This is a genomic window from Scleromatobacter humisilvae (assembly GCF_023231945.1).
GTDB lineage: Bacteria > Pseudomonadota > Gammaproteobacteria > Burkholderiales > Burkholderiaceae_C > Scleromatobacter > Scleromatobacter humisilvae.
Map to the genome: position 1 here is coordinate 946,629 of NZ_JAJLJH010000001.1, position 56,943 is coordinate 1,003,571.

The following is a 56,943-nucleotide window of genomic DNA, read 5'->3' on the forward strand; positions in this document are numbered from 1 at the left end:
CCTCCTGGCGCCCGACGCGATTGCGCAGACCTACTGGGCCATCCACCAGCAGCCGCGCAGCGCCTGGACGTTCGAGACCGACCTGCGCCCCTGGGCGGAGAAGTTCTGAGCCAGCCCGCGCATTCGCCCAAACCAGCCACCCACTCTTGGCCACCATTCAACGAAGCACATCATGACCCCCTTCAACGTCCCGACGCGCGACGAAGTCAGCGCGCCCAACCAGGCGATCTTCGACGACATCGCGAAGCGCCGCGGCAAGGTCACGAACCTCTTCGCGACGTTCGCACACTCGGAGAACGCGCTGGGACCCTAGCGCTACTCGCTGGGATGAACGAGTGAGGTTCGCGGGTAAATCCACTGCGGTGAAAGGCCAGGGAACGTGCCTGCTCCCCATCGATCCAGCTCGCGGTCGATTTTCAGGGAGGCTAGGTTGTAGAAGACGCTGTGCCGTCGGCGGCCGCAGACGCGCCGGCGGCGCGGACGGGCGCCGCACTCTTCATCGCAGGCTTCTTCACTGCTGACTTCGAGGCAGCTCATTGACAGCCGGCTTCCTCTTTGTTCTGATTTAACGCGCCTTTTTCCGCGCCACTTCGCTTGGGAGCTTCGTCAGGATTCCGCTCGCAACTATGCGAACGAGATGATCCGACCTTGGCGCGAATGAGGGCAAGTCGACGAGCCAGCCGAGGGCAGCCATCAAGCCGAACAGGTCGTCGCCAGTCATGTCGACGCGCGCCGTACCTTCGGTCTGAGCACGCAGCAACAGGCGTGCGCTCGCTGCGTGCACCGCCGCACATGAAGCATAGAGCGCGGACTCCGGATTCGTGTGGGCAGCCGCCATCAGGGCGACGGCGTCCCGATGGCCTTGCGCGAATGCCATCCATTCACTGAGCCAGGACAAGAGCGCTTTGCCTGGCGCAGTCGACGTTTCGAGTTCGCCTGCCCTCCTGGTCAACGCATCCAGGCTCGTGCGCAGCAATGCCTCAAAGAGGGCCTCCCGCGTCGGGAAGTGGCGAAGCAACGTGGCGAGCCCGACATCCGCCCTGCGGGCGATGTCGCGCATGGAGGCCTCTGCGCCGTGCTCGCTGACGATGTCTCGCGCGACTTCAAGCAGGTGGCTGTAATTCTTTTGAGCGTCAGATCGCATGGGTGGGACTTAGAACATGAATCACCAATCCAAATCAACGAGCCAAACGAGTCTCAGGCATCATATGGATCGCTGATCCGTATCATACAGCGCCGATTGCCGAGGGAATGCCGCACTCCTCGACAGGACGACAGGTCATGGCATGGATGGGCACGACGGCATCGTCGGCACAGGCGGCATGGCCGCGGCCGGGCCATCACGTCGGTCCACTGACGCCGCGCCGCAAGTCACTTGGAGCCCGCGAGAAAATCTAACTCAAGACAGCGGCTCGGAAGACGCCTGGCGTCACGCCCATCAGCCGCCGGAACGTTGCGACAAAGTGGGCGGGCGTGGCAAAGCCCAAGCTCTCAGCAACGTCAGCCACCGACAAGCCAGGCTTCTTCAGCATCGCCATTCCGCGTTCGAGCCTGCGCAGCACGACGTACTGATGCGGTGTCATGCCACTTTGCTGGCGAAAAGCCCGGATGAAATGATTGACGCTCAAGCTTGCAGCGCTCGCAAGTTGATCGAGAGTCGGCGATGGTGACGCGGCATCTTCCAAAGACGCAATGATCAGGTCGTCGACTCGCTGACGGGCCGCACGCGCAAGTCCCCCGCGAGCGGGTTCGCGCGAGCGTCTGTCACCGCGATTCTGGAGCCGAGTTCCAATTCGACGAGCGGCTGACTCAAGCAGCATGGGGTCGTCCCGGTCCCCGCGTGTAGCGGCAACCATCAGCTGTACCGCGGCCGCCCGCAGTTCGCTGTCTCGTGAGTTGACCAGGCCAAAGCAATCAAACGGTCCGTCGACGACCGACTCGAGAAAGCTGACCCGGAGAAAAAGCTGCAAGACGTCTGAGGGCCCGTCAATGGACAGCCGAACTCGCGTTTGCGCGGGCGTCACCGTGATACCGCCGAGCGCCGCCACGTACTCGCGCTGCCCTGAGTTGCCCAGTCCCTGCCGTACCGGCACGCCATCTTGCAAACTTATCGTCACCCGCACGACGTCCGAAGGACTGATGTCGAGCTCGGCGCCATCATGCCGCCATCGCGCGACAACCGCGCCTGGCGACGTCGGCTCGCCGACGGTATGCATGAACAGCGGCCGGCCTGCCGCAGAGGCCGTTTCATCTACAGGCGTCATGAGCCATTCTCGCGGTGCCGCGCGTCGGCATCAAGCGCTCTCGGAAAGGGGCTGATTCTTCTCGATCCGCATCGCCGTCGAAACGCAGATGTGGTCGGATGACAAGCCCGGAGATGTAGCTCAGCCGTTAGCCGAAGACTGCGGCCCCCAACGCGACAATTGGTGAAACAAATGTTGATTTCGCGATACCGCCGCTTGCAATGTGGGGCGCAACATCGTTTTCCGGAGTGAGTAGTCGGGCAAGGCATGGTTACCTCCGTCGGTCGCTCCGGATATTCGAAGACCGAGGCCTAACGCGACATTGCAACTACCAGGAATGGCCATTCACGTTGGATCTCACATCATGACGAAGCCTCGGCTTTGGCGGTTAGCTGTCGAGGAGCGGGCCGGCCAGACGCCGACTCCAGGCCGCCCCCAAGTGCGCGCCGCCATGCCAGCCCGAGGTCGACGCTTTCCAGGGCGAATTCGATGGTATCCATCTACGAGGGAGATGGATTGCATCTCGATATGCCGTCTTCTCAAGAGGCCGGTGCGCTCCTAGCATTCTTTTTCTGACAGCCACCCGATTTGCAATTCGCGGGAGCCGCGAGCGTCGTCCTGTTGCTTGACTTCAGCTCCGACAGCCGCCGTACCCGTTTCCTTTCGAAAGGATGAAAGATCATGAAAAGCCTGGAAGGCAAGATTGCGGTCGTCACGGGCGGAAGCAGCGGGATTGGCCTGGCCACTGCCAAGCGCATCGTCGACGAAGGCGCGCACGTCGTCATCACGGGGCGCCGTGAGAATGAGCTGAAGGAGGCTGCCGCCGTCATCGGGAAGAACGTGACGACGGTCGTCGGCGACGTGTCGCGACTGGACGATCTCGACCGGCTTTATGCCGTCGTGAAAGAGAAGCACGGCCACGTGGATGTTCTCTTCGCAAACGCGGGCGCAGGGACGATCGCGCCACTCGCCGCAGCAACCGAGGCCCATTTCGACCAGACCTTCGACGTGAACGTGAAGGGGATGTTCTTCACGGTGCAGAAGGCCCTTCCCCTTTTCAAGGACGGCGGCTCGATCATCCTGACGTCTTCGGTCTCCAACGTGAAAGGGCTTCCAGGATTTACCGTGTACGCCGCGAGCAAGGCGGCTGTTCGCAACTTCGCACGGGGCTGGGCTCTGGAGTTGAAGGACCGCAAGATTCGCGTGAACTGCCTGAGCCCAGGAGCCATCGACACCCCGGCCTTGGCGACGACGACGGGTCTTACCCCTGAACAGGCGGAGCAGGCAGCCGCACAGTTCACCTCGCAAATCCCGATGGGCCGACGAGGCATGCCCGAGGAAATCGCTGCGGCAGTCGTGTTCCTAGCCTCCGATGAAAGTTCGTACATCACGGGTATCGATCTTCCCGTCGATGGGGGATGGGCCCAGGGTTGACCGTGGCTTGATCCGCTGGCTGGACCTGCTAGACAAACGCTCGCATGGTCGCGGCATGACGTACGCGACCACATAGTTCAATCGAATACCTTACGTAGAGAAAAAGGCACATGTACGACCAATCCAAGCTGGCGGAGTTGATCCGCTTCTCGGGCGCCGATGCGGGCGCCACTGTCATCGATGTCTATCCAGGCGCCGGTGACTGGACCCGTCTTTTCTCAGACGTGGTGGGACCCGAGGGCCGCGTCTACAGCTTCGTGCCGGGCGAAGTCGCCCACTTCAAGAACGATCCGGTCGGTCTCATGCGGACGCTGGCGAAGGAGCCGGGCCGAGAGAACGTCGAGGTCATTTCGGCGGACCTGGTGGCGCTGCCGCCGGCCGCTCGACCGGCTGACGTCCTGTGGATGCACTTGTTCTACCACGACCTCCACACTGCGCTCATGCAGGCCAAGGGCGCGACGGCGGCCGATTTCAATCGAACTGTCTACGAACGACTGAAGCCCGGTGGGTACTACGTCATCGTCGATCACGCCACCGCCGCCGGGGAGGGCACGACCAACGCCCAGTCTTTGCATCGGATTGACCCAGCGACCGTGCGCAAGGAGGTCGAAGCAGCAGGCTTCCTGCTTGACGCAGAGAGCACCGTTCTCGCCAACAAGCGCGATCCGCACTCGAACAAGGTGTTCGACCCCTCGATCAAGGGTGAGACTGATCGCTTCGCCTATCGGTTCTTGAAGCCATGACGGCTTCCCGCCAGCTTCTTGGCGCGCTCACCACTGGGGAAAAACAAGCACGAAGGGCAAATGCGGTGTCCTACGCCATCGTTGGATCGGGTTCTGTCGGCACGGCGCTAGCCACGCAGTTTGCAAGACGTGGCATTGAAGTGGCAATCGCCAACACACGCGGTCCCGAGTCGCTCGTCGCACTGGCCAATAGTTTGGGACCGACGGTTCGGCCCGTCACGCTCACACAAGCACTGGAGGCGGGAATCATCATCCTTGCCGTGCCTTTCGCTTCGCATGAAGCTTTGGCACGAACCAGGTCTGACTGGAGCGGCAAGACGGTCATCGACGCATCGAATTACCGCGACCTGAACCTCGAACCGATTGGCGGCCTTCAATCCAGCGATTTCGTGGCCAACGCGCTGCCTGGCGCGAAGGTCGTCAAGACATTCAATCAGCTGCCCGCAGCGTTGTTGGCCCGCGAGCCCCACGAGGCGGGAGGAAGGCAGGTGATCTTTGTGGCCGGAAATCATGAAGACGCAAACGCTGAAGTCGCCTCGCTCGTATCGGCACTCGGGTTCGCGCCCATCGTGCTTGGCCGCGTCGACCAAGGCGGTCGCCTGTTGCGTTTTCGCGGTCCGCTTGTTCTTCAAAACCTCATCATGCCGGATGCGTAGTCGACTTATGTTGGGCTATCACAGTGAAGCGAGTCCTGGCCTTCGGCGCCTTGCCGTCAGTGACCGGGTCCATCACACGCCGGACGACAGGCACCTCCTATGAACGCACGCAATCCGATGTTCGTCCGCGAAGTGGCACGCATCGACTGTCCGGAGTTCACGCCCGGGCACGCCCGGGGCCACAGGTCCCGCCGATTGATCGACGCCTCGGACTCATCTTTCGCCGACCCGTTCCTGATCATGGCAGAGGACTGGACGACGCAGGGCGCCTTTCCTGTCCATCCTCACCGGGGCATTGAGACCGTGACCTTCATCATCGAAGGTGCCCTTCAGCATCGCGACAGTGCGGGTTACGGCGGCGTCCTCCACGCGGGGGATGCCCAATGGATGACGGCGGGCCGCGGCCTCCAGCATGAAGAAAATCCATTGGAGGGCACGACCGCCCACACGCTGCAGTTGTGGGTGAACTTGCCGGCGGCAGCCAAGCTGACCGAGCCACGCTATCAAGACTTGATTGAGGGCGCGATGCCGGTCAGAAAGGAGCCGGGCGTATTCGTGCGGGTCTACTCGGGAAGTTCAGGCGACGCGATATCTCAAACACTCAATCACGTTCCGGTGACGATGCTCGAGGTGCGACTCGAGGCGGGCGCAACGTTTCGCGAGCAGTTGCCGGCCAACCAGAACGCCTTTATCTACGTTCTCGAAGGCGCTCTGAGGGTCGGAGAGATGGAGACGTCCGTTGAGACCGACGAGCTTGCTTGGCTGACGCATTCGGAAGAAGCCGGCTTGTCGGAACTCGCGTTCACCGCTCGCAACACGCACGCCCGACTTCTTCTGTTCGCGGCCCGACCGTTGAACGAGCCGATCGCGTTCGGCGGCCCCTTCGTCATGAACACGCCCGATGAGATCGCACAGGCATACGCCGACTTCCGTGCTGGGAAGTTCTAGCCTATGACTTCACCTTGCTGTCCGAAGGAAGTCATACATCCAGGCTTCATCAGGCAACGATATCGGTAAAGACAGTCGTCTAGGCTGGCAAAGAACGGTCTCGAACCCAGGCCTTTCGACATGAAAGTCGATAGACCTGAGTGACCGGAGCCGCGTCCTCATCCGCAGGTCCACAAGCGCCCGACCAGGTCGGAACGGAGAGAGTTCCATGAGCATCGAAGACAACGTCCAGACCGTCAAGGACTTCTTTGCCGCCATCGGCAGCGGCGATAGACACGGCCTGATGGCGCTATGCGCCGAGGACATTGAATGGATTGTTCCGGGCGACGGCTGGGCCCTGGCAGGGATACATCGCGGACATGCCGGATTGGAAGATCTGCTAAAGAAGGCCTCCGGTCTGGAGACTTCATTCCCGCAACCTCCGCAGTTCGTCGCTCAGGGAGACCGGGTATTGATGATCGGACTCGCTCGGGGAAAGGTGAAGGCGACGAACAGACCGTTCGAAGACCATTTTGTCTTCGCCATGACGGTCAGAAGCGGCAAGGTGACCAACATCCGGGAGTACGTCGACACGCAAGCACTGGCGCGCGCGTCCGAGACAAGCGTGGCGGACGAACGTGCGCGGCGAAATGCACGAGTCGACAGCCAAGGCTGAACTCAGCGGCGCTTCAGCATCGTGCTAGGAAGGCAACGCATCGCGCTTGGCGAAGATCCTCGCCATCTCCGCCGCGTTCTGGGTTCCCCAGGTGCAGAGCGGAATGATCGCTTCGGCCAAGCCGCGACCGAGCGGAGTCAGAGCGTAGTCCACACGCGGAGGCACCTCTTTGTAGTCCGTTCGCGCCAGCACCTGGTCAGCCTCCAGATCCTTCAGCTGCTGAATGAGCACCTTGTCGCTGACGTCCCGGATCAAGCGCCTGAGCTCGCCGTAGCGCTTCGGGCCGTCACGGAGGAAGAACAGGATCAGCGGCTTCCACTTGCCCGAAATGACGCGGAGCGTGGCGTTGAGCCCGCAGCCGGAATCGCAGACTTCAGGAGGCGTTGGCGTCATTTTTTGATACTTACCTAAATGTGCATACTTGTCCATAGGTTATCAGAACTCCATAGTTGTTGCAGGTAGGCACTTATCAAGCTTCCCTGCAACTCAACCAAGGATCCATGACATGACCAGACTGAATGGAAAGACCGCCGTCATCACCGGCGGCGCTACCGGCATCGGCCTCGCCGCAGCAAAGCGTTTCATCGAAGAGGGCGCCTTCGTCTTTATCTTCGGCCGCCGGCAGGACGCGCTCGACGCTGCGATTGCCACGCTCGGGCCCAACGCGCGCGCGGTGAAGGGCTCGGTCTCCGATCTGGCCGATCTCGACCGCCTCTACGCGGCGGTGAAGGCGGAGCGGGGAACGCTCGACATCGTCTTCGCCAATGCCGGGGCGGGTAGCCCGGTTCCGCTCGGCAAGATCACCGCCGCGCACATCGACGACACTTTCGACACCAACGTGAAAGGGACGATCTTCACGGTCCAGCAAGCGCTGCCGCTGATGGGCAAGGGCGGCTCGATCATCCTGACTGGATCGAGCGCCGGCACCACGGGCGCCCCGGGGTTCACCGCTTACAGCGCGAGCAAGGCAGCCGTGCGCAATCTCGCGCGGACCTGGGCGGAGGACCTGAAGGGCACCGGCATCCGCGTCAACGTGCTGTCGCCCGGAGCGACGGCAACCGAACTCGCGAAGGCATCGCTGGGTGAGGAGGGCCAGAAGGCCTACGGCGCGATGACGCCCCTCCAGCGCATGGCCGATCCGTCCGAGATCGCGGCGGCCGCCGCCTTCCTCGCGTCGCCCGACAGCAGTTTCATGACCGCCAGCGAGCTTGCCGTCGACGGCGGCCTGGCTCAACTCTGACGCCCCGCGCCCGGCCATTCGCTTCTTTCGACATGCGCACCCGGTCGGGCGCATCCAACCCAAGGAACACCATGAGCTACGCAATCATCGGCTTCGGCAAGATCGGCCACGCCCTTGCCAAGGCGTTTGCCCGCAACGGGATCGAAGTGTCCGTCGCCACCACGCGCAACCCGCAAAGCTTTGCAGCCGATGCGGCGGCGATCGGACCCAAAGTCATCGCCAAAAACCTGGCGGATGCCGTCAAGGCAGACGTCATCTTCCTGGCTGTCCGCTTCGAGTCGCGTGGGGACGTCGCAAAGGCGCTTCCCAACTGGCAGGGGAAGACCATCGTCGATGTGACCAATGCCTACGGCGTCCCCCCCGAGCAACTGGGAGGACAGCCCTCGGCCCAGGCCGTCGCACAGGCCTTCGCTGGCGCGAAGGTGGTCAAGGGCTTCAACCACCTGGTCGCGGCCGTCCTCGATCAGGACCCGGCAGTCCATGGCGGCAGGAGAGTCGTCTTCCTGACGAGCGATGACGACGGCGCTGCATCCGAGATTGGCACGCTTGCCGAGAAGCTCGGTTTCGCGCCGATCAAGCTTGGCAAGATTTCCGAAGGCGGCCTCCTCGTGCACGCGCGAGGAAACACCTGGGGGCAGTTGATCTTCAAGGACCTGGTCAAGTTCGACTGACGTACCGCGATTGCAATCTGCGGTGGGAATCCCGCTCGTGGGCAGAAGCGGGCGCGAGCATCGGCTGAACTCGCAGGCGAGCGCCGCTTTTCGAAGGCCACTGGGCCTGATGCTTGCTCGTCGAGGCCGACTCCACCGGGGACGGTTCACGCGTAAACGACGCTTCGAAGAGCGACACGGCCCCATGCGGCTCGGAGACCGTGCCAATCACAACCGAGCCTTCGTTGCTCGCGGATTGGCGCGTCTCTCCCGATCGAATTTGCCGCGGACTTTTGGCAAGTCTCACGGCGTCAACCTGCACACGTACATCGGACGGTCGGCAAGCCAACGCATCTCCTTGATTTCCCGCGTCCACGTACACGCATCGCCCCAGATCGCTTACCTCAGAGGACCCCTTGCAGCCTGCAACCCATCGCGACCAGTTGATCACCATGCTCGCCGAAGCCGCCGAGATCGAGCATTGCCTGATGTGCACTTACCTGTACGCCGCGTTTTCGCTCAAGCAAGGCGTCGACGAAGATCTGCTCGAGCATGAACTCAGCGCGGTCAAGCGTTGGCGCGCAGAGATCATCGCCATCGCCACGGAGGAGATGCTTCACCTCGCGCTCGTCAACAATCTGCTGATGGCGGTCGGTTCGAGGCCTCATTACCGGCACTTCAATTTTCCCGCCTTGCCCGGCCAGTTTCCTGCCGACGTTGCGGTAGCGCTGCTGCCCTTCGATGCTGCCACCCTCGACCATTTCATCTACGTGGAGCGTCCGAGGGAGACCGACGAGACAGACGGTGCGGACATCGACAAGGCCGAGTATTCGCGTGACATGGATGGCGCGAACAGGGTCAGTGAAATCAGCGGCGACTACGACACGGTTGGGGAGCTGTACCAATCCATCGCCGACAGCCTGGCGCCGCTCGCAACGAGCCTCGGCGAAGAAGGCCTTTTCGTTGGCGCCGTGGCGGCACAGCTGACCGAGAAGGATGTGTTCCTCCCCGGCCTGTGCGCTATCTCGACGGTCGCGCAGGCGACAACGGCACTCGGCCTCATCGTCGAACAGGGAGAAGGATCGCGGGTGTGCCACGAGACGTCGCACTACGCTCGCTTTCGCACAATTCGACAGCAGTGGCAGGCGTTGTCGAGCGATCGCCCCGCGTTCAAGCCGTACCGTGACGTGGCACGCAACCCCGTGATGCGGTCACCCGTGACAACTGAAGAACGCGTACAGATCGTCAGCGAGCCCGCCATTTCGCTGCTGGACGTCGGCAACAGCAGCTATTTCTTGATGCTGCGACTGCTCGCGCTCATGAGCGATACCGCCAACTGCCGGCTGCCGCGGGCGGTCGTCGTGGCGCAGGCGACGACGCTCATGCACGCGCTTGCGGACGTGGGCGTTGCGCTGACGGGCCTGCCAGCGAGTCCCGCGCATCCGGGCGTGCGGGCCGGGCTGACATTCAGCCTGACGCGCACCGCGTTCGGATATGAGTCGCCGGTGTCCGCCGCCAAGTTGATTTCCGAGCGCATGGAACTGCTGGCCACGCATGCGCAGCAGTGTGTCGCCGCCCTTCCCGCTCTGGAACTGTTTGCCAAAAGGCTGCGCGATGCGGCCTCCGCTTGGCGAGGCGCCAGCGATGCACAACGCGCGCAGGAGGCCGATCGCCTCGCCCCCGCGGCAAGCCCGGAATCCACGCATGATGAGCACGTCGACGTCATCCGCGGCGAAAAAGGGACGATCTACTTCAATGCGAAACGTTGCATCCACTCGCGTCACTGCGTGCTTGGAGAGCCCGAAGTGTTCCGCGCCAATCGAGAGGGCGACTGGATTTTTCCGGATGCTGCCACGGCGGAACGCGTGAACCATATCGCGCTGAACTGTGTGTCGGGTGCGATTCGATTCGAACGCCATGACGGCGGCGAAAACGAGGTCGCGCCGAAAGTGAACCAGATCCGAATGCGCGAAAACGGGCCGCTGTCGGTCAACGCGGAAGTCACCCTGGTTGGCGCGGACGGTGGCGCCAATGCAGAACTGCGCGTCACGCTGTGCCGCTGTGGAAAGTCGAAAAACAAGCCGTTTTGCGATCAGTCGCACATCGCTGCAGGGTTCGTCAGTTCGGGCGAAGCGGTCACTCGGCCATCGCCTGAGTTGGAACGGCGCGATGGTCCGCTGGTGGTGACGCCACTGCGCGACGGGCCTCTCGATGTGCGAGGGTCGGCAGAGATTTGCACGGGAACCCGGCGCACCATCGACCGCACGATGTCCGTCAGGCTGTGCCGCTGTGGTCAGTCAGCTGACAAGCCGTTCTGCGATGGCAGCCATCGGGCAGCAAATTTCGAGGCGGCTGGGCGTGGTTCGTGAGGTCGCAAGGGTCTCTTGACAAGTGGATCATTGATCCATATATTTCATGTGGATCAGTGCTCCACATATGGCGGCGCGCCGGCCCTTACCAGCTGCTGCGCCAGTCCGACGAAGAGCACGTCATAGCAAGGCTTGCCATTGATGGCGGCTTAGCGAAGGTCTGACCTCGCGTTATCCCGTGCCTGGCCTCTACTGTCGCCCGGCACCAGACAACGCTTCTCCACTTTTGGAAATAGTCCACGAAAGGATTGAAGATCATGAAGAACCTAGAAGGCAAGATTGCCATCGTCACCGGCGGCAGCAGCGGGATTGGCCTGGCCACGGCCAAGCGCTTCGTCGATGAAGGTGCGCACGTCGTCATCACGGGACGCCGCGAGAAAGAGCTGAAGGAGGCTGCCGCCGTCATCGGGAAGAACGTGACGACGGTCGTCGGCGACGTGTCGCGACTGGACGATCTCGACCGGCTCTATGCTGTCGTAAAAGAAAAGCATGGTCACATCGACATTCTCTTCGCGAACGCGGGCGCAGGAACGATCGCGCCGCTCGCCGCAGCGACCGAGGCCCATTTCGACCAGACCTTCGACGTGAACGTGAAGGGGATGTTCTTCACGGTGCAGAAGGCCCTTCCCCTCTTCAAGGACGGCGGTTCGATCATCCTGAACTCCTCGGTCTCGAACGTGCTCGGGCTCCCCGGGTTCACCGCCTACGCCGCGAGCAAGGCGGCCGTGCGCAACTTCGCGCGCGGTTGGGCGTTGGAGTTGAAGGACCGCAAGATCCGCGTGAATTGCATGAGCCCGGGGGCCATCGACACCCCGGCCCTGGCAACGACGACGGGCCTGACCGCTGAACAGGCCGAGCAAGCGGTCGCACAGTTCACCTCGCAGATCCCAATGGGTCGCAGGGGCATGCCCAACGAAATCGCGTCGGCGGTCGTGTTCCTCGCCTCCGATGAGAGTTCGTACATCACGGGTATCGACCTTCCGGTCGATGGAGGCATGGCGCAAGGCTGACCTCGGCGTGGTCCCGTGCCTGACGGAAAGACCGCCAGGCGCGAGACCACGCTTCTCAAGCTAGTCATTGGCATGGACGCCGGCAGCGGCGTGCAGCACACGGCGATGCCGATGTCGTTCAGCCCGTCGTCGCAGACTTCACGGAGCCGTTTGACCTTCCAGCGATGCCAAGCAGCAATTGGCCCGACACGCCTTCGTACGGCGCCGCCGGGAACCTTGGCTTCTTTCCTGGTTCGACGATGGGCAACTTCACGCCGAAGCTCGCGGCCTCGCGCTAGCGTGCTGAGGGTTCATGCAACTCCCTTGCCGTCGACCAATCTCTTAGATGTTCGACGAGCCAACGTCCAGCGGGGCCTGGCGGCGCCGCCGCGGGATAGACGGCGGAAATGGTCAGCATGGCGCCGGCGCGGGGTACCCCATCGACGTCGAGCGCGACCAAGTCACCGGACGCGATGTCTTTCTCCACCATGTGCAGGGGCATGCCGCCCCAGCCGACACAGTCCTTGAGCAGCGCATATTTTGTGGACAGGTCGGCCAGGCGCCAGGTCGTGGACGATATGACGCCGTAGTCGCGGCCAGCAAGCAGCTGTGACCGATCGGTCAACACCAGTTGCACGTGCCTGGAGAGTTCCTTCCTGGGGATGTGGCCCTCAAACTTTGCGAGCGGGTGGTCACGGCCAGCAACCATGACCAGCGGAACGCTGCCGAGCCGGTCGGCAACCAGGGATGGAAAGTCCATGGGGAGTGAGGCGAGGATTCCCAACGTGCAGCGCCCCTCCAAGACCGGCTGATACCCGGCACCCAAGCCCTCCACGAAGATCCGCAGCGGAGTCAACGGGAAGCGCTTGGCGAACGCTATGGCCGCCTCGCTGACCGCGGCAGTCGGAAAGAAGACATCGAAGACGACTGAGAGCTCAGCCTCGACTCCCGAGTTCATGAGCTTTGCCCGAGCTTTCAGGGTGTCGACGCCAGACACGATGGCCCGCGCATCCGCCAGGAGAAGCACGCCTTCGGACGTCAGCTTGGGGAACCGCCCTGACCTGTCGAAGAGCGTCACGCCGATCTGCTCCTCCAAGGCGTTCACCCAGCCGCTGACGGCCGACTGCACGCGGTTCAGGCGCCGTGCCGCCGCGGAGAAGCTTCCTTCGTCCGCCGCAGCGATGAATGTTCTGAGCTGATCGAGGGATACGCCGTCGAGCATGAGAGTCTTTATCCATCTCTGAGAGCGATGGGTCGCATCGCAATATACCGGCTTCTCAGAATGGATGGTGGCCCTCACCATTCATACCCATGCGAGGCATCAAAAGCACACGAAGCGGCCTGCGCGCGAGGCCGTTGGCGCGCGCAGGACGGCTGTCTGCGCTGCGACTGCGGATCTCGCGAGCAACGCCGGGAAACGCTCGGCCGCGGCGCCATTTCCTGAACAACATGTCTCTCGCCAGCGGATTCACGGCGACGGTGACCAGCTTCCAAAGATTCTCCTTTTAGACCTGTATGTGTTCTTCGCGCGCAACCTTCTTGTTCTACCTGTTCGTGCTGGCGTCTTCAATCCTGTGCGCGGCATCGACGGCGTTTGCCACACAGACGACGAACCTCGGCCAGGGAGACATCGCGCTTGCAGCTAGAGACGCGGGCGGCGTGAGTGAGATCCCGCGATCGAATGCTCCCAACGTCGCCAACGACGTCGCCATCGACTTCGCATCTCTCTTGACCAGTGCAAGCCGGCTCTAAGAGCGACCGCACGATCCCATTCAATCCCAATAAAGGAGTTCTCCCAATGCGCATGACCCTCATTGCCGCAGTCACCGCGCTCGGTACGCTCAGCGGCCTGGCGCACGCTGAGGCCGCAACGTATGCCATCGACCCGATGCATACGTACGTCACCTTCGAGGCGAACCACCTCGGTACCTCCACCAATCGCGGGCGCTTCGACAAGAAGGAAGGCGCCGTGCAGTTCGACAAGGCCTCGAAGTCCGGGAAAGTGGAACTGACGCTGGACACTGGCTCCATCAACACCGGAAGCGCCATCTTCGACAAGGAACTCCAGAGCGATCACTTCCTGAACTCGGCCGCGTACCCGACAGCCAAGTTCGTGGCTGATGGCTTCACCTTCAATGGCGAGAAGGTGTCGGTGGTGAGCGGGCAACTGACGTTGCTCGGCAAGACCAACCCAGTGACGCTCAAGGCAACGAGCTTCAACTGCTACATGCACCCGATTCTCAAGCATGAGGTCTGCGGCGGCGATTTCGAGACCGTCATCCAGCGCAGCAAGTGGGGCATGAACTGGGGTCTGAACTTCGGCGTCCCGGACGACGTCAAGCTTCTGGTGCAAGTCGAAGCCGTCAAGCAATAACTCTTTTCCAAGAGTCGCCATCGTCATGGCGACTGACCCTTCATCCATCCATCATGAAACTCCTTCATCTCGACTCCAGCGTGCTCGGCGCAAACTCCGTCAGCCGCCGGTTGAGCGCGGAAATCGTTGCTCGCCAGAAGACACTGCATCCCTCGTTGGAAGTGACCTATCGCGACTTGTCGGCGGACCCGGCGCTGCATCTGTCAGGCGGCCACATGGCGGCGCTGCAAGGCTCCGCGACCGACGACGCCACGCTGACTGCCGACCTGGTCAAGGGCAATGCCTACATGGCAGAGCTTCTGGCCACCGACATCCTGGTCATCGGCGCTCCGATGTACAACCTGACCATTCCGACGCCGCTCAAGGCGTGGATCGATCGCATCGTCGTGGCGGGAAAGACGTTCGGCTACACCGCCTCTGGACCCGAAGGACTGCTGAAGGGCAAGAGGGCGTTCATCGCGTCCGCACGCGGGAACGTCTACGTGGCCGGCAGTCCCGCTGCTGCGCTGGAGCACCAGGAAAGCTACCTGATCGGGCTGCTGGGCTTCCTCGGCGTGACCGACCTCACCGTCGTGCGCGCCGAGGGGGTCGCTTTCGGTCCCGATGCCCGCGATGCGGCGGTGAACGCTGCTCTCGGCCAAATCGCTGGCTTGACGGCGTGATGCAGTTCGAGTGAGGCTGGGGCGCTGACGACATTGAAGGTCTGCTGCGCCCGCGGCACCCCAACAAGCGCCAACGACAAGCAGCCTCTCGAGCTTCACGACGCTTGGCGTACCTGACTGGAGACGACATGCAGGCGACCAAGGCCATTGCGAACCTGGCAACGTCTCTTGGGTATACGCCGCAGATCCTGAGGCGATTCGCCGTGGAAGAGTGCTTGGAAACAGCTTAGCGATATCGGCTAAACGATTTTCGTACCCGGTCAGACCGCTTGCTGACCATCAAGTCTTGGTGACGGAATATCCATCGAATGGACTCGAGTTCGACTGCGAGCCATCGGTGATGGCTCGGTCGGCTTCGGGCGCCCTCTTCAATGGGCGATGATCTCCGATCTGCCGCCTCGATCTTGAGGTACTTGGTCGTGAAGCCGATCATCGCCATCCATCCCTTCCGAGTCTTGAGCGGCGACTCTTCCGTTGAGAACGTCGTCAATACGTTGGCGGTCGAGCGCGCCAACCCATCGCGCGATTGCGACCGTGGCTACCGCGTTGCCGATGGTGTTCGTGATCGAGCGAGCCTCTGCCATGAACCGGTCCACCCCGATGAGCAGCACCATCCCTGCGACGGGGATCTTGCCCATCGAGGCCAAGGTGGCTGCGAGGGTGACGAAGCCTGCGCCGACCACCCCCGCTGATCCCTTCGAGGCGACCGTCAGAACGCCCAGCACCAGAAGCTGCTCCGTCAGCGTGAGCGGCGTGTTGGTGGCCTGCGCGATGAAGATGGCTGCCATTGTGAAATAGATGCACTGGCCATCGGCGTTGAACGTCAGTCCAGCCGGCAGGACGAGGCCGACCACAGGCTTGGACACGCCCAGGTGCTCCAGCCTGCGCATCAGTTGCGGCATCGCCGATTCGGACGAACTTGTCCCGAGCACGATGAAGATCTCATCCCGGATGTATTTCAGGAACTCCCACAGGCTGAAGCCGGCGAGTCGGGCAATCGCACCGAGAACCACTGCGACAAACAGCGCGCAGGTGACATACATGCAGGCCATCAGCTTGCCCAGCGACACGATCGATCCCAGGCCGTACTTTCCAACAGTCAACGAGATCGCACCGAATGCGGCGAGTGGTGCGCACGACCTGACCGACAGCGCGGTCGGCTTGCTGCGTGTCACCGCGCCGGTGACCTGGGGCCGCGCGGTTCTCGTCCCGTTGCTGCCCGCATTTCTCGCAAATCATCCCAGGGTGCGGCTACAGCTCACGCTTCTGGACCGCGCGGTCGACTTGGCCAGTGAAGGCTACGACCTCGCGATCCGGTTGACCCCTGCGCTGCCCGAAGGAATGGTCGCGCGTCGGCTGGCACCGCTCGACTACGTGGCCTGCGCCGCTGCCAAGCCGAAGATCAGGGTGCGATCGCCCGAGGATCTGGCCACCGTCCCATGCCTGGTCTATGGTGAAGGCGACTTGCACGCGACATGGCGCTTCCGCGACCGCACGGGTCGGATCCAGCGCGTCAAGGTGCAAGGGCCCTTGATGATCAACGATGGAGAAGCCATCCTCCGCGCCACGCAAGCCGGCGTCGGCGTGGCAGTGCTTCCCCGCTACCTCGCAGGAGAAGCCCTGCGCGACGGGAGCTTGCGCGAGCTGCTGCCAACCTGGACGCCATTACCCCCCGTCGGCGCCGAACCACACGTGTTGTGGTTGCGCGACCGCTATCAGCCCTTGAAGGCGAGACTCTTCATAGATCACCTGCTGGCGCGCTTGCGCGTCGACTGAGGTCCGCTGCCAATCGAGCCTCGACGGCAGCAATGAAGGCTGCAGTGTCGGCAATCATCAGGGCGTGCTCGCCCAGCACCGCGCCACCGGTCGCGATCGTGACGACGCTGCTCGGCATCCCGGCCGCGACGAGCGTCTCGACGAGCCGGATGGCCGACAGCGGCGTCAGTTCGGACGGCTTGAGGACGACGGCGTTGCCGCCGGCGATCGCGGGTCCCAGCTTGTGCGCGACCAGGTTGAGCGGATCGTTGTAGGGTGTGATCGCGACGACGACGCCGAGCGGCTCGCGCGTGAACCGGCCCTGTCGGTCGCCCGAACCGGCCCAGCCGCGGAACGGCACGATCTCGCCGCCGTTGCGACGCGCCTCATCGGCCGACAGCCGGAGCGTGTTCACGCAACGCAGGACCGACTTCTTCGCCTGCCGGATCGTCTTGCCCGCTTCGGCCACGATCAGGGCGGCGAAGGCGTCACGATCGCGCTCGACGAGCGCGGCGCAGTCATCGAGCAGGCGGGCTCGCTCGTGGCGCGACAGCCCGCCGCAGAGGCGGGCACCTCTGGCCGCGACGTCCAGCAGATCGCGTGCAGCCTCTGGCGGCAGGTCGTCGACCTGGCCGACCTCCTCGCCGTTGAACGGATTGCTCACCGAGATGACACCAGGCCGCATCGCCAACGCGAGCGCGCTCATGACCGGCTCGCGTCGCCGGCGGCCGGCAGCGCGCCGTCGATCTCCGCCGCCGTGAAGCCGTACCGGGCCATGCGCTGCCGGTGGTCGGCCGATCCGAGGTAACGCGCCAGTTCGCGATTCACGGCGTCGATCAGCGCGGTGTTGTCCTTCTTGAACGAGAAGGCGCCGACCGGCGCATTGGCGCCGGTGCCGGTGGCATGCGCGACGGCTTCGAGCTCCGCGTTCGACTCGGCGATCACGCGCCCGCCGAGCGCCGTCCCCGTGAAGGCGTCGATCGTGCCCGCGAGCAGCGCGGCAACGGCGTCGGGTTGATCCTTGAACTCCACCAGCTGCGCGTCGCGCACGCCGGCTGCCTTGGCCGCCAGGGTCTGCACCTGCGCGGGGATGACGCCCAGGCGCGCGTCGACGCGAGCCGCGACGGACGCATAGCTCGTGACCGCCTTCGGATTGCCGCGGTGCACGACGAAGCCGTCGACCACGGTCCAGACCGGCACGCTGAACGCGACCTGCTGCGCGCGCTCGGGCGTCACGAAGATCGGCACGTTCATGTCCCAGTGGCCCGCCTGCACGCCGGGCAGCAGTTCCTCGAACTCGACCTTGCGCCATGCAATGGCCGTGGCGCCCGCTGCGCTCAGCACAGTTTCCGCGAGCTCGACGTCGGCGCCCGTGGGCGTGCCGTCCGGCCGCGTCCAGTAGAACGGTGGCTCGTCGAGGTAGGCGATCGTGATCTTCATGAGGTGCTCCGGTAAGGGTGAATCGATTCAGGCCGCGGCGGCATCCAGCGCTTCGGACAGCGCCGACAACGCCGGCCCGAGCCGCTCGGGCGGCAGGAAGCCGAAGCCGAGCCGGAACGCGCGCTCGCTTTCGCCGAACCAGGAACCGCACGCGAGCTGAAGGTCGTGCCGCGGCAGCAGCGCCCAGAAGCGTGCGACTGCAGCGTCGTCGAATGCGTCGGTTCGCAACCGCAGGCAGCACAACGCGCCGGCGTCCGGGCGCACCCAGTCGACGCGTGCGCGCTCCGCCTCGCGCCAGGTCGCCAGTTGGTCCAGCGCGTTCGCGAGCAGGCGGCGCCGCGGCGCGAGCACGCGTTCGCGATGCTGCAGCAGCACGCTCGCGAGCGTCTCGTCGAGCACCGAGCCCGAGATCACCGTGTTCATCTTCGCGACGACCAGTCGAGCGCGCAAATCCGCATCGGCCACCGTCAGCCAACCCGTGCGCAGGCCCGGCGCGCCAAGCGCCTTCGACACCGACGCACCCGTCACGATGCGCGAGTCGAGCGCCGCGAAGCTGTCGACCACCGGCGCACCGCCATGGCTGGCCTCGCGGTAGGTCTCGTCGATGAACAGCAGCGACTGCGGCGACCGCGTGCGCATCGCCGCGAGGAGTTGCTCGACCTCGGCGCGCGTCGCCTGCACGCCGCCAGGGTTCTGCGGCGACGCGATGCTCACCAGCCGCGTGCGCGGGCCCAGCACGGCGCCGATGCGATCGACGTCCAGCCGATAGCCGTCGTCGAACGACAGCTTGACTTCGCGCACGGTGGCGCCTGCGCCGACGAGGCTGTCGCGGCTGAGCGGAAAGCAAGGCGTCGCGAGCACGGCCTCGTCGCCGGCGCGGCAGGTCTCGAACGCGAGCAGGAACAGTCCGAGCGCGGTGCCCTGCGTCGTGACGACCTGGTCGGGCGCGACGTGGCAGGCCCGCGCGATCTCCTCGCGCAGCGCCATCGAACCCGCGGACGTCCCGTAGCCCAGCTTGAGATCACGGATGCGGTCGAGGCCCGCGAGATCCAGCAGCTCGCCCATCGTCAGGTCCTGCGACGTGCTCTCGGCCAGGTTGAATGGCCGGTTGACGTCGAGCAGCGTGATGATCTCGTTGTACGGGAAGCGGCCGCGCCACGGGTTGTCGTCGAGGTTCGCGGGAGAGTGCTGCACGTCTTTTCCTCGTGATCGAAATGAACGGATGGCGCGAATCCTAGCGAGTGGACGTCGACCAGAACAGTCACAGTTTCGAGAGATTCGATCGACACAGTTGGCTTGTCGGGCGCAAGGCGAACGGCCACAATCGACCTGCCTATTCGAGAGCCGCCCGCATGGAAGTCCAGACCGCCTACCGCTACGAGCAACTGGCCGATCTCGTCGCCGAGATGGTCGCCAACGGCGCGCTCGCGCCCGGCGCGCAGGCGCCCTCCGTGCGCGCCGTCAGCGAGCAGCATGGTGTCAGCGTGTCCACGGTGCTGCAGGCCTATCGCACGCTCGAGGACCGCGGCATCCTGGTCGCACGCCCGCAGTCCGGTTTCTACGTGGCGCTCGCGCCGCGCGGCGCGCTGGCGCTGCCGTCGGCCTCGCGCCCGCGCGCGAAGGCGTCGACGGTCTCGATCGGCGGCGCCGTTGCCGCATTGCTCGAGCACGCGTCGAACAGCTCGCTCGTGCCGCTGGGCTGCGCGGTGCCGGAGGCCGCGCTGCTGCAGTCCAGGCGCCTCGACCTCGCGCTCGCGCGCGCCGCGCGCCAGCACGGCACCGAGTACAACATCTACGGCGCGGCGCGTGGCGACGCGGGCCTGCGCCGCGAGATCGCGCGGCGCGCGATGCGCCTCGGCCACGCGCTCTCACCCGACGACGTCGTCATCACCAACGGCTGCAGCGAGGCGATCATGCTGGCGCTGACGTCCGTCGCCGAGCGCGGCGACACGATCGCCGTCGAATCGCCGACGTATTTCGGCCTGCTTCACACGCTGGAGATGCTCGGCATGAAGGCACTCGAGGTGCCCACCCATCCGACACTGGGCGTGGACGTGGCTGCGCTCGCTCGCCTGCTCGATACCGAGGCGGTGGCCGCCTGCGTGCTGTCCTCGTGCTTCAGCAATCCGCTGGGCTCGACGATGTCCGAGGCCGACAAGCGCGCGCTGCTCGCCCTGCTCGCGCGCCGCAGGGTCCCGCTGATCGAAGACGACGTCTATGGCGAGATCCATTTCGGCCGCGAGCGCCCGAGGCCGTTCATCGCGCTCGAGGGCGGCGTCGACACGATCTACTGCAGTTCGTTCTCGAAGAGCCTCGCACCAGGCTACCGCGTCGGCTGGATCGCGACGCGCACCCATGCGCAGAAGGTCGTGGAGCGCAAGATGGCCTTCAGCCTTTGCGGCCCGACCCTGCCACAGGTGGCGTTCGCGGACTTCCTGGCCAGCGGCAGCTACGACGCGCATCTGCGCCGCATGCGCCGCACCTTCGACGACAACCTCGCGCGCATGATGCGCGCCGTCGAGGCAAGTTTTCCCGCCGGCACCAAGGTGAGCCGGCCCGCCGGCGGCTTCGTCCTGTGGCTCGAACTACCCAAGCCGTTCGACTCGCGCGCGTTGTTCGATGAGGCGCTGGAACACGGCATCTGCTTCGCACCCGGCGATGTGTTCTCGGCCAGCCGGCGCTATCGCCACTGCCTGCGTCTGAGCGCCGGCTATGCGTGGAGCGATCAAATGGAAGAAGGCGTCAGGCGCTTGGGACGCCTTGCACGCGAGCAATCGGATCGGTGATCTCGGCCTCCCAAAGCGCCTGGCGGGGCTTCCCGGTTGCCTCGTCTCCAGTTGCCTGCTCGACTGCAGCGAGCAGGCATGCTGGTCAGTCTGTGTCCCGCGCGATAGGCGCTCGGCAGGACGCCGAGTTCCCGACGAAAGACCTGTGCGAAGTGACTCGGGCTCGCGTAGCCCACCTCCAATCCGACCTCGACCACTGCGCGACTCGTTTCGCAAAGCGCAGCTTGCTCGGAGAGCTCGCTCGCTCCACGGCGGACGCCTCAATCGCGCTCCTGCGTGGCTGCGCGAAAGCACATCGGCTGAATGTCTGCGGAGTCCGTGCGTCGCGGCATGTGCGCCGACGTCCGACCAGGCTCAGTACAAGCCGACCTTGCCCTCGAAGGCCGCGAAGATCCTGGCAGGGTCGATGCCGATGCCTGCCTTGAACACCAAGGGCATTCGCTCGATTGCGGTGACGTCGGCCGCGACATGGCCGTCGATCACCACGACATCCGCGCGCTTGCCCACTTCGAGTAAACCGGCCTCGCGATCGCGCTCGAGGTATCGCGAGCCGTTCAGCGTCGCGATCCTGATCGCCTGAGGCACGATGAAGCCCTCTTCCGCGAGCAGTTCGATCTCCCGCTTGCCCGAATAGCCGGAGAGGCGCGTCGACCGCATTGCCGCGTCATGCGAGCGCGTCAGATGCGTGGCCCGGATCGCATGCACGGCGTCTCAAACCCGGGCCTTGCGAAATTGCCGCGACGCAAAGGCCCAGATCAGGCGTGACATGTCCGGCCCGGTCGGATCGCTGTAGGGCTGGCCCGTCGCGCCGCCGCTCCAGGCGTGACCCAGGCCGTCGATCTCGACCAGGGTGGCGAGAAGCGAGGCTCGCCGCTTGAAATCCACGACACGCATGGGCTTGCGGCTGCCGCGCTGCAAGCGTCGTTCCGCGCCTTCTCGAACCGGCGCCGTGTCGAGCGCATCGCCCGCATGCGCCCACGCGTGGGCGGCCGCGCGCGCGTTCGCACGCACGACGATCGGATCGGCAGTGCCCTGGATCACCAGCAATGGCGGCAAGGCGACGTCCGGCACCGACCAGGCCTTGCTGCGGCCCCGGCCTCGCATCGCCGCCAGCGCCGTGGCGCTGGACTGCGCGGCCCCCGGCCGCACGCCGGAGTGCATCGCGACCGCCGCGAAGCGCTCGGGATGCCGGGCAGCGACCAGCGCGGCCAGGCTGGCGCCCGCAGACAGGCCCCCGATCGCGACACGCGACGCGTCGGCCCGGTGGCGCCGGATCACCTGGTCCACTGCAGCGACGACCACGCCCGCCTCGACCTGCGCGCGGCCGGAGCGCGTCTCGAACCAGTTCCAGCAGCCCTGCGCATTGGCGAGCCGATCCTGCTCTGGATACAGCACGAGGAATCCCTCGCGCTGCGCGATCGCGTCCATGCGGGTGCTCCGGGCGAAGGCGACGCCATCCTGCCCACAGCCATGCAACATCACCAGCAGCGGCGGGCGGTCACTCGCGCCCAGTCCGGCCGGGACGAAGAGGTGATAGCGCCTGCTGCCGGCACTCCCCACCGCCACGCCAGTCAGCCACCGCTTCGCCAGGACGGCCGGACCGCGCTTCGCAGACTTCTTCGCCGCTGGCGCTGGCTTGGCGATCCGCGACATCGACTGCTTGACGGCCGCGCGTCCGACCCGCAGCGCGAATTGCGATGCCACACGCGCGTTGCGTGACACGATGCCCGCCCAGATCCCTGCCTTCTTGCGCTTCGCCATGCGGGCCATTCTGCGGCGCCGTGGCCCGCGGCTGCGTCAGGAAATGCCGCATCTCATCGCGGTGAGGATGTCTCGGCCCGATCGAATCAGGGTGCCGCCGGATCCTGCGGCTCGCGAAGTCCCTGGTCGGCGAAGAACTTGTCCTTGGCCTTGCCGAAGGCCTTCACGTGGTAGTGCGCGGCCGACTCCCTGTTGATGCACAGCGTCGGGCTCAGGTGCTGGAGAACCCGGTATTCCTCGAGGAGTCGCTTGAGTCCGTTCTCGCCGAGTGCGGACAGGCCGTTGTAGAAGATCAGCCCCAGCTCGGAGTTGCTGAGCTGGGCCCTCAATATCCCCGCCAGGGCGTCCTTGTCCTTCTGCTCGAGCGCGCTCTCGTCGATGAATCTCAGGATCCGATACAGGTTCCTGAAGTAGTGGGCAAGCTCGTCCGAATACGAGGCATTGAGCTCGCCGAAGAGGAAGCGGTCGAACTCCCTGAGCGACCGCTTCGCGGCGCCCAGCCGGTCGTTCTTCCTGCTCTCGAGCGAGTAGGCCGGCTCGAAGACCCGCTCGTAGAAATAGCGGAACGCTCTCCGGCCTTCGAAGGCGACCTCCCTGGGCGGCACGCCGGGTGCGATCGGCTCGTAGTCCTTGAACGCAGTGTCCTGGACGATCTGGTTGTGCAGGGAGATCATCTCGAAGAACGCAGCCCGCGTGGCCTGGTCGCTGCCGAGCTTGTTCTGCAGCGCGAGCGCCTCCGCGGTCCGCTTCTGCGTCTCGACCGCCGCCTCGAGTTGCTTGCGGGTCAGTTCCTTGTCGTCATCCGCCGCCTTGAGGGTGGCGCGAGCGAGCGACAACTGCTGTTCCTGCAGGAAGATCGTGTAGACCAGCGCGAAGAACGCCAGCATCGACAGGATGGGGCCCAGCAGGCCGCCAAAGAACGTCCCGAAGTTGTTCCATTCGGACGAGCTGGCCGACACCGCCGAGCCGAAGTAGTGCCGGTAGACGAGCGCTGCCGCGATCACGCCGCACAGCGCCATCGCGGCGACGAGGATGAACATCCACGCGCTCCACGGCGTCGCGGCCTTCGCACGAGTTCGAGGTTCGATCATGGGGCCTCTCTCTCACATCGAAGTGTCGAGACGCCGATTCTGCCTGCGGCCTCGCGATCGGATGAACGGGCGCCGCCGGATCGGTGCGAAACGTGGTGCCTCGGCCGCGGGGTGCGCTGACGCACAGGCGCCGACGGTGCCGAAGCACACCGTGCCGGCATGAGAATCGAGCCCGCACGTCGTTCAACCAGGCCCCCTCCCGAAGCCAGGCGCGGCGTCGTTCAGCCTGCGCGGCGCGTCTGCGGCAGGAGCTGAAGCTGGACAACGCCGTCGTCGAAACCGGGCGGGGATGCCGAGTTCGTCGGCGTCACTGCACGATCGCGGGCAGCTCCTTGTGGCGATCCTTGTCGCTCCACGTGCCGGCCAGCGACCCCCCGCCGATCGTGAGCTCGAACCGGCCCTGGCTCGCCGTCTGCTCGACGGCCACGACCTGGCCGCCCTGCAGCTGCACCACCAGCTTGATGGGCGCGCGGTACCTGTCGTAGGCGTACCAGCCCTGCGTGTCGACGCCCTCGCGCAGCGGCTCCAGTTTCATCGTGATGGCGGCGCCGCCGACGCGGCCGTGCAGCTCGCGCCCGTCGAAGCGGGCGGGCGGCGCCGGGGCGTCGCCTTGCTGCCGCACCACGGCGAGGCCGTACGGCGTGAGCAGGCCCGCCAGCTCGGCGGCCGGGATCGGGATCGTGATGTCGCCGACGTCATCCAGCGCCCGCCCCGCATGGTTGCTGCAGCGGTATCGGAACACCTTCATGCCGCCGTGGCCGTCGAGCGAGAACCCTTCGTTCAACAGCCACCACGGCGTCGAGGGCTGGCTGTCGACGCTTTCGAGGCAGTCCTTGTTCATCGCGACGCGGTCGGCGCTGTCGTCGTTCGGGTCCTTCTTCGTGCGCCTGGCCGCGGCCTTGATCGCGCCCTCGAGTTCGCGCAGCTGCCTGCGGTAGGCGCTGCGGCGCCCGGCATCGACGCGCCGGCCGACCTCCGCGAAGCCGTCGGGCGTCAGCAGGTCGCCCAGCGACAGCAGACGCCCGTCGCGCAGGTCGAACAGGCGCGTGTAGGCGAAGTTCTCGCAGTAGGCGCCGCAGCCCTCGCCGTCCAACGCCAGCGACAGCAACCTGGGGCTGAACGCCGGGATGAACTCCGCCTTGAACTCCAGCGAACTCGTGCCCTGTGTCTCCTTGCCGGGCGGCGGCGTGAACGTCCTGCCAGGCGCGGACGGCACGGGCACGCCATCCAGCATCTCGTTCCAGACGGCGGCGTTGATGCGCTTCGCCACCCCGGGCGCGCCACCCGTGACGAACGGCATCTTGATGGCGCCGTCCCTGGGCAGGTTCCCGGGCATGTCGGCGCCGGCCGGCAGCTTCGGCAGCTTCAGCGTGCGCTCCTGCACCGCGACCGGCGGCGCGCCGTCGGCGAACGCGGTGACGACGGCGCCGGCGAGGATCAACGCGAGGGCGACGGGGACGAGGCGTTTCGGCATGCCGCCATTGTCGTCGCGTCGCCTGGACGTGCCGCCTTGCCGCACCGCTTGCGAACGCCCGGCCCCCGCAGTGCTCGACAGATGCCTCGTGTTACGCTGACATCGTGGCGCGAGCCACCCGGGAAAACGGCGGGTCGCGCTCGCTGGCGTCAGCCGTGCGCTCCACGGTGGCCAGATCCGCGAGGCAACCGTGTCCGTCGCTCGCCGTAACAATGTTCACGTCCAGGGCTCGGGCCCTGCCATGGTCTTTGCCCACGGTTTTGGTTGCGACCAGAACATGTGGCGCCTGCTGGCCCCGCGCTACGCGTCGAGGTTCACGACCATCGCGTTCGACCAGGTCGGCAGCGGCCAGTCCGACCTCGGCGCCTACGACCCGCAGAAGTACGGCAGCCTGCACGGCTACGCCTCGGACGTCATCGAGATCCTGCAGGAGTTCGCCGACGGGCCCGTGGTCTTCGTCGGGCACTCCGTGGGCGCGATGATCGGCCTCCTCGCCGGCCTGAAGGCGCCGGCGCTCTTCGCCGGGCACGTCATGGTCGGCCCGTCGCCTTGCTACATCAACGACGGCGACTATCACGGCGGCTTCTCGCGCGAGGACATCGACGGACTGCTGCAGATGCTGGAGGCCAACTACCTCGGCTGGTCCAGCAGCATGGCGCCGGCCATCATGGGAGCGCCCGACCAGCCCGAGCTGGGCGTCGAGCTGACCAACAGCTTCTGTCGCACGGATCCGGACATCGCCAAGCAGTTCGCCCGCGTGACCTTCCTGTCCGACAACCGCAAGGACCTCGCCGACGTGACGACGCCGAGCCTGATCATCCAGTCGGAAGAGGACATCATCGCGCCGCTGGCCGTCGGCGAATACCTTCACGGCAAGCTCGCGAAGAGCATGCTTCGCGTCGTCGAGAACGTGGGGCACTGCCCGCACCTGAGCGCCCCGAGCGCGAGCGCCGACGCCATGGACGAGTTTCTCGCCACGCTGGGACATTGACGTGCCCGAGGCATTGCCCGCGCTGCCCGGGGTCGAGGAGCTGTTCGAGCACTTTCCCTGCGGCCTGGTCGTGACCTCGGCGCGCGGAACGATCATGCGCGTCAACGAGACGCTCTGTTCGTGGCTGGGCGTGCGGCCCGAAGACATCGTCGGCCGCAAGAAGCTCCAGGATCTCTTCACCGTGGGCGGGCGCATCTTCCACCAGACGCACTGGCTGCCGATGCTGCAGATGCAGGGCTCGCTTTCCGAGGTGAAGTTCGACCTGACGCACAAGGACGGACGTGCGATCCCCATGCTGTTGAACGCCGTGCGTCGCAAGACCGGCAACGGCGAGTTCGACGAGGTCTCGCTGACGATCTCGGAGGAGCGCAACAAGTACGAGAAGGAACTCCTGTTCGCGCGCAAGCGCGCGGACGACCTGCTGGTGCAGCAGCGTGCAGCGCAACGGACGCTGGAGGAGGCCCAGTCGCGACTGCAACTGGCCGTTCGCGTCGGGGCGCTGTACCTGTGGGACGTGGACGCCTCCACGCTGCGGCGCAGGTACCAGCCGGAGGTCGCGCTGCTGCTGGGCCACGCGTCGCCGGTCGCCGTCGATCACGACATGTTCCTCGCCGCCATCGTCGACGAGGATGTCGACGCGGAAGCATCCGCGTTCCGCGCTGCACTGGAACAGCCCGGCCAGGTCCACACCTGGGCGCATCGCCTGAACGGCGCGGACGGCGTGCAGCGGGTCGTCTCCGTCTCGGCCCAGGCCTTCACGGACGATGACGGCACCCTCGCACAGCTCGTCGGCGTGGCCAGCGACATCACCGAGTCGGTGCTCGAGCGTTCGCGCGCGCACGATCGCGCCATGTTCGCCGAACAGATGATGGCCATCGTGAGCCACGACCTGCGCAACCCGTTGTCGGCGATCGTCATGGGAGCCCAGGTCGTCGGCCTGGGCAACGACTTGTCCGACCAGAAGAGCAAGGCATTGGCGCGCGTGGTCAGTTCCGCGCGGCGTGCGCGACGGCTGATCGACGAACTGCTGGACTTCACGTTGGCGCGCGTGGGCCGCGGCCTGTCGGTCAACCGGACGCCGGTCGATCTGCGGATGCTGGTCGCCAAGGTCGTCGATGAACTGGCGCCCGCGTTTCCGGGACGCGGATTGAAGGTGCACGCCATCGGCAGCGGGACGTGCACGGCCGACGCCGATCGTGTCGCCCAGCTCGTCGGCAACCTGGTCGCCAATGCGATGACTTACGGTGCCGTCGACGCCGACGTCACCGTGACCAGTTGGCTGGCGGGCGGTATGGCCGGCATCCACGTGCACAACGAAGGCGCCCCCATCCCGCCTGCATTGCTGTCCGCGATCTTCGAGCCCATGGTTCGAGGAACGCCCGAGAACAGCTCCGCGCGGAGCGTGGGCCTGGGGCTCTTCATCGTGCGCGCGATCGCCGATGCGCATGGCGGCGAGGTCAAGGTGCGATCTTCGGCCGAGGCGGGAACGACCTTCGAGTTCAGCTTCCCCGCGGCCGGCTAGCAGGCAGCAGTCGCCGGGTCGACGCGCGGCGAGGCCTCCGCGGCTCGGCGCCCGCGACCGGCGGCCGGATCGCCCGGCGAGCTGAATCCCGTTCCGGGGCAATCCACCAAGGCTTCCATGACACCCACGTCCTGCCTTCTCCTCGCTGCCACGCACGCGGCCTGCGTCGCCGTGACGAGTGCGGCCTCGATCTGATTCCTCCGGTCGTAAAAAAAGGAGAGCCTGGGCTCCCCCTTCCGGTCTGCAGCAACGATGCGCTGCAGCTCAGATCGCGACCGGGCCTGCACAGGCATCCGATGACCGATGCACGCCCTGATCTACCGATCACACTGCGTGCGATCCAGGAGGTCGTCGATCTCCTGCAGCCTGGGCGGCTTGGACAGCTTCACGTCGAAGACGTCCGACCCCGAGCGCAAGGGCTCCTCGTCCGCGGACATGCCGGTCAGCGACGCGATGAGCTGCGGAGGCTCGCTCCCGTCGCGCATCAGGCGGGCTGCACTGCAGCCGTCGAGGCGGGGCATCTGGACGTCGAGGATCGCCAGGTCGGGATGCCAGTCCGCGCAGACTTCCACGGCCTCCTGCCCGTCGTACGCCGCGAATGCCACATGCCCCTTCGCGCGAAGAAGGTCGACGAGGGAGTCGGCGGAGTCGTGGTTGTCGTCGACGACGAGAACACGGCATCGAGTAGGCATGGCGGCAATCAGGGGCATGGATGGCCATGCCAAGCAATGCGCGATCCCGCGCGCGCCTCTTCAACGACGATGCGCCGAACCGGGCTCCACCAACTCGCGATGCTGCTCGGCCAGGGCGCTGCCGGGCGTCGGCGCGGCCGACCCCTCTTCTTGCAGGCCGCCAGCGCGTGCCGGCTCAGGCCCCGGCGACCTCGTGGTCGGCCATCAGCTCGAGCGCGCGAACGAGCGCGGAGTGGTCGAGGTCGGCCATGCCGTTGGCGGCGCAGGCCTGCATCAGCTGCGCGGCGCTGGCGGTCTGCGGCAGCGACACGCCGAGGTCGCGCGCGCCCTGCAGCGCGAGGCCCAGGTCCTTCTGGTGCAGCCGGATGCGGAAGCCCGGCGCGAAGGTGCGCTTGATCATGCGTTCGCCGTGCACCTCGAGGATGCGGCTGGCCGCGAAGCCGCCCATCAGCGCCTGGCGCACGCGCGCGGGGTCGGCGCCGGCCTTGGACGCGAACAGCAGCGCCTCGCCCACCGCGGCGATGTTGAGCGCGACGATGATCTGGTTGGCGACCTTCGTCGTCTGCCCGTCGCCGTTGCCGCCGACCAGCGTGATGTTCCTGCCCATCGTCTCCAACAACGGTCGGACGCGCTCGAAGACGGCCTCGTCGCCGCCGCACATGATCGTCAGCGACGCGGCCTTCGCGCCGACCTCGCCGCCCGAGACCGGCGCGTCGATGTAGTCGGCGCCGACATCGTTGATGCGCCTGGCGAAGGCCTTGGTCGCCATCGGCGAGATCGAGCTCATGTCGACGACGACCTTGCGGGCGCCGCCGCCCGCCAGGCCGGCGGCGACACCCTGCTCGCCGAACAGCACGGCCTCGACGTCGGGCGTGTCCGGCACCATCAGGAAGACGACGTCCGCGCGCTGCGCGACGTCCCGCGCGTTGCCCAGCAGCGTCGCCGCCGACGCCGCGATCGACGCCGGCACCTTGCCGCGCGTGCAGGCGAAGAGCTCGTGTCCGGCGTTCAGGAGGTTGAGCGCCATCGGCGCGCCCATGATTCCGAGGCCGATGAATCCGACTTTCATTCGAGTGTCCTTGTGGATGGGTTCAGTAGGTGCCGGCGGCGGGCGGCGCCGACGCGCGGCGCATCCGCGCGACCGTCTGCTGCGCGCCCGCGGCGATGAAGCGGGCATCGGAGCCCACCGTGACGAACTGGAACCCGTTGGCGATGCGCGCGAGGGCGCCGTCGGTCGTGCCGTTGTGGATGCCCGCGACCAGCCCGTGCGCCTTGGCGCGCGCCAGGATGTGGGCGATCGCCTGCGCGGCCTTGGGGTCGACGTCGTCGAAGACCGGGCGGCATCCCAGCGCCAGCGACAGGTCCGACGGCCCGATGTAGATCGCGTCGAGGCCTTCGACGGACAGGATCTCGTCGAGGTTGTCCAGCGCCTGCGCCGTCTCGATCATCGCGAAGGTCACGATGGTGTCGTTGGCATGTTCCGCATAGTCCGCGCCGCCGTACAGCGACGCGCGCACCGGGCCGAAGCTGCGCGTGCCCTGCGGCGCGTAGTGCGTCCACGCGACCAGCTTCTGCGCATCCTCGCGCGTGTTGACCATCGGGCAGATCACGCCGTACGCGCCGGCGTCCAGCGTCTTCATGAGGATGCCGGCCTCGAGCCAGGGCACGCGCACGACGGGCACGGTGTCGGTGGTCGAGATCGCCTGCAGCATCGGGACCATCGACGCGTAGTCGACCACGCCGTGCTGCAGGTCGATCGTCAGGCTGTCCCAGCCCTGATGGGCCATCGTCTCGGCCGAGAAGCTGCTCGGGATGGCGAGCCAGCCGTTGACGACGGCGCCGCCGGATTTCCAGATCGAGCGCAGGCGGTTTTCTCTCATGGCGGACTCCGGTGTGGACGGGAAAAGGCGATCGGCGACGCGCGCACGCCGGACCGCGAGCCGGCTCAGCGATCCAGCGCCGGCCGCTTGGGATCGAACTTCCAGCCCGGGATCAGGAACTGCATCGCCATCGCGTCGTCGCGCGCGCCGAGGCCGTGCTGCTGGTAGAGGCGGTGGGCCTTCTCGACCTCGCCCATGTCGAGCTCGATGCCGAGGCCGGGCTTCTTCGGCACCTGCACGAGACCGCCGACGATCCGCAGCGGCTCCTTCGTGAGGCGCTGCCCGTCCTGCCAGATCCAGTGCGTGTCGATCGCCGTCACGCGGCCCGGCGCCGCGGCGCCGACGTGCGTGAACATCGCCAGCGAGACGTCGAAGTGATTGTTGGAGTGCGAGCCCCAGGTCAGGCCCCAGTCGCGGCAGGTCTGGGCCACGCGGATGGAGCCGGCCATCGTCCAGAAGTGCGGATCGGCCAGCGGGATGTCGACCGACTGCAGCGCCAGCGCATGGCTCATCTGCCGCCAGTCGGTCGCGATCATGTTGGTGGCGGTCGGCAGTCCGGTGGCGCGGCGGAACTCGGCCATCACCTCGCGGCCGGAGAAGCCGTCCTCCGCGCCGCACGGGTCTTCCGCGTAGGCGACGACGACGCGCATGTCCTTCATCAGGCGGATCGCGTCCTTCAGCAGCCATCCGCCGTTCGGGTCGAGCGTGACGCGCGCCTGCGGGAAGCGCTCGTGCAGCGCGACGATCGCCTCGATCTCCTCGTCGCCGCGCAACACGCCGCCCTTCAGCTTGAAGTCGTTGAAGCCGTAGCGCTCGTGCGCGGCCTCGGCCAAACGCACGATGGCCTCCGGCGTCATCGCCTGCTCGTGGCGCAGCCGGAGCCAGTCGTCGGCGGCCTCGGGATCGCGCGCGTACGGCAGGTCCGTCCTGTCGCGGTCGCCGACATAGAACAGGTAGCCGAGCATCTCGACGGCGTCGCGCTGCTGGCCCTCGCCGAGCAGCGCCGCGACCGGCACGTCGAGGTGCTGGCCGAGCAGGTCGAGCAGCGCGGACTCGATCGCCGTGACGGCGTGGATGGTCGTGCGCAGGTCGAAGGTCTGCAGGCCGCGGCCGCCGGCATCGCGGTCGGCGAAGGCCTGCTGGATGCGGGCGAGCAGGCCCTGGTGGGCGCCGATGGCTTGTCCGACCACCAGCGGACGCGCGTCCTCCAGCGTCTGGCGGATCTTCTCGCCGCCGGGCACTTCGCCGACGCCCGTCCGGCCGGCGGAGTCGGTCAGCAGCAGCAGGTTGCGCGTGAAGAACGGGCCGTGCGCGCCGCTCAGGTTCAGCAACATGCTGTCGCGGCCGGCGACGGGAATGACGGTCAGCGAGGTGACGACCGGCGTGGAGGATTGCGGCATGGAGGCTCCAGGCGAAAGGCGATTCGTCGCACGCCGCGTCCCCGCACGTCCGCGAATGCGCGGCGCCGCTGGCACGGACGCCGCTCGACGCAAGTTGTATGTTGTCCGATGACTTGATCGAACTATCCGCCTTTGAGCCCGAAGTGACAACCAGGGGTTTATGCTGATCCGTGAGGCGCGCCCTCGCCCGCGGAGGTTGCACGCCTTGTTGTACGATGTCTTATGAGTTGGTTGGCCTTCAACGCGGCTTGACGAGTTGCCAGTCGAGGTGCGACCGCACCGTCGGCCACTCGGCGCGCGTGATGCTGTAGACGCAGGTGTCGCGCAGCGAACCGTCGCGCGCGAGCGCGTGGCTGCGCAGCACGCCATCGAGCTTGGCACCGAGGCGCTCGATCGCGCGCCGGCTCTGGTGGTTGACGAAATGGGTGCGCAGTTCGACGGCGATGCACTCGAGCGCCTCGAACGCGTGGCCCAGCAGCAGGCGCTTGCACTCGGTGTTGAACGCGCTGCGCTGCATCGAGGCGGCGGTCCAGGTCGAGCCGATCTCGACGCGGCGGTTGGGGGTGTCGACGTTCATGTAGCTGGTCATGCCGACGACCTTGCCGCGCGCGTCGCGCGTCGTGAACGGCAGCATCGAGCCGTGCACCTGCAGGTCGAGCCGGCGTGCAATCTCGGCGCGCATGTCCTCGGGACGCGGGATCTTCGTGTACCAGAGGTTCCACAACTCGCCGTCGCGCACGGCGGCGACGAGTTCGTCGTGATGATGGAGCGACAGCGGTTCGAGCGAGCACGACGTGCCCTCGAGACGGATCGGCGACGGCCAGGTCGACATCGGCAGCTTCCTTGTGAAGAGAGGCCTCCACGTTAAGCCGCTGCTGGATCTCCGAGAAGTGCCAGAATTGCTACTTTTGATGGTGCCACGAAGGAACGTCCCGACATGCCCGCCACGCTGCTGCCGCAGGTGCTGCTCGAGGAGCCGCTGGATCGCGCGCGCGGCGCGGCGCCGCTGCAGCGCCAGCTCCATCAGCGCCTGAAGCAGGCGATCCTGCGCGGGCGCCTCGCCGCGGGCAGCCGGCTGCCGGGGTCGCGCGCGCTGGCCGAGGCGCTGGCGGTCTCGCGCAACACCGTGACCGCCGCCTACGAGCTGCTCGCCGCCGAAGGCTACCTGCAGCCGGATCGACGCGGCACGCGCGTGGCCGCCCTGGCGACCGCGCCGCGGCCCGCCGCCGCGCGCGCGGTGCCGCCGATGGCGGACGTCGCCCGACGGCTGGCGCGCATCCACGTCGTGGCCAAGCCGGGCCACGAGATCGCGCTGCGCCCCGGCGTGCCGGCGCTCGCGCACTTTCCGCTCGCGGACTGGCGCCGTGCGCTCGATCGCGCAATCGACGCCGCCGGTCCGGCGGGCCTCGGCCAGGGCGACCCGCTCGGCGAGCCGGCGCTGCGCGGCGCGATCGCGCGCCATCTCAGCGTCGCGCGCGGCGTGCGCTGCGACCCGGCGCACATCGTCGTGACGGAAGGCGCGCACGAGGCGCTGTCGCTGTGCGCGCGGCTGCTGGCCAATCCGGGCGACACCGTCTGGATCGAGGAGCCCGGCTATCGCGGCGCGCGCGCGGCGATGCACGCCGCCGATCTCGACGTGCAGGCGGTTCGCGTCGACGCCGACGGCCTCGCCGCGAGCGACGCCGACTGGGCCGCGCGCCCGCCGCGCCTCGTCTGCACGACGCCGTCGCACCAGTACCCGACCGGCGCCGTCCTCAGCGCCGCGCGGCGTCTCGCGCTGATCGCCAACGCGCGGCGCCATGGCGCGTGGATCGTCGAGGACGACTACGACAGCGAGTTCCGCCACGCCGGCGAGGCGATCGGCGCGATGCAGGGCCTGGTGCCGCACGCGCCGGTGCTGTACGTCGGCTCCTTCAGCAAGACCTTGTTCCCGTCGCTGCGCATCGGCTTCCTCGTGCTGCCGGAGGCGCTCGCGGCCCGCGTCGCCGCGCCGCTCGGCGAGCTGCTGCGCAGCGGGCATCGCCACGAGCAGCTCGCGCTTGCCGGCTTCATCGAGAGCGGCGCGTACGGCCGCCATCTCGGCCGCATGGGACGGCTGTATCGCGAGCGCCAGCGCGCGTTGCGCGAGGCGCTGTCGCAGCACCTGCGCGTGCCGCACGGCATCGAGGGCGGACGCGGCGGCCTGCATCTCGTCGTGCGCCTGCCGGCCGACCATCCCGATCGCGCGATCGAACAGGCCGCGCTGCGCCACGGCATGGCGCCGCAGGCGTTGTCGAGCTTCGCGGCGCGCCCCACCGCCGCGGACAACGGCCTCGTGCTCGGCTACGGCAACACGTCGGCCGAGTTGTTCGAGCCGCTGGTGCGGCGGCTGTCGCAGCTCGCGCGCGCCGCACGCCAGCGCAGCAGCGTCACTGGCCCACGACCACCTCGCTGACCTGCATCACCGGCTGCAGGTCCGTGTAGTTCGCGATGTCCGCCAGGATCGCCTTCGCATGCGGCCCGAAGCCGGCCTGGAAGCTCTCGACCGAGTCGCTGTAGATATGGCACATGCCGACGAAAGGTGCGGGTTCGCCGGGCGCGCCGCCGGCGAGGCCCTTGTCCACCGTGTAGAACAGGCACTTGTCGCCCATCGAACTCTTCACGAGCGGCATGTGCTTGTCGCGGTAGTAGGCGTGGTCGAACCTCGCGCCCAGGGTGTTCGGGTACATCACGCTGACCTTGATCATGGCTGGCTCCTCGATGCCGGGACGCATCATTGCGGTGCGGAATCCTGCACCGAAAGGGACGCGCCAACAAGCCGAGCCGATCTCGAAAACACGCCTTGTCACGCCGGATCGACGATGTAGATTCCCTGCTTGGTTGGCGCCGCGAACTCGGATCCCCGATGTCAGGCGAACCGGAGGCGACGAACGATGGGGCAACGCATCTGCTTCGGCAACGCGGAGATCCGGCTCGACGAGCGGGTCGTCCTGGTGGGAGGCCAACCGGCAGCGCTGGGTTCACGCGCGTTCGACATGCTCGCGGTGCTCGTCGAACATCGTGCCCGCACCGTCTCCAAGAACGAGCTGCTGGACCGGGTCTGGCCCGGCATGGTGGTCGAGGAGAACAACCTGGCCGCGCAGGTGTCGGCGCTGCGCAAGGCGCTCGGGCCGCAGGTGATCGCGACGGTGCCCGGCCGCGGCTATCGCTTCGCGGCGGCGGTCGAGGACTCGCCGCAAGTCGCTCCGACGGACCCGCCGGCACGCACGCTCGGCGAGACGCCCATGCCGGCGACCGCGGGCGAACTGCGCGGCCGCGAGCAAGACATCGCGGCGCTCGTCGACCTCGTTCGCCAGCATCGCCTCGTGACCATCGTCGGCGCCGGCGGCATCGGCAAGACGAGCGTCGCGGTGGCGGTGGCGCGCGCGCAGCGAGGCGGCTGGCGCGACGGCGTGAACTTCGTCGACCTGACCGAGATCCGCGACCCGACGCTGGTGGCGCGCGCGGTCGCCCAGGCCGCGGGCCTGCCGGCCGTGGCGAACGACGAGCCCCTGCCGCCGCTCATCGAGGCGCTCAAGCCGCTGCAGATGCTGCTCGTCGTCGACAACGCGGAGCACCTGCGCGACGGCGTCGCGATCCTCGCCCATGCGGTGACTTCCGGCGTCCCCGGCGTGCATCTGCTGGTGACCAGCCAGGTGCCGTTGAAGACCGACCTGGAGCAGGTGTTTCGCCTCGGCCCGCTGGAGTTGCCGACGACCGGGGCGTCGCTCGGCGAGGCCGTGTCCAACGGCGCCGTGGCGCTGTTCGTCGACCAGGCACGGGCGGCCGATCGCCGCTTCGAGGTGACGTCCGCGAACCTGCCGGTCGTGATCGACCTGTGCCGGCAGCTCGATGGCGTCCCGCTGGCCATCAAGCTGGCCGCGGCGCGCCTGCCGTTGTTCGGCCTGGCCGGACTCGCCGCGCGCCTGGGCGACCGCCTGTCGCTGCTGACGCAAGGCGCGCGCACCGGGCCGCGCCGCCAGCAGACCCTGCAGGCCGCGCTCGACTGGAGCCACGCGCTGCTGGACGATCCCGCGCGCCGCGTCCTGCGCCGGCTGGCCATCTGCGCGGGCGGGTTGACGCTCGAACTGGCCGCCGCGATCTGCGGCGACGAGTCGCTCGATGCCTGGCAGGTGATCGACCAGCTGGGCGAGCTCGTCGACCGATCGCTGGTCGAGGCCGACGGTGTCGAGCGCGTGCGCTATCGCCTGCTGGAGTCCGCCCGCGAGTACGCACGCCTGCGCCTGGACGAGTCGGGCGAGCGAGCGCGCGTGCAGGCGCGCCACGCAGAAGCGATCACCGCGATGATGGAAGCGGCCTACGAAGCCTACTGGCGCAGCGCCGACGCGCCGTGGCTGGAGGACTGCGCGCCCGAGATCGACAACATCCGCGCGGCGCTCGAATGGAGCACCGCGCACGACCCCGAGCTCGCGCTGCGCCTGGCCGGCTCGTCCAGCGTCGTCTTCCTGCTGACGGGCCAGGCTCCCGAGGCGCGGCGGCGGCTGGCGGCGCTCGAGTCCGTCGCGATCCAGGCGGGCGCGCTGCCGGCGGCGAGCCGGTATTGGCTGGAACGCAGCCGGCTGCACCTGGGCGTCTCCGGCGCGGTCATGGCGGAACTCGCCCTGCGCGCGGCCTCGCACTACCGCGCGGCCGGCGACGCGCGCGGCCTCTACCTGGCGCTGCGCTGCGCGGCCGGCAGCGGCTCGCTGCCCGTCGACAGCGCGACGGCCCACGTGGCCGAGATGTCGGCGCTGCAGTCGCCCGACTGGCCGCTGCGGCTGCGCCTGCAGCTCGATCTCGCCCGCATCACCGTGATAAGCGCGGAGGGCCGCCTCGAACAGGCCCGCGAGGCCTACCTCGACCTGCTGCGCCAGAGCACCGCGGCCAAGCTCGACTCGATGACCGCCGTGGCGCGGGTCGGGCTCGCGGCGACGCATCTCGCCCTCGATGATCCGGACGCCGCCATCCGGGTCGCGCGGACCCATGTCGACGCGCCTTCCGCGCGGCGCGGCAACCTGATCCTGCCGGCGCTCGCCACGATCGCCGACGCGCTGCTGCACGGCGACGACGTCGACGCCTCGCGCGAAGCGGTCATCGCGTTGATCGACGCCTCGCGGATCCGCGCGTGGGAGTGGTTCGGCCTGTATGCCGACCTGTTCGCGCTGCTGGCCGTCGCCCAGGGACGCTTCGAGGCCGCCGCCCGCCTGCTGGGCCACGCGGACCACGCGCACCGACGCGCGGGCCAGCGGGACGCGAACTCGGCCCGGGCGCGCGCGCGCGTGGCCGCGGCGCTCGCCGGCGCGCTCGATCCGGCGACGCTCGCGAGGCTGCAGGACGAGGGCAGCCGCCTCGATGACGAAGCTGTCTCCGAGTTGACGCTGGCCACCTGACTCCGCGCGTCCGCCAGCGCACGCGCGTGCCTCGACGCACCGTCGCGGTGCCGCCGATGCCCAACCGATCGCTGCATCGGATTACCCATTGCCGAGCCTGTTGAAAAGGCAGAAGATGCGCGCTCGAGGCAACCGGCCGGATGGCACAAGGGGCCCGAAACCAGCCGGACGCACGCGATGCACCGGATTGCCATCTAGAGGAGGGTCGATCCGTGAAGTCTCTGCACACCACAGCGATATCCACCGCCTCCGCGACCCCGCGGGCCCCGTCGACGTCGTTCGTCGTCCTCAAGAACCAGACGGTGTCCCAGGTGCTGCTGAAGTACCTGGCGCTCGAAGGCGTGGACACGCTGTTCGGCGTTCCCGGCGGTGCCGTGATGCACCTGCTCGACGAGCTCATGACGCAACGCGACGCGCTCCACTACGTCGTCTGCCGCCAGGAGACCGGTGCCGCCTACATCGCCGACGGCTACGCGCGCGTCTCGGGCAAGCTGGGCGTCGTCGTGGTCACCTCCGGCCCGGGGGCCACCAACGCGCTCACCGGGACGATGAACGCGCAGAACGCGGGCGTCTCGCTGCTGACCATCACGGGCGAGGTCGGCGAGCAGTACTTCGGCATGGGCTACCTGCAGGAGGGCGTCGACGCCAGCCTGAACATCGACGCCGTGTACGGCAATGCGTCGGGCTACTCGGCCGTCATCACGAATCCGTCCAACTTCCAGGCCTTGTTCGCGCAGGCCCTGCGCGAGGCGCTGGGCGTGCCGCACCGGGCGGCCCACATCAGCCTGCCCGACGACCAGGCGGGCATGCCGATCGCATCGCTCGACTTCCCGCTCAAGCCGCAGAACTACCGCGCCACGCCCAGCTGCACGGACGCCGCGGGCGCGCGCAGGGCGTTCGAGCAGCTGGCCGGCGTCGCGCGTCCGCTGATCTTCCTGGGCAGCGGCGCGGCCGAGGCGCTGCGCGGGCCGCGGCTCGCGGCCTTCGCGGCGATGGTCGATCGCCTGGCGATCCCGGTGATGACCACGCCGGACGCCAAGGGCATCTTCCCCGAGTCCCATCCGATGTCGCTGCGCAATTTCGGCACGGCGTTCTGCGAATGGACGAAGTACTACATGGTGCCGCGGCTGCTCGACCCGGCGGCGCGCGAGGGCTTCGACAGCCTGCTCGTCCTCGGCACCACGCTGGGCGGCCTGGCCACGAACAAGTGGGATCCGATCCTGCTGCCGCAGGGCTCGCTGGTGCAGGTCGACATCGATGCGTCCGTCATCGGTCGCGTGTTCCCGCTCGATTTCGGCGTCGTCGCGGAGATCGGCTCGGTCATCGACGAGCTGGTCGCGCTCGCCGACGCCACCCAGCCCGACGCGCGCGTGCAGGAACGCCGCGCCTTCATCCAGCGCATCAAGGCCGGGAAGTCGCCGTGGATCGCGCCCGAGATGCGCGAGGCGCGCCAGGCGCCGATCCCGCCGCAGGCGGCGATGAAGTGCATCAGCGACCTGCTGCCGCAGGGCTCGCACGTCTTCGTCGATGCGGGCAACTCGGTGGGCTGGTCGCTGCACTATCTCGAGATCGACCCGCCCTCGCGCCTGCACAACGCGCTCGCGATGGGGCCGATGGGGTTCGCCGTGGGTGCCGTGATCGGCGCCAAGTTCGCCGCGCCGGACGCCACCTGCCTGGCGATCGTCGGCGACGGCGCGTTCCTGATGCACGGCAGCGAGGTGTCGACGGCCGCGGCCAACGGCATCGGCGCGATCTGGGTCGTGCTCTCCGACAACGACCTGGCCATGGTGAGCCAGGGCATGAACGCGTTCTTCCCCAGCAAGACCGGGCAATGGCGCGACTACTACGCGCTGGGCAAGCCCGACCTGGCGCGCTTCGCCCAGGCGCTCGGCGCCAACACGTTCGAGGTGAACGACGCTGATGCGATGCAGCGTGCGCTGTCCGGCGCGATCGACGCCGCCCGGACGAACAAGGTGCCGCAGGTCATCGTCGTCCATATCGACACGACGCAGATCCCGCCTTACTACCAGGATCCCGGCACCCCGCCGCCGGCACCGGCGCCATGACCCCTTCCTGATCGAGCCTCGCTCCGGCCTTCGGATCGAGCGCGACGCACGTTGGCAAGCAAGGAGCAATCGATGAAGCACAAGGACAAGGGCGAGATCCTCGACGTCGCGATCGTCGGCGCGGGCGTCTCCGGCGTCTACAGCGGCTGGCGCATGCTCCGGGACGGCACGGCCAGGACGCCGCCGCGCATCGGGGTCTTCGAGGGCAGCGACCGCGTCGGCGGCCGCCTGCTGAGCCTGACGCCGCCCGGCATGCCCGACACGCGCTGCGAGTTCGGCGGGATGCGCTACATGTCGCGCCACGTGCTGGTGAACTGGCTGGTGGAGGAGTTCCACATGGCGACCGAGCCGATGCCGGTGGGCGACCCCGCCAACATCGCGTACCTGCGCGGCGAGCAGTTCCGGCTGTCGGATCTCAACACCGCGTCGACGCTGCCCTACCGCTTCCGCGGCGCCGAGAAGCATGTCGTCAACGACGCCGCGAATTCGCTGCTGCTGTTCGCGCTGCAGCAGATCGTGCCGACCTGCCTGGGCCTCTCGCACGATGCCTTGCTCATCGAGGTGCGCACCGCGAAGTTCCAGGGCACGCCGCTGCACCAGCTGGGCTTCTGGAACGTCCTGGCGCGGGTGCTGAGCCCCGACGGCTACGCGTTCGTGCGGGATACCGGCGGCTACGACTGCCTCGTCTCCAACTGGAGCGCGGCCGATGCGATCCCGTTCATCCTGGCTGACTTCGGCGCCAACGTGACCTACAGCCGCTTCCCGCACGGCTACGACGAGATGCCGCAGCGCCTGGCGCAGGAATTCGTGGCGGCCGGCGGCCAGTTGCACCTGAACACCTGGCTGCGTTCCTTCGACGCCGGCGCGCTGCCCGACGGCACCCAGGGCGTGCTGCTGAAGTTCGCCGACGGCGCGACGGTCGCCGCGCGCAAGCTGGTGCTCGCCATGCCGCGCCGCTCGCTCGAGATGCTGGAGCCCACGGGCGCCGTCCTCGATCCGGCGCATGTCGGCGTCCGCGCGCTGATCGAGTCGGTCAAGCCCATCCCCTTGTTCAAGATCTTCCTGTGCTACGACTACGCCTGGTGGGAAGCCGTCGGCGTGAAGGCCGGCCGCTCCATCACCGACCTGCCGATCCGCCAGTGCTACTACTGGGACACGGAGCCGAAGACGGCGACGTCGCCCGGCGGCGCCGCGCTGCTGGCGAGCTACGACGACGACCTCAGCGTGAGCTTCTGGGAAGGCCTGCGCAAGAAGACCGCGCACACCGAGCTGTGGGAGTCGCAGCGGCCGCAGGCGACGGCACCCGCGTCCTCGCAGGACTGGTCGTGGCACCAGGCGCCGGTCGCGATGGTCGAGGAGGCGCATCGCCAGCTGATGGAGATGCATGGGCTGTCCAGCGCCCCGGCGCCGTTCGCGGCCGCGTACCGCGACTGGACCGAGGATCCCTACGGCGGCGGCGTCAACTTCTGGCAGATCCACGCGCGCAGCTGGGAGGTGATGCAGGCCATAGTCCATCCGCGCGACGACGTGCCGGTCTACATCTGCGGCGAGGCCTACTCGCAGGAGCAGGGCTGGGTCGAGGGCGCGTTGCAGACGGCCGAGATCATGCTGCAGAAGCACTTCGGACTGACCCCGCCGCCGCCGATGGTGCCGCCCCTGTCGGCCGCCGAGCAGGCGCATCGGGTGCTGCGGTCGAAGCGGGCCAAGACGGCCAAGGCATCATGAGCGACGCGCATCGCCCGCTGGTCGGGCTGCTCGGTCTCGGCCATGCCGTGCCGGCCACGATCCGGACCAACGACGACCCGCTCTTCGACTGGATCAAGGCCAACCAGCCGAACGGCAATGCGCTGTTCGCCGGGTATGTCGATCGTCACGTGCTGGGGCCGGACGAGGCCATCGAGGACTGCATGGTCGCGGCGGCGAAGTCCGCCCTGGCCAACGCGCGACTGGCCGCGGCGGACGTCGACGTCGTGCTGGGCTTCGCGTCGGTCAGCGACTACCTCAGCCCGAACTCGCTGGCCCGGGTGCATGCCGTGCTCGGGCTCGCCCCGTCGTGCTGGGTGCTGCCCGTCAACGCCGATTTCAGCAACCATTCGGCCGCCCTGATGCTGGCCGACGGGCTGGTCGCCGCGGGACGCGCGCGCAACGTGCTGGTCGTCTGCGGCTCGAACTGGACGCGCCACGTCAGCAGCCACTCGCCCGAATGCGTGAGCGCGGGCGATGGCGCGGGCGCGGCGGTGATCGGCCTCACGCACGATCGCACCCGCTGGCGGGTCGCCGATCGCGAAGCGACGTTCCAGACCAGCGGCTACGGCAACATGACCATGCAGGGCGACGCGCTGACCGTGCAGGCGCCGCCGATGCCGCTGCCGGTCTCCGCGTGCTACTCCGAGCCGTACTATCACATCACGCCGGACGGCCTGGCGGAGTTCAAGACCTTCGGCGTCGACGAGCCGCCCGCCATCGTCGCCCGGCTGCTCGAACGCAACGCGATCGCCGCCAACACCGTCGCCATCATTCCGTACCAGGCCAGCAGCACGCTGCTCGATGCGTGGGACAAGGCCCTCCAGCCCCGGCAGATGCTGCACACGCTCGCGGCCTACGGGAACATGGTGATCGCCAACCTCGCCGTGAACCTGTCCGCGCGGTCAGCGGATATCGAGGGCGACTGTGCCGTGCTGCTCGGGCTCGGCCCGGAGCCGCACGCCACGGCCCTGCTGCTGCGCCGCGATCACGCGTAGCGGCGATCCAGCCGGTCGACCAGCGCGTCGGCGCCCCACAGCATGCAGGCCTCGCGGGCCGCGTCCACGCTGGCGGCGGCGGGGTGTCCCGCGCGATCCAGCAGCGCCGCGCAGCGTTCGTGGGCCAGGGCCTCGTAGTGGATCTGGCCCAGGCCGCGCGCGATCTCGGCCGCCGTGTTCAACGCATCGCGCGCGGCGGCGATGCGTCCCTCGGTCGCGCCGAGCTCGCCTTCGACGAGCAACAGGCGGTGCTCGAAGGCACGCGGCCCCGCGGCGGCCCAGGTGCGGATCTGGCCGATCACGGCGCGGGCGTCGTCCAGCAGTCCGGCCCGTTCCGTGCCCGGCTGCGATGCGAGCTCCTGGGCGCGCGCAAGAAGGGCGAGCGCGCGGTAGACCGCGAACTCCGACTCCACGGGCTGGCCGGCGATCGCCTGGATCATCGGCAGCGCGCGCGCGACGCAGTCGAGGGCGGCCGCGAAATCGCCCGCGAGGTAGTGCAGGCGCAGCTTGGCCGCGTAGTACCAGCCCGCCTCCTCGTGCAGGTCGGTGCGGCAGACCGAGGCGAGGTCGCGTTCCTCGTCGTATTCGTCGTCGGTCAGCGTCGCGAGGTCGCGCGTGCGGCCCGCGAGCGCCTTGGCGATCTGCAGCTGGAGGACGCAATGGTAGGCCGCGTTCAGCACGCGGCGCCCGTTGCGCGCGTAGTTGCGGCGCGCGAGGTCCATCACGTCCGACAGCGGCCGGCCGCCGTACGCCAGGTAGATGACGTGGGCCGAGTTGTTGAAGCAGGCGTACATCAGGTCGCCGCTGGCGAATCCCGCGTCGGCCGCGTTCGCCGCCATCTCGAGGCACTCCTCGACCGGGTTGAGCCAGTGGTCGTTGAAGTAGTGGTGGATGAACGCGACGGGCGAGAACAGGCGCTTGCCATGGCGGGCATCGAGGTCCAGCGAGAGCCGGCTGAAGGCGAACGCCGTGAGCGCGTCACCGGTGATGGCCCGGTAGACGATCGAGAACATCGAGTATGTCAGCGGCGCCTCGGGCCCGTTGCCGTGCTCCAGCGTCAGCGACATGCAGCGCAGCGCGATGAGCGCGAACAGCTCGCCCTGGCCGCTGACATGCACGGCCGGCTCGATGCGCAGCAGCATGCCGATCGTCGCGCCCACGTTCTCGTCGGCCAGGCGCGGCAGGTCCATCAGCGCGGCGGGCTTGCGGCCCGCCAGCAGGCCCTGGATGCGCTGGAGCTCGGCCCCGATGAGCGGCACGATGTCGGCGCGCGCCCTCGGCAGCGTGACCCCGAGCAGGCGCACCGCCTGCAGCCCGAGCTCCACCGACGCGCTGGCGAAGCCCATGTTGAAGCTGCGCACGGCGCTCTTGTCGAGATAGCTCACGGCGCGCGCGACCACGCCTGCGCGCGTCCAGTGATGGGCCAGCAGCGCGAGCAGCTCCGGCCGTTCCTCGCTGTAGGCGCGCTCGTACCACTCCGCCGCGGCCTGGTGCAGGGTGCGGCGCTGGGCGAACAGCATCAGGTCGTAGGCCACCTCGTGCGTGATGACGTGGTTGAAGCCGTACGACAGCTCCGGCTCGGGCTCGATCAGCACCGTGAGCGCCGCGTTGCGCAAGGCCTCGAGCAGCGACTCCAGCGACGACAGGTCGGCATGCACCGGATGGATCTCGCGCAGCAGGCGCACCACGAAGGCGGGCCCGATGACGCTGGCGACCTTGAGCACGAGCTGCTCGCGCGGCGGCAGCCGGTCGATGCGCGAGGTCACGAGGCCGCGCACCGTGTCGGGGAAGGCCAGGGCCTCGACGTCCACGTTGCCTGCGAACCGGCACAGTCCCTCGTCGACCACGACCACGCCGGTCTCGTGCAGCGACGACGCGAGTTCCTCGGCCAGGAACGGATGGCCCGCCGCGCGGCTGCGGATCAGGGCCTCGACCTCGGGATCCAGCGCGGCCGCGCTCAACCGGCGGCGCGCGAGCGTCAGGGTCTGCTCGTCGTCGAGCGGCCCGAGCGCCAGCACCGTGCAGTGCGGCACCTGGCCCAGATCGGCGAGCTCCGGCGGCACGGGGTCGATCCGCGGCCGCGACGAGACCGCCAGCAGCAGCCGTTCGACCTGGCGGCTGGCGTCGCGCACCAGCGTCCAGGACAGCGGGTCGAACCAGTGCGCGTCCTCCAGGATCACGCAGGACGGGCGCATCGCGGCCGCGCGCTCCAGGCAGGCGATCAACAGGTCGTGCGTGGCGCTCGCGCGCAACGGGCCCGCGATGCCCGCGGTCTCCGGCGTCTCGCCCCCGCCGAGCGCGAACAGCGCGCCCAGCAGCGGCGCGCGCGGCGCGAGGCGCTCGCCGAGCCAGCGTTCCACCGCGCTGCGGCGCAGCGCCGGGTCGTCGACGCCCTCGATGCCGAACATCGCGGTGAACGCGCCCCGCCACGCGAAATACGGCGTGGCCGATTCGACCGCATCGCCGCAGCCGCGCATCGCCGCGACGCCGGAGTCGGCCGCCCGGTGGGCCAGTTCCGCGATGACGCACGACTTCCCGATGCCGGCTTCGCCCAGCACCAGCAGCGTGTGCGCCTGCTCGCCGTGCGCCGTCTGCTGCACGGCCCGCTCGATCGCCGCACGTTCCAGCGCGCGTCCGACGATGGCGGTGGAAGCCGCGCGTTCGCCACGCCGATCGAGCACCCGCACCGGGCGCGCGACGGCGATGGGCTGGTCCTTTCCCTTCACCCGGAGCGGCTCGAGCGCCTCGAATTCCACGCCGCCGATGCAGCCCTGCCGCGTGGCCGCGTCGCACAGGATGCGGTTGGCCGGCGGCATCCGCGTGGCGGATTCCATCAGCCGGGCGGCGATGTTCATCGCGTCCCCGATCACCGCATATTCGCGCCGCAGGTCGGTGCCGACGACGCCGCAGAAGCAGCGCCCGGTCGCCAGGCCGAAGGCGGCGGCGTGGTCCGCGGCGGCGAAGGCATTGCGCAATTCGAGCGCGGCGCGCGTGCCGCGGACGCTGTCGTCCTCGTGCGAGAACGGCGGCAGCCCGAACATGACGATGAAGCCGACGCCCTTGTCGTCGACGACGATCTCCTTCAGGAAGCCCTCGTAGCGCTGGATGATGGGCTGGACGCGGCACATCAGCGCGTCCAGCCGCTGCAGCCAGCCCGGTTCGGCGTGGTCGAGATCGGCGATCTGGACGAACAGCACCGTCACCTGGCGCAGCTCGGCCAGCCACTTGCCATGCCCGGCGGCCAGGCGCGCGCGGATGGGCGCGGGGACGTAGCCCTCGATCCGGCGCAGCGCCTGCTCGGTCCAGCGCGGCAGGCGGGTCGGGGCCAGCGGAGGCGTCTCCAGCATGTCCAGGCACCAGGGCCAGTCGCCCGCGGACGCCTCGCCCGCCGCCTCGCGAAGGCGATCCCACTCGCCCTTGCACACCACGGTGTCGCCCGCCTCGGCTTGCGCCTGCGCCTGCGCGACCTCGGTCATCGGCGGCCCGCCGACCACGTAGTAGGCGCCGTCGCCGCTGCGCAGCTCGGCCGCGGCCACGGTGCCGTGCGCGACGCTGACGCGCATCGACAGCGTCGTGCCTTCGCCCGCGTCGTAGCGATACAGGCCGATCTGGATCTCGCGCGCGCAGGCGGCCGCGCGCTGGGTCGCCTGCATCAGGTCGCCGCCCTTGGCCGGCCAGAGCACCAGCAGGGCGTCGCCGGCGAACTTCAGCGGCTCGCCGCCATGGGCCGCAACCAGCGCCAACACCTTGCCGAAGTAGTCGTTGAGCAGTCGGTACAACTCCTCCGCGCCCGCGTCGCCGCGTCGCGCCAGCCGGGTTGCCAGCGGCGTGAAGCCGGTGATGTCGGCGAACATGACCGCCGCGTCGCCGACGTGGGCCTCGAGCTCGCCTTCGGGCGGCGGCTCGGCGACCGGCGCTGCGAGCGCGTGGCGCCAGACCTCGGCCGGCGCGTAGCTCGCGCGCTCCGCGGCCGACGCGTGGTTCAGTCGCGCCGTGGGTGCCCCCGTGAAATGACTCTCGGCCAAATCCGCTTCCCCCAGCTCCGCCGGATCGCGAGCCAGCGGCCCGGATCGACAGTCGGCGACAAGTCTACTGCGGCAGGCGCGTTCGTAACAGATGGAAACCGAGCCGGCTACTTCGGCCGGGACTTGGCGCCGACGATCTTCTCCAGCGCGCCGAGGTCCACGGGCTTGACCAGGTGCTCGTCGAAGCCGGCCTCCACCGACCGGCGCTTGTCGGCCTCGTGGCCGAACCCGCTCAATGCGAGCACCAGCAACTCCTGTCCGCCAGGCGCCGCCCGTAGCGCCCGGGCCGCGTCCAGTCCATCGAGGATGGGCATGGCGATGTCCAGCACCGCGACATGCGGCATGAACGTCTGCGCAATCGCGATGGCCTGCGCCCCGTCGCTGGCCACCCGGGTCTCGTGGCCGGCCATCTCGAGGAACAGGGCCAGGCTCGTGGCGGCGTCCTCGTTGTCGTCGGCGATCAGGATGCGGCGGGGATCCGTCGTCTTGCCGATCCGCTCGTCGCCCGGCTTGCGTGCGCTGGCGTCTTCGTGCGCCGGCGCAAGCGGCAGGCAGACGATGAATTCGCTGCCCATGCCCAGGCCCGCGCTCTCCGCGTGCACCTTGCCGCCCTGGGCCTCCACCAGCCGCTTCACCAGGGTCAGCCCGATCCCGAGCCCGCCGGTGACCTGCGCGTAGGAGCGGTCGACCTGCTCGAACATGTTGAAGACGTGCTCCAGCTTGTCGGCCCGCAGGCCGATGCCGTTGTCGCGGACGCGGATCAGCGCGAAGTCCCCGCCGCGCTCGAGCGACACGCTGAGCCTTCCGCGCGCCGGCGTGAACTTCGCCGCGTTGTTCAGGAGGTTCGTGATGACCTGGACGATGCGCACCGGATCCGCCGACACCACCAGGTCCTCGCCGGGAAGATTGAGCGCCAGCTCGTGCGACGCCGCCTCGATGGCCGGCCGGCTCGCCTCCGCGGCCAGCCCGACGGCCGAGGCCAGCGACAGGCGTTCCATCTTGAGATCGATCAGCCCGCGGCTGAGGCGCGACACGTCCAGCAGGTCGTCGATCAGCCGCACCATCTGGACGACCTGGCGCTCCATCAGCTCGCGGGTCCGGGCGATCATCGCGGCGTCGTTGCCCGCGAGGCTCTGGATCCTCAGCGCGTTGCGGATGGGCGCCAGCGGATTGCGCAGCTCGTGCGCCAGCGTCGCGAGGAACTCGTCCTTCATCCTGCCGGCGTCCGACAACTCCTCGCTTAGGCGCCGATAGCGCTCCTCGCTGGCGCGCAGCACCGCCTCCGAGCTGGATCGCTCCACGGCGCTCCGGGTTCGCGCGGCCGCCTCCTGGATGAAGCGCAGCTCGTCGGCCGTCCAGTCGCGCACCTTGTCGTCGTTGACGAACAGCACCGCCACCAGGCGTCCCTGCTCCAGCACCGGGACGTTGACGAACGATCGCGCATGCCTGGCCTCGAGCGCGCCGGCGGCCGCGGCGGTGCGCGGATCGAGGCGGACGTCGGGGATGGCGATGAACTCGCCCCGGCGCAGGCTGTCGATGAACGTGCCGTAGGCGAGCAGCGGCGTCACGCCGGCCAGCGATTGCACGTCCGCCCGGATCCAGTCGCGATCCACGAAGAGATTGCCGCTGTCGTGGTCGACCGTCCCGTAGCCGACCCGGCTGGCGTCGAGCACCGTTCCGAGAACCTCGGCGCCCCGATAGCCCGCCTCGGTGGCGTCGGACGCATTGCCCAGCCGCTGCGAAAGATCCGACAGCGCCTCGCGCTGGATCTCCTGCGCCTTGCGATCGCTCACGTTGCGGAAATAGACGGAGACGCCCTCGTGCGCCGGAAAGACGGTCACCTCGTACCAACGGGCCTGGTTGGCGTAGTAGGCCGTGAACGACGTCTTGATGCGCGTGTCCATCGTCCGGTGGTAGTTGTCCCAGAACGGCGTGCCTTCGAGACCGGGATAGACCTCCCAGAGCACCCGCCCGGCGAGCGAGCCCTGCTCGACGCCGAGGATGCGATGCGCTTCCGCATTCACGTAGCCGAAGCACCAGCGGCGATCCAGCGTGAAGAAGCCCTCGGTGATGCTCTCCAGGATCTCGACGGCGCTGCGGTTGGACGTCACCGTCGCCTCCTCGACCCGATGCACGATCACCTCGACGCTGCCGTCGTCGGCGAGCACGGGGACGTTCAGCGGCGACCAGTAGCGCTCCTCGAACGCGCCCCCTTTCGAGGCCGGCTGGCGGACGTCGTAGCGCACCACGGGCATGCGGTCCGGCTCGCCGGTCGCGATCACGCGTTCGAGCGAGGCGCGCAGCGTCCGGCTGCCGACGGGATCGGTCGACGGGTTGTCCGGGAAGACATCGAACAGCGGCCGGCCCAGGATGGACTCGTCCGAATGCGAGTTCCGCAGGTAGTCCTCGCTGGCACCGAGGATGGTGAAGCTCGCGTCCGGCCGCAGCAGCACGAACATGCCGGGCGTCACGCGAAGCAGTCGTTGCAGGTCGGTCAGGTCGGGCATGGCAGGCGCTGAGGACGCCCGCGACGCGCGGGCTCGACGACGGACTTTAGTTCACCTGCGGCCGATCGATCTGGCGGAGTTCCGCCAGCCTGCGCTCCGCCTCCGAGGCCGAGTCGAAGATGTGCGGCACGTGTCCTCGATCCTTGAGCGCCGCGCCCAGCCTCGCGTGCACGAAGGCGCTGGTCGTGTAGCGCGTGACGTTGCTGTAGCGCGCGCCGGCCACGTCGCGCACCATGTCGACGTAGGCGTCCAGCAGGTCCGGCGCGACGGTGAAGTTGTCGTAGTTCACGATGGCCGGCACCTTGCGGCCGAGCGGCGCGAGGCGCCGCTCGAGCTCGGCGCGGATGGCCTCGATGTCCGCGACGCTGCGCACCGTGAAGCCCTCGAAGTTCGCGAAGAAGTGCTGGCGGTCGGCATCGAACGTGAAGCGCTGGTCCAGCGGCAGGCACAGCATGTCGGCCCGCAGCCCGATCGGTTCTTCGTTGAACAGGTGCGTCGGCATCTCGCGCAGGCTGCTGGAGATGAGCGGCCGGAAGGCCATCTGCGCGAGGATGTCGCGCTCGACGTCGATGCCCGGCGCGATCTCGATGAGCTCGAGCTGCGGCAGGCCGTCGACCGCGCGCAGTTCCATCACGCAGCGCTCGGTGATGTAGAGCGCCGGCTGGCGACGCCGGACCGCCACGGCGCCGCTGTAGGTGCGGTGCTCGACCTGCTCGACGAACTTGCGCGTCCGGCCTTCTTTGGCGATGCGCAGCCTGCCGTCGGCGATCGCCACCTCCAGTCCGCTCGCCGTGAAGGTGCCGACGAACACCACCTTCTTCGCGCTCTGGCTGATGTTGATGAAGCCACCTGCGCCGGCGAAGCGCGGCCCGAAGCGGCTCACGTTGAGGTTGCCTTCGCGGTCGGCCTGCGCCAGGCCGAGGAACGCGATGTCGAGGCCGCCGCCGTCGTAGAAGTCGAACTGGTAGGGTTGGTCGATCACGGCCTGCGTGTTGATCGCGGCGCCAAAGTCGAGGCCGGCCGCGGGGATGCCGCCGATGACGCCGGGCTCGGTCGTCAGCGTCAGCAGGTCGACGATGCGCTCCTCATTGGCGACGCTGGCGATGCCCTCGGGCATGCCGATGCCGAGGTTGACGACGCTGTTGGCCCGCAGCTCCAGCGCCGCGCGGCGCGCGATGATCTTGCGCTCGTCGAGCGGCAGCGGCGCGTTGGCGCCGGCGGGCACGCGCATCTCGCCGCTGAAGCCGGCGTTGTAGCGGGTGCCGAAGGTCTGCCAGTGGTGGTCGGGCTCGGCCACCACCACGCAGTCGACCAGCAGGCCCGGCACCTTGACGTCGCGCGGCTTGAGCGCGCCGCGCTCGGCCAGGCGCTCGACCTGCGCGATCACGATGCCGCCGCTGTTGTGGGCGGCCGTCGCCATCGACAGCGCCTCCAGCGTCAACGCCTCGCGTTCCATCGTCAGGTTGCCTTCCAGGTCGGCGGTCGTCGCACGGATGATGGCCACGTCGACCGGGAAGGCCTTGTAGAACAGGAACTCCTCGCCGCCCACCGTCATGGACTCGACCAGCGCCTCGGTCGTGCGCTCGTTCATGCGTCCGCCGCCGTGGCGCGGGTCGACGAAGGTGCCGAGGCCGATGCGGCTCAGGTGGCCGGGACGCCGCGCGGCGATGTCGCGAAACAGGCAGCTGATCACGCCCTGCGGCAGGTTGTAGGCCTCGATCCGGTTGTCGAGCGCGAGACGGCCGAGGCCGGGCACGAGGCCCCAGTGGCCGCCGATCACGCGCCGCACCAGCCCTTCGTGCGCGAGATGGTTGAGCCCCTTGCCGGCGCCGTCGCCCTGCCCTGCGGGATAGACCAGCGTCAGCTCGCGGGGCCCGTCGCCGGACTTGAACCGCTTCTCGACCGCAATCGCGATCTCCTCGGCGAAGCCGATGCCGACGAAGCCGCTGGTGGCGACGGTGTCGCCATCGCGGATCAGGCGCACGGCCTGCTCGGCCGTGACGACCTTGTTGCGGTCCGTGATCCGGTGATCGAGCGACGCTGCCATGGCGACCTCCAACGAGAGACGTGCTGCGGCTCGTCGCGCCGCGGCCAGGTCCAGCACACGCGGCGAGTGCCTGCACGTACTGTGGCAGGTTCCTGGCGTTGGCGACAGTCGGGTTCACCGGCATGCCGGGAGCCCGCCCGTTCAGCGCATCAGGCTGCGTCGTCAGGTGCCGACCCGTTCGACGGACCCGAACGCGTCGACGCGCGCATCGCGCAGGACGCGCCCGATGATCAGGACGGCCGGACTGCCCAGGCCGTGCGCCGCCACCGCGTCGACGAGGCCGCCGAGCGTCGTCACCAGCCGCCGCTCGTCGCGCGTGCTGGCGCGTTCGACGACGGCCGCGGGCAGGTCGGCGGGCAGCGCCGCCAGCAGCTGCGCCGCGATCTGCTCCAGGCGCGAGACGCCCATGTAGATCACCAGCGTCACGCCGGTCGCCGCGAGCGCCGCGATCCCGCGCCAGTCCGGGCCCGCCGAGCCCGGTCGCGCGTGCCCGGTGAGCAGCAACGTCGCCTGCGACTCCATGCGTCGATCCGTCCAGCCCACGCCCAGCGAGGCGGCCGCGCCCAGGCCCGCGGTGATGCCGTTGACGATCTCGACTTCCAGGCCGGCCGCGCGAAGCGCCGCGATCTCCTCGCCGGCGCGGCCGAAGATCAGCGGATCGCCGCCCTTGAGCCGGACGACCTTCTCCCCGGCCAGCGCCTCGCGCACCATGAGCTTCTCGATGAAGTCCTGCGGCGTCGATGCACAGCCGCCGCGCTTGCCGACGTGGATCACGCGCGGCGCGGGCTCGGCGCCTTCGAGCACCGATCCGAGCACTTGCCGGCCGACGAGGTCATCGACCAGGATGACCGTCGCGGCGCGCAGGACCCGGACTGCCTTGAGCGTCAGCAGCTCGGGATCGCCAGGGCCGGCGCCGACCAGGTGAACAGGGTGAAGGACAGGCTTCATGGTGTCGAGTCGCATGGGGTTGTCTCCAGGTCGATTACGCCAGCGTACGCTCCGCCGCCGCCTGCGCAAGGCGGCGCAGGCGCGGCAGGCAGGAGCCGCAGTTGGTGCCGAAATGCAGCCGGGCCTGGGCCTGCGCGAGCCGCTGCGACGAACCGCCATCCGCGGCTTCAAGGGCGGCTGTCGCGGTCGCCACGCTGACGTCGAAGCAGGTGCACAGCTGCGGACTGGCCGGCGCCGCCGGGCCAGGCGCCACGCCCTCGCGCGCGCCCGGCGCGAGCATCCGGCGTGCCGGCATCGCGAGCGGCTCGCCGCCTTGCAGCGTGTCGCGCCACCACGCCGCGAGCGCCGGGTCGCCGCCGTCCGCCCCGCTGACCCAGAAAGCCGCCAGGCGCTCCTGGCCCGCGGCATCGCGCCGCACGCGCAACGCGCGTTGCAGGCCGCTGCGCGGATCGCGGTAGTCGAGCACGGTCTCGGCCCGAAGCGCCAGCGCCGCCCGCAGCGCATCGAGCACGTCCGCGGTCGGCACCTCGCTCGCGGCGGCGTCGAGCCGGAGTCCGACCCAGCCGCGCTCGTCCGGCTCGCGTCCGAACGGCAGGCAGCTTGCATAGCCGAACTGCGCGAGCAGCGGCCGGATGCGCTCGCGCCGCGTCAGCGCCTCGTCCTGCGGCAGCCAGGCCATCGCGCGCAGGCGCCAGGGCAGCCCGGCGCGCGCGATGCGCACGGCGCAGTGCTTGAGTTCGGGCTGCCTGGCCTGCGGGCAGGACGCGGGCGTCGTCAACGCGTTGATGCCGGCGAACGGGGCGACACCGTCGCCGCGCCCAGTCAGCGACTCCTCGCCCCAGTGCATCGCGATGAACGCCTGGGCCGAGGCCTGGGCGTCGCCGCGGCGTGCGGGCAGCACCAGCTCGCCGCGGCGCGACGTGACGCGCACGAGCTCGCCCTCGGCCAGATTGAGCCGCGCCATGTCCTGCGCGCAGAGATCGATGGCCGGCCCGTGGACGTCGCCGTAGAGCCGGCCGAGCGTGCCCGTCCGGCTCATGCCGTGCCACTGGTCGCGCAGGCGGCCCGTCGTCAGCGAGAACGGAAAGCGCGCGTCGCGCGGTTCGGCGGGCGGCCTGGCGGCGATGTCGAAGAAGCGCGCGCGGCCGTCTGGCGTGGGGAAACGGCCATCGGCGTAGAGCCGGGCCAGGCCGCGCGTCGCACCGGCGGGAAAGGGCCACTGCTGCGGGCCGTCGCGTTCGAGCAGCGCGTAGCTCAGGCCGGTGATGTCGAGGTCGCGGCCACGCGTGGTCGCACGATGTTCGTTCCAGACCGATTCCGCGTCGTCGTAAGGAAACAGCGACACCCGGCCCGGGCGCAACTGCCGCTCGATGCGGCGCGCCACGTCGACGACGATGCGCCAGTCGTCGCGCGCCTCGCCCGCCGCGCGCACCGCCGGGCGCACGCGGCTGATGCGGCGCTCGCTGTTGGTGACGCTGCCGCTCTTCTCGCCCCAGGTCGACGCGGGCAGCAGCAGGTCGGCGAACGGTGCGGTCGCGGTGGTCGCAAAGGCCTCCTGCAGCACGACGAACTCGGCGCGCTCGAGCGCGCGGCGCACGGTCGCCTGGTCGGGCATCGACTGCGCCGGATTCGTGCACGCGATCCACAGCAGCCGGATCTCGCCGTCGGCCGCGGCCTCGAACATCTCGATGGCCGTCTTGCCCGGCGTGGCGGGCACGTCGTCGACACCCCACAGCGCCGCGACCTCCGCGCGATGCGCCGGATCGCCCAGGTCGCGATGCGCCGACAGCAGGTTGGCGAGCCCGCCAACCTCGCGCCCGCCCATTGCGTTGGGCTGGCCGGTGAGCGAGAACGGTCCCGCGCCTGGCCGCCCGATCTGGCCGGTGGCCAGATGCAGGTTGATCAGCGAGCCGTTGTTGGCCGTCCCCTGCGCGCTCTGGTTCAGGCCCATGCAGTACAGCGACAGCACCGCGGCCGACCCGCCCCACCAGCGCGCGGCGGTGACGATGTCCTCCTCGCGCAGCCCGGTGGCGCGCGCAGTCTCGCGCGGCGTGCATTCGCGCACGCGGTCGCGCAACGCCTCGAAGCCGGACGTGTGCGCGCGGACGAACGCGGCGTCCGTCAGCCCGTCCCACAACATCAGGTGCAGCAGGCCGTGATACAGCGCGATGTCCGATCCCGGCAGGATCTGCAGGTGCAGGTCGGCCATCGCCGCCGTCTCGGTCTTGCGCGGATCGACGACGATCCACTTCTGCGACGGCCGCGCCGCCTTCGCATCCTCCAGGCGGCGGCACAGGATCGGATGCGCCCATGCGAGGTTGCTGCCGGTGATGAAGACGAGGTCGGCGTCGGCGAAGTCGTCGTAGCACGTGGGTGGGGCGTCCGCGCCGAGCGTGGCCTTGTAGCCGGACACGGCGCTCGACATGCACAGCCGCGAGTTGGTGTCGACGTTGTTGGTGCCCAGCAGGCCCTTGGCGAGCTTGTTGAAGACGTAGTAGTCCTCGGTCAGGAGCTGGCCCGAGATGTACAGGCCGACCGCGTCGGGGCCGTGCGCGCGCACCGTGTCGACGAGGCGATCCGACAGCGTGGCCAGCGCCTCGTCCCATCCGATCGCCGCGGCCGCCGCGCCGCGCCGCGCTCGCCGCATCGGGTGCAGCAGGCGCGACTGCGCCGCGACGTGAGGCGCCGCCGTCAGGTGCAGCGTGCTTCCCTTGGTGCACAGGCGGCCGAAGTTGGCCGGATGCTCGGGGTCGCCGCGCACGTCGACGATGGTCGAACCTTCGGTGCGGATGATCACGCCGCAGCCGACGCCGCAATACGGGCACGTCGAACGCGTCTCGCGCGCGTCCTGCGAGGCGATGGGGATGACGCGGGCCAAGGCGACGCCTCAGGCGCTCGCGATGGCGATCACGCGGCGCGCGAGCGCCGCGGCGTCCGCTTCGTCCGTGGCCAGCGAGTCGAGTTCGCGCGCCGACAGGCTCACGACGCCGCCCTCCACGCGCACCGCGAAGCGTGTCGCGCAGCCGATGTCCGGCGCCCGCGCCTCGCCGTCCACCAGCGAGATCGCCCAGTTGTGCAACGGACACGCGACGTGATCGCCGAACACGATGCCCTGACTCAGCGGACCGCCCTTGTGCGGGCAGCGATCGAGCAGCGCGAACACGCGGTCGTCGGCGGTGCGGAACACGGCGACGTCCGCGCCGGCCGCACGGCGAACGCGACGCGCGCCGAGCACCGGGATGTCGTCGATCCGGCAGATGGTCTTCCAGTCGTTCATGCGAATGACTCCCTTCAGGCCGGAATGAGCGGGATGAACTGGCGGCGGTCGACCGCCGCCTTGTCGAACTCGAACCACGGATCGGGCTCGCCGTCGAGCGCGAACTGCAGCCGTTCCCACAGCGCCTTGCGATGGGCCGCGTCGTCGAGCACGCGCTGCTTGATGCTGTCGAGGCCGACGCGCGCGATCCAGTGCACCGTGCGTTCGAGGTACCAGCCTTCCTCGCGATAGAGCTGCAGGAACGCGCCGCTCATCTCCATCACCTCATCGGCCGTGCGCACCTTGCAGAAGAACTGGCCAGCCTCGGTCTTGATGCCGCCGTTGCCGCCGACGTAGAGCTCCCAGCCCGAGTCGACGCCGATGATGCCCACGTCCTTGATGCCCGACTCGGCGCAGTTGCGCGGGCAGCCCGAGACCGCCAGCTTGACCTTGTGCGGCGCGTACATGCGCCACAGCGCGCGCTCGAGATCCTTGCCCATCTGCGTCGAATCCTGCGTGCCGAAACGGCACCACTCGCTGCCGACGCAGGTCTTGACGGTGCGCAGCGCCTTCGCGTACGCGTGGCCCGAGGGCATGCCGATGTCCTTCCAGACGTTCTGCAGATCCTCCTTCTTCACGCCCAGCAGGTCGATGCGCTGGCCGCCGGTGACCTTGACCGTGGGGATCCTGTACTTGTCGACGACATCGGCGATGCGTCGCAGCTCGGAGGCCGTCGTCTCGCCGCCCCACATGCGCGGGATGACCGAGTAGGTGCCGTCCTTCTGGATGTTGGCGTGCGAGCGTTCGTTGATGGTGCGGCTCTGCGGATCGTCCCTCGCCTCCTTCGGCCAGGTGCTGATCAGGTAGTAGTTCAGCGCCGGCCGGCACGACGCGCAGCCGTCCGGCGTGCGCCACGACAGCGCGCGCTGCGTGTCGGCGATGGTCAGCAGGCGCAGCTTGCGGATCGCCTCGCGCACGTCGCCGTGCGAGTGGTCGGTGCAGCCGCACATGGCCTTCTTCTTCGGCGTGGCGGAGTAGTCGCCGCCGGCCGTCGCCATGATGATCTGCTCGACCAGCCCCGTGCACGAGCCGCACGACGCGCTCGCCTTGGTGTGCTTGCGCACGTCGTCGAGCGTGAACAGGCCCTTCTCCTTGATCGCCTTGCAGATCGCGCCCTTGCTGACGCCGTTGCAGCCGCAGACCTCGTCGGCATCGGCCATCGCCGCGGCCTTGTTCTGTCCCTGGTGGCCGGCGTCGCCAAGGCTGGACTCGCCCCACATCAGGCGGTCGCGGATGTCGCTGACGCTGCGGCCCTCGCGCAGCAGCTTGAAGTACCAGCTGCCGTCGACGGTGTCGCCGTACAGGCAGGCGCCCACGAGCTTGTCGTCCTTGATCACGAGCTTCTTGTAGACGCCGCCCTGCGGGTCGGACAGCACGATGGCGTCGCAGCCCTCGCCGCCCATGAAGTCGCCGGCGGAGAACAGGTCGATGCCGGTGACCTTGAGCTTGGTCGACACCTGGCTGCCGAGATAGCGCCCGATGCCGAACTCCGCGAGATGCGTCGCGCAGACCTTGGCCTGCTCGAACAGCGGCGCGACCAGGCCGTAGGCGACGCCGCGGTGCGCGGCGCATTCGCCCACCGCGTAGATGCGCGCGTCGGTGACGGTCTGCAGCGTGTCGGTGACGGCGATGCCGCGCTGGCAATGCACACCCGCCATCTCGGCGAGCGCCGTGTTGGGGCGGATGCCCGCGGCCATCACGACCAGGTCGGCGAGGACTTCGGTGCCGTCCTTGAAACGCACGGCACGCACGCGGTCCGTGGCCTCGTCCGCCAGCAGCGCCTCGGTCTGCGCGCCGATCAGGAAATCGAGCCCGCGCGCGACCAGCGACTCGCGCAGCAGGCTGCCGGCGACGTCGTCGAGCTGGCGCTCCATCAGCCATGGCGCGATGTGCACCACGGTGACCTTCATGCCGCGCAGCATCAACCCGTTGGCCGCCTCGAGGCCCAGCAGGCCGCCGCCGATGACGACCGCGTGCTTGTACTTCGTCGCGGCGTCGATCATGGCCTCGGTGTCGGCGATGTCGCGATAGCCGATGACGCCGGGCAGCTCCTTGCCCGGCACCGGCAGCATGAAGGGCGTCGAGCCGGTGGCGATCAACAGGCGGTCGTACGGCGCCTGCGTGCCGTCG

47 protein-coding genes and 2 pseudogenes (2 of these 49 running past the window's edge) are annotated in these 56,943 nt (G+C 68.3%); 23 read left to right on the top strand and 26 right to left on the bottom strand.

Annotated elements, in window-relative coordinates; translation table 11 throughout:
- Nucleotides 1–109, top strand: partial view of an SDR family NAD(P)-dependent oxidoreductase gene (locus LPC04_RS04505; RefSeq protein ID WP_275680989.1) — the 3' portion only. It extends 383 nt beyond the left edge of the window; only the last 109 of its 492 coding nucleotides appear in the window; its start codon lies beyond the left edge, outside the window; it ends in the stop codon at nucleotides 107–109.
- Nucleotides 110–172: 63 nt separating this feature from the next.
- On the top strand, nucleotides 173–313 hold the full coding sequence (locus LPC04_RS04510; RefSeq protein WP_275680990.1) for a hypothetical protein: 141 nt from the start codon (nucleotides 173–175) through the stop codon (nucleotides 311–313).
- Between the two features lie 252 nt (nucleotides 314–565).
- Here the strand turns inward: LPC04_RS04510 and LPC04_RS04515 are convergent, their stop codons facing one another.
- Both LPC04_RS04515 and LPC04_RS04520 read right to left on the bottom strand, forming a co-directional pair.
- Entirely contained in the window at nucleotides 566–1,144 is a 579-nt protein-coding gene (locus LPC04_RS04515) for a TetR/AcrR family transcriptional regulator (protein WP_275680991.1), read from the bottom strand.
- Between the two features lie 250 nt (nucleotides 1,145–1,394).
- On the bottom strand, nucleotides 1,395–2,264 hold the full coding sequence (locus LPC04_RS04520; protein WP_275680992.1) for a helix-turn-helix transcriptional regulator: 870 nt from the start codon (nucleotides 2,262–2,264) through the stop codon (nucleotides 1,395–1,397).
- Between the two features lie 660 nt (nucleotides 2,265–2,924).
- On the opposite strand from LPC04_RS04520, the gene LPC04_RS04525 reads away from it, so the two are divergent.
- The 5 genes from LPC04_RS04525 (at nucleotide 2,925) to LPC04_RS04545 (ending at nucleotide 6,679) form a co-directional block, all read left to right on the top strand.
- Entirely contained in the window at nucleotides 2,925–3,677 is a 753-nt protein-coding gene (locus tag LPC04_RS04525; RefSeq protein ID WP_275680993.1) for an SDR family NAD(P)-dependent oxidoreductase, read from the top strand.
- Nucleotides 3,678–3,787: 110 nt separating this feature from the next.
- Nucleotides 3,788–4,420, top strand: a complete 633-nt coding sequence (locus LPC04_RS04530; protein ID WP_275680994.1) for a class I SAM-dependent methyltransferase — start codon at nucleotides 3,788–3,790, stop codon at nucleotides 4,418–4,420.
- The gene (locus LPC04_RS04535; RefSeq protein ID WP_338055424.1) at nucleotides 4,417–5,076 is read left to right on the top strand and encodes an NADPH-dependent F420 reductase; all 660 of its coding nucleotides are present in this window, start codon (nucleotides 4,417–4,419) and stop codon (nucleotides 5,074–5,076) included. Before LPC04_RS04530 ends, LPC04_RS04535 begins: the two co-directional genes overlap by 4 nt.
- A 99-nt stretch (nucleotides 5,077–5,175) precedes the next feature.
- Nucleotides 5,176–6,024, top strand: coding sequence for a pirin family protein (locus LPC04_RS04540; protein WP_275680995.1), 849 nt, complete (start codon nucleotides 5,176–5,178; stop codon nucleotides 6,022–6,024).
- Between the two features lie 208 nt (nucleotides 6,025–6,232).
- A complete protein-coding gene (locus LPC04_RS04545; protein ID WP_275680996.1) occupies nucleotides 6,233–6,679 on the top strand; it encodes a nuclear transport factor 2 family protein in 447 nt (148 codons plus the stop codon).
- Nucleotides 6,680–6,703: 24 nt separating this feature from the next.
- Here the strand turns inward: LPC04_RS04545 and LPC04_RS04550 are convergent, their stop codons facing one another.
- Nucleotides 6,704–7,072, bottom strand: coding sequence for a winged helix-turn-helix transcriptional regulator (locus tag LPC04_RS04550; protein WP_275681918.1), 369 nt, complete (start codon nucleotides 7,070–7,072; stop codon nucleotides 6,704–6,706).
- A 112-nt stretch (nucleotides 7,073–7,184) separates the two neighbouring features.
- On the opposite strand from LPC04_RS04550, the gene LPC04_RS04555 reads away from it, so the two are divergent.
- The 4 genes from LPC04_RS04555 to LPC04_RS04570 all read left to right on the top strand — a co-directional run bounded on the left by LPC04_RS04555 (nucleotide 7,185) and on the right by LPC04_RS04570 (nucleotide 11,948).
- Entirely contained in the window at nucleotides 7,185–7,919 is a 735-nt protein-coding gene (locus LPC04_RS04555) for an SDR family NAD(P)-dependent oxidoreductase (protein ID WP_275680997.1), read from the top strand.
- Between the two features lie 71 nt (nucleotides 7,920–7,990).
- Nucleotides 7,991–8,590, top strand: a complete 600-nt coding sequence (locus LPC04_RS04560; protein ID WP_275680998.1) for an NADPH-dependent F420 reductase — start codon at nucleotides 7,991–7,993, stop codon at nucleotides 8,588–8,590.
- Between the two features lie 395 nt (nucleotides 8,591–8,985).
- Entirely contained in the window at nucleotides 8,986–10,938 is a 1,953-nt protein-coding gene (locus LPC04_RS04565; RefSeq protein WP_275680999.1) for a ferritin-like domain-containing protein, read from the top strand.
- Nucleotides 10,939–11,195: 257 nt separating this feature from the next.
- A complete protein-coding gene (locus tag LPC04_RS04570; protein ID WP_275681000.1) occupies nucleotides 11,196–11,948 on the top strand; it encodes an SDR family NAD(P)-dependent oxidoreductase in 753 nt (250 codons plus the stop codon).
- Between the two features lie 274 nt (nucleotides 11,949–12,222).
- Here the strand turns inward: LPC04_RS04570 and LPC04_RS04575 are convergent, their stop codons facing one another.
- Nucleotides 12,223–13,149, bottom strand: a complete 927-nt coding sequence (locus LPC04_RS04575; RefSeq protein ID WP_275681001.1) for a LysR family transcriptional regulator — start codon at nucleotides 13,147–13,149, stop codon at nucleotides 12,223–12,225.
- 317 nt (nucleotides 13,150–13,466) lie between these two features.
- Here LPC04_RS04575 and LPC04_RS04580 point away from each other — a divergent pair, with 317 nt between their 5' ends.
- From LPC04_RS04580 to LPC04_RS04590, 3 genes are read left to right on the top strand one after another with little or no spacing between them, the layout of a single operon-like run.
- On the top strand, nucleotides 13,467–13,679 hold the full coding sequence (locus tag LPC04_RS04580) for a hypothetical protein (RefSeq protein ID WP_275681002.1): 213 nt from the start codon (nucleotides 13,467–13,469) through the stop codon (nucleotides 13,677–13,679).
- Between the two features lie 46 nt (nucleotides 13,680–13,725).
- Nucleotides 13,726–14,301: a YceI family protein gene (locus tag LPC04_RS04585; RefSeq protein ID WP_275681003.1), complete on the top strand. Its 576-nt coding sequence runs from the start codon at nucleotides 13,726–13,728 to the stop codon at nucleotides 14,299–14,301.
- Nucleotides 14,302–14,354: 53 nt separating this feature from the next.
- Nucleotides 14,355–14,963, top strand: coding sequence for an FMN-dependent NADH-azoreductase (locus LPC04_RS04590; protein ID WP_275681004.1), 609 nt, complete (start codon nucleotides 14,355–14,357; stop codon nucleotides 14,961–14,963).
- 368 nt (nucleotides 14,964–15,331) lie between these two features.
- Here the strand turns inward: LPC04_RS04590 and LPC04_RS04595 are convergent.
- A pseudogene (locus LPC04_RS04595) lies at nucleotides 15,332–16,096 on the bottom strand (cation:dicarboxylate symporter family transporter); the annotation flags it as partial.
- On the opposite strand from LPC04_RS04595, the gene LPC04_RS04600 reads away from it, so the two are divergent.
- Nucleotides 16,005–16,739 (top strand): substrate binding domain-containing protein, encoded by a 735-nt coding sequence (locus tag LPC04_RS04600; RefSeq protein WP_275681005.1) that lies wholly within the window; start codon nucleotides 16,005–16,007, stop codon nucleotides 16,737–16,739. The pseudogene LPC04_RS04595 and the gene LPC04_RS04600 sit on opposite strands and share 92 nt — an antisense overlap.
- Here LPC04_RS04600 and LPC04_RS04605 read toward each other — a convergent pair.
- From LPC04_RS04605 to LPC04_RS04615, 3 genes are read right to left on the bottom strand one after another with little or no spacing between them, the layout of a single operon-like run.
- Nucleotides 16,702–17,424, bottom strand: coding sequence for an aldehyde dehydrogenase family protein (locus tag LPC04_RS04605; protein WP_275681006.1), 723 nt, complete (start codon nucleotides 17,422–17,424; stop codon nucleotides 16,702–16,704). The genes LPC04_RS04600 and LPC04_RS04605 overlap by 38 nt on opposite strands.
- Nucleotides 17,421–18,158: a transporter substrate-binding domain-containing protein gene (locus LPC04_RS04610; RefSeq protein ID WP_275681007.1), complete on the bottom strand. Its 738-nt coding sequence runs from the start codon at nucleotides 18,156–18,158 to the stop codon at nucleotides 17,421–17,423. Before LPC04_RS04610 ends, LPC04_RS04605 begins: the two co-directional genes overlap by 4 nt.
- Before the next feature lie 27 nt (nucleotides 18,159–18,185).
- Entirely contained in the window at nucleotides 18,186–19,352 is a 1,167-nt protein-coding gene (locus LPC04_RS04615; RefSeq protein WP_275681008.1) for a pyridoxal phosphate-dependent aminotransferase, read from the bottom strand.
- A gap of 158 nt (nucleotides 19,353–19,510) precedes the next feature.
- Between LPC04_RS04615 and LPC04_RS04620 the strand changes: the two genes are divergently transcribed.
- Entirely contained in the window at nucleotides 19,511–20,944 is a 1,434-nt protein-coding gene (locus LPC04_RS04620; protein ID WP_275681009.1) for an aminotransferase-like domain-containing protein, read from the top strand.
- Here LPC04_RS04620 and LPC04_RS04625 read toward each other — a convergent pair.
- The 5 genes and pseudogenes from LPC04_RS04625 to LPC04_RS04645 form a co-directional block, all read right to left on the bottom strand.
- Nucleotides 20,884–21,153: pseudogene (locus tag LPC04_RS04625) on the bottom strand (helix-turn-helix domain-containing protein); the annotation flags it as partial. The gene LPC04_RS04620 and the pseudogene LPC04_RS04625 sit on opposite strands and share 61 nt — an antisense overlap.
- Nucleotides 21,154–21,298: 145 nt before the next feature.
- Nucleotides 21,299–21,649 carry an amidohydrolase family protein gene (locus tag LPC04_RS04630; protein WP_275681010.1) on the bottom strand — a complete coding sequence of 117 codons (351 nt, stop codon included), beginning with the start codon at nucleotides 21,647–21,649 and terminating at the stop codon, nucleotides 21,299–21,301.
- Between the two features lie 6 nt (nucleotides 21,650–21,655).
- Complete coding sequence (locus LPC04_RS04635) at nucleotides 21,656–22,705, bottom strand: extracellular catalytic domain type 1 short-chain-length polyhydroxyalkanoate depolymerase (RefSeq protein WP_275681011.1); 1,050 nt, start codon at nucleotides 22,703–22,705, stop codon at nucleotides 21,656–21,658.
- 86 nt (nucleotides 22,706–22,791) lie between these two features.
- On the bottom strand, nucleotides 22,792–23,796 hold the full coding sequence (locus LPC04_RS04640) for a putative phage abortive infection protein (protein ID WP_275681012.1): 1,005 nt from the start codon (nucleotides 23,794–23,796) through the stop codon (nucleotides 22,792–22,794).
- 307 nt (nucleotides 23,797–24,103) lie between these two features.
- Nucleotides 24,104–25,270 (bottom strand): hypothetical protein, encoded by a 1,167-nt coding sequence (locus LPC04_RS04645; protein ID WP_275681013.1) that lies wholly within the window; start codon nucleotides 25,268–25,270, stop codon nucleotides 24,104–24,106.
- A 190-nt stretch (nucleotides 25,271–25,460) separates the two neighbouring features.
- On the opposite strand from LPC04_RS04645, the gene LPC04_RS04650 reads away from it, so the two are divergent.
- A complete protein-coding gene (locus LPC04_RS04650; RefSeq protein WP_275681014.1) occupies nucleotides 25,461–26,261 on the top strand; it encodes an alpha/beta fold hydrolase in 801 nt (266 codons plus the stop codon).
- Between the two features lies 1 nt (nucleotide 26,262).
- A complete protein-coding gene (locus tag LPC04_RS04655; protein ID WP_275681015.1) occupies nucleotides 26,263–27,783 on the top strand; it encodes a sensor histidine kinase in 1,521 nt (506 codons plus the stop codon).
- Nucleotides 27,784–28,100: 317 nt separating this feature from the next.
- Here LPC04_RS04655 and LPC04_RS04660 read toward each other — a convergent pair whose 3' ends face one another.
- The 5 genes from LPC04_RS04660 to LPC04_RS04680 form a co-directional block, all read right to left on the bottom strand.
- The gene (locus tag LPC04_RS04660; RefSeq protein WP_275681016.1) at nucleotides 28,101–28,493 is read right to left on the bottom strand and encodes a response regulator; all 393 of its coding nucleotides are present in this window, start codon (nucleotides 28,491–28,493) and stop codon (nucleotides 28,101–28,103) included.
- 157 nt (nucleotides 28,494–28,650) lie between these two features.
- On the bottom strand, nucleotides 28,651–29,544 hold the full coding sequence (locus LPC04_RS04665) for a 2-hydroxy-3-oxopropionate reductase (protein WP_275681017.1): 894 nt from the start codon (nucleotides 29,542–29,544) through the stop codon (nucleotides 28,651–28,653).
- Nucleotides 29,545–29,566: 22 nt separating this feature from the next.
- On the bottom strand, nucleotides 29,567–30,355 hold the full coding sequence (locus LPC04_RS04670) for an HpcH/HpaI aldolase family protein (RefSeq protein ID WP_275681018.1): 789 nt from the start codon (nucleotides 30,353–30,355) through the stop codon (nucleotides 29,567–29,569).
- 65 nt (nucleotides 30,356–30,420) lie between these two features.
- Nucleotides 30,421–31,755 (bottom strand): glucarate dehydratase, encoded by a 1,335-nt coding sequence (gudD, locus tag LPC04_RS04675; RefSeq protein WP_275681019.1) that lies wholly within the window; start codon nucleotides 31,753–31,755, stop codon nucleotides 30,421–30,423.
- Between the two features lie 238 nt (nucleotides 31,756–31,993).
- Nucleotides 31,994–32,587 (bottom strand): GNAT family N-acetyltransferase, encoded by a 594-nt coding sequence (locus LPC04_RS04680; protein ID WP_275681020.1) that lies wholly within the window; start codon nucleotides 32,585–32,587, stop codon nucleotides 31,994–31,996.
- A 105-nt stretch (nucleotides 32,588–32,692) separates the two neighbouring features.
- Here LPC04_RS04680 and pdxR point away from each other — a divergent pair, with 105 nt between their 5' ends.
- A complete protein-coding gene (gene pdxR, locus LPC04_RS04685) occupies nucleotides 32,693–34,189 on the top strand; it encodes a MocR-like pyridoxine biosynthesis transcription factor PdxR (RefSeq protein WP_275681021.1) in 1,497 nt (498 codons plus the stop codon).
- Here the strand turns inward: pdxR and LPC04_RS04690 are convergent.
- A complete protein-coding gene (locus LPC04_RS04690; RefSeq protein ID WP_275681022.1) occupies nucleotides 34,164–34,481 on the bottom strand; it encodes an EthD family reductase in 318 nt (105 codons plus the stop codon). The genes pdxR and LPC04_RS04690 overlap by 26 nt on opposite strands.
- A gap of 186 nt (nucleotides 34,482–34,667) precedes the next feature.
- Between LPC04_RS04690 and LPC04_RS04695 the strand changes: the two genes are divergently transcribed.
- The 4 genes from LPC04_RS04695 (at nucleotide 34,668) to LPC04_RS04710 (ending at nucleotide 41,970) form a co-directional block, all read left to right on the top strand.
- Nucleotides 34,668–37,163 (top strand): ATP-binding protein, encoded by a 2,496-nt coding sequence (locus LPC04_RS04695; RefSeq protein WP_275681023.1) that lies wholly within the window; start codon nucleotides 34,668–34,670, stop codon nucleotides 37,161–37,163.
- 212 nt (nucleotides 37,164–37,375) lie between these two features.
- Nucleotides 37,376–39,229, top strand: coding sequence for a thiamine pyrophosphate-binding protein (locus LPC04_RS04700; protein ID WP_275681024.1), 1,854 nt, complete (start codon nucleotides 37,376–37,378; stop codon nucleotides 39,227–39,229).
- 72 nt (nucleotides 39,230–39,301) lie between these two features.
- Nucleotides 39,302–40,954: a flavin monoamine oxidase family protein gene (locus LPC04_RS04705; protein WP_275681025.1), complete on the top strand. Its 1,653-nt coding sequence runs from the start codon at nucleotides 39,302–39,304 to the stop codon at nucleotides 40,952–40,954.
- On the top strand, nucleotides 40,951–41,970 hold the full coding sequence (locus LPC04_RS04710) for a beta-ketoacyl-[acyl-carrier-protein] synthase family protein (protein ID WP_275681026.1): 1,020 nt from the start codon (nucleotides 40,951–40,953) through the stop codon (nucleotides 41,968–41,970). The genes LPC04_RS04705 and LPC04_RS04710 overlap by 4 nt, the downstream gene beginning before the upstream one ends.
- On the opposite strand, the gene LPC04_RS04715 is transcribed toward LPC04_RS04710, so the two are convergent.
- The 7 genes from LPC04_RS04715 to nirB form a co-directional block, all read right to left on the bottom strand.
- Entirely contained in the window at nucleotides 41,961–45,995 is a 4,035-nt protein-coding gene (locus LPC04_RS04715) for an AAA family ATPase (RefSeq protein ID WP_275681027.1), read from the bottom strand. The genes LPC04_RS04710 and LPC04_RS04715 overlap by 10 nt on opposite strands.
- A 107-nt stretch (nucleotides 45,996–46,102) precedes the next feature.
- On the bottom strand, nucleotides 46,103–48,502 hold the full coding sequence (locus tag LPC04_RS04720; protein ID WP_275681028.1) for a hybrid sensor histidine kinase/response regulator: 2,400 nt from the start codon (nucleotides 48,500–48,502) through the stop codon (nucleotides 46,103–46,105).
- Between the two features lie 46 nt (nucleotides 48,503–48,548).
- Nucleotides 48,549–50,549, bottom strand: coding sequence for an acyl CoA:acetate/3-ketoacid CoA transferase (locus tag LPC04_RS04725; RefSeq protein WP_275681029.1), 2,001 nt, complete (start codon nucleotides 50,547–50,549; stop codon nucleotides 48,549–48,551).
- Nucleotides 50,550–50,711: 162 nt separating this feature from the next.
- Nucleotides 50,712–51,512: a uroporphyrinogen-III C-methyltransferase gene (gene cobA / locus LPC04_RS04730; RefSeq protein ID WP_275681030.1), complete on the bottom strand. Its 801-nt coding sequence runs from the start codon at nucleotides 51,510–51,512 to the stop codon at nucleotides 50,712–50,714.
- Between the two features lie 19 nt (nucleotides 51,513–51,531).
- A complete protein-coding gene (locus tag LPC04_RS04735; RefSeq protein WP_275681031.1) occupies nucleotides 51,532–54,375 on the bottom strand; it encodes a nitrate reductase in 2,844 nt (947 codons plus the stop codon).
- 9 nt (nucleotides 54,376–54,384) lie between these two features.
- Entirely contained in the window at nucleotides 54,385–54,774 is a 390-nt protein-coding gene (nirD, locus tag LPC04_RS04740; RefSeq protein WP_275681032.1) for a nitrite reductase small subunit NirD, read from the bottom strand.
- Nucleotides 54,775–54,788: 14 nt separating this feature from the next.
- On the bottom strand, nucleotides 54,789–56,943 hold the 3' portion of the coding sequence (gene nirB / locus LPC04_RS04745; protein WP_275681033.1) for a nitrite reductase large subunit NirB. It continues 284 nt past the right edge of the window; the window shows 2,155 of its 2,439 coding nt (coding positions 285–2,439); its start codon lies off the right edge, out of view; the stop codon is at nucleotides 54,789–54,791.

Excerpts from the sequence above, each read along its gene's own strand:
- LPC04_RS04725 (WP_275681029.1), bottom strand. The coding sequence starts at position 50,549 with ATGGCAGCGTCGCTCGATCACCGGATCACGGACCGCAACAAGGTCGTC.
- LPC04_RS04525 (WP_275680993.1), top strand. The coding sequence starts at position 2,925 with ATGAAAAGCCTGGAAGGCAAGATTGCGGTCGTCACGGGCGGAAGCAGC.
- LPC04_RS04620 (WP_275681009.1), top strand. The coding sequence starts at position 19,511 with ATGGAAGTCCAGACCGCCTACCGCTACGAGCAACTGGCCGATCTCGTC.
- LPC04_RS04610 (WP_275681007.1), bottom strand. The coding sequence starts at position 18,158 with ATGAAGATCACGATCGCCTACCTCGACGAGCCACCGTTCTACTGGACG.
- LPC04_RS04550 (WP_275681918.1), bottom strand. The coding sequence starts at position 7,072 with ATGACGCCAACGCCTCCTGAAGTCTGCGATTCCGGCTGCGGGCTCAAC.
- LPC04_RS04690 (WP_275681022.1), bottom strand. The coding sequence starts at position 34,481 with ATGATCAAGGTCAGCGTGATGTACCCGAACACCCTGGGCGCGAGGTTC.
- LPC04_RS04660 (WP_275681016.1), bottom strand. The coding sequence starts at position 28,493 with ATGCCCCTGATTGCCGCCATGCCTACTCGATGCCGTGTTCTCGTCGTC.
- LPC04_RS04600 (WP_275681005.1), top strand. The coding sequence starts at position 16,005 with ATGCAGGCCATCAGCTTGCCCAGCGACACGATCGATCCCAGGCCGTAC.
- LPC04_RS04530 (WP_275680994.1), top strand. The coding sequence starts at position 3,788 with ATGTACGACCAATCCAAGCTGGCGGAGTTGATCCGCTTCTCGGGCGCC.
- LPC04_RS04695 (WP_275681023.1), top strand. The coding sequence starts at position 34,668 with ATGGGGCAACGCATCTGCTTCGGCAACGCGGAGATCCGGCTCGACGAG.
- LPC04_RS04560 (WP_275680998.1), top strand. The coding sequence starts at position 7,991 with ATGAGCTACGCAATCATCGGCTTCGGCAAGATCGGCCACGCCCTTGCC.
- pdxR (WP_275681021.1), top strand. The coding sequence starts at position 32,693 with ATGCCCGCCACGCTGCTGCCGCAGGTGCTGCTCGAGGAGCCGCTGGAT.
- LPC04_RS04515 (WP_275680991.1), bottom strand. The coding sequence starts at position 1,144 with ATGCGATCTGACGCTCAAAAGAATTACAGCCACCTGCTTGAAGTCGCG.
- nirD (WP_275681032.1), bottom strand. The coding sequence starts at position 54,774 with ATGAACGACTGGAAGACCATCTGCCGGATCGACGACATCCCGGTGCTC.
- LPC04_RS04645 (WP_275681013.1), bottom strand. The coding sequence starts at position 25,270 with ATGCCGAAACGCCTCGTCCCCGTCGCCCTCGCGTTGATCCTCGCCGGC.
- LPC04_RS04680 (WP_275681020.1), bottom strand. The coding sequence starts at position 32,587 with ATGTCGACCTGGCCGTCGCCGATCCGTCTCGAGGGCACGTCGTGCTCG.
- LPC04_RS04535 (WP_338055424.1), top strand. The coding sequence starts at position 4,417 with ATGACGGCTTCCCGCCAGCTTCTTGGCGCGCTCACCACTGGGGAAAAA.
- LPC04_RS04520 (WP_275680992.1), bottom strand. The coding sequence starts at position 2,264 with ATGACGCCTGTAGATGAAACGGCCTCTGCGGCAGGCCGGCCGCTGTTC.
- LPC04_RS04640 (WP_275681012.1), bottom strand. The coding sequence starts at position 23,796 with ATGATCGAACCTCGAACTCGTGCGAAGGCCGCGACGCCGTGGAGCGCG.
- LPC04_RS04590 (WP_275681004.1), top strand. The coding sequence starts at position 14,355 with ATGAAACTCCTTCATCTCGACTCCAGCGTGCTCGGCGCAAACTCCGTC.
- LPC04_RS04585 (WP_275681003.1), top strand. The coding sequence starts at position 13,726 with ATGCGCATGACCCTCATTGCCGCAGTCACCGCGCTCGGTACGCTCAGC.
- gudD (WP_275681019.1), bottom strand. The coding sequence starts at position 31,755 with ATGCCGCAATCCTCCACGCCGGTCGTCACCTCGCTGACCGTCATTCCC.
- cobA (WP_275681030.1), bottom strand. The coding sequence starts at position 51,512 with ATGCGACTCGACACCATGAAGCCTGTCCTTCACCCTGTTCACCTGGTC.
- LPC04_RS04545 (WP_275680996.1), top strand. The coding sequence starts at position 6,233 with ATGAGCATCGAAGACAACGTCCAGACCGTCAAGGACTTCTTTGCCGCC.
- LPC04_RS04605 (WP_275681006.1), bottom strand. The coding sequence starts at position 17,424 with ATGAGCGCGCTCGCGTTGGCGATGCGGCCTGGTGTCATCTCGGTGAGC.
- LPC04_RS04710 (WP_275681026.1), top strand. The coding sequence starts at position 40,951 with ATGAGCGACGCGCATCGCCCGCTGGTCGGGCTGCTCGGTCTCGGCCAT.
- LPC04_RS04555 (WP_275680997.1), top strand. The coding sequence starts at position 7,185 with ATGACCAGACTGAATGGAAAGACCGCCGTCATCACCGGCGGCGCTACC.
- LPC04_RS04575 (WP_275681001.1), bottom strand. The coding sequence starts at position 13,149 with ATGCTCGACGGCGTATCCCTCGATCAGCTCAGAACATTCATCGCTGCG.
- LPC04_RS04540 (WP_275680995.1), top strand. The coding sequence starts at position 5,176 with ATGAACGCACGCAATCCGATGTTCGTCCGCGAAGTGGCACGCATCGAC.
- LPC04_RS04510 (WP_275680990.1), top strand. The coding sequence starts at position 173 with ATGACCCCCTTCAACGTCCCGACGCGCGACGAAGTCAGCGCGCCCAAC.
- LPC04_RS04720 (WP_275681028.1), bottom strand. The coding sequence starts at position 48,502 with ATGCCCGACCTGACCGACCTGCAACGACTGCTTCGCGTGACGCCCGGC.
- LPC04_RS04635 (WP_275681011.1), bottom strand. The coding sequence starts at position 22,705 with ATGGCGAAGCGCAAGAAGGCAGGGATCTGGGCGGGCATCGTGTCACGC.
- LPC04_RS04570 (WP_275681000.1), top strand. The coding sequence starts at position 11,196 with ATGAAGAACCTAGAAGGCAAGATTGCCATCGTCACCGGCGGCAGCAGC.
- LPC04_RS04670 (WP_275681018.1), bottom strand. The coding sequence starts at position 30,355 with ATGAGAGAAAACCGCCTGCGCTCGATCTGGAAATCCGGCGGCGCCGTC.
- LPC04_RS04665 (WP_275681017.1), bottom strand. The coding sequence starts at position 29,544 with ATGAAAGTCGGATTCATCGGCCTCGGAATCATGGGCGCGCCGATGGCG.
- LPC04_RS04705 (WP_275681025.1), top strand. The coding sequence starts at position 39,302 with ATGAAGCACAAGGACAAGGGCGAGATCCTCGACGTCGCGATCGTCGGC.